57 protein-coding genes and 1 other annotated feature (1 of these 58 running past the window's edge) are annotated in these 57671 nt (G+C 35.1%); of the genes, 51 read left to right on the top strand and 6 right to left on the bottom strand.

The genetic code is table 11. From position 1 onward, the window contains the following. The 10 genes from DOK76_RS02060 to DOK76_RS02015 all read left to right on the top strand — a co-directional run. Positions 1-164: the 3' end of an NUDIX hydrolase gene (locus DOK76_RS02060; protein ID WP_206964626.1), read on the top strand. Its footprint begins 364 nt before the window's first position; only the last 164 of its 528 coding nucleotides appear in the window; its start codon lies off the left edge, out of view; its stop codon occupies positions 162-164. Between the two features lie 97 nt (positions 165-261). Further along, positions 262-990, top strand: coding sequence for a tRNA (adenosine(37)-N6)-threonylcarbamoyltransferase complex dimerization subunit type 1 TsaB (gene tsaB / locus DOK76_RS02055; RefSeq protein ID WP_206964625.1), 729 nt, complete (start codon positions 262-264; stop codon positions 988-990). After that, a complete protein-coding gene (gene rimI, locus DOK76_RS02050) occupies positions 974-1447 on the top strand; it encodes a ribosomal protein S18-alanine N-acetyltransferase (RefSeq protein WP_206964624.1) in 474 nt (157 codons plus the stop codon). The genes tsaB and rimI (DOK76_RS02050) overlap by 17 nt, the downstream gene beginning before the upstream one ends. Before the next feature lie 9 nt (positions 1448-1456). Next, positions 1457-1885, top strand: a complete 429-nt coding sequence (rimI, locus tag DOK76_RS02045; protein ID WP_206964623.1) for a ribosomal protein S18-alanine N-acetyltransferase — start codon at positions 1457-1459, stop codon at positions 1883-1885. 12 nt (positions 1886-1897) lie between these two features. After that, positions 1898-2926, top strand: a complete 1029-nt coding sequence (tsaD, locus tag DOK76_RS02040; protein WP_206964622.1) for a tRNA (adenosine(37)-N6)-threonylcarbamoyltransferase complex transferase subunit TsaD — start codon at positions 1898-1900, stop codon at positions 2924-2926. A gap of 196 nt (positions 2927-3122) precedes the next feature. Further along, positions 3123-3929: a glutamate racemase gene (gene racE, locus DOK76_RS02035; RefSeq protein ID WP_206964621.1), complete on the top strand. Its 807-nt coding sequence runs from the start codon at positions 3123-3125 to the stop codon at positions 3927-3929. A 14-nt stretch (positions 3930-3943) separates the two neighbouring features. Continuing rightward, positions 3944-5296 (top strand): ribonuclease PH, encoded by a 1353-nt coding sequence (gene rph, locus DOK76_RS02030; protein ID WP_206964620.1) that lies wholly within the window; start codon positions 3944-3946, stop codon positions 5294-5296. A gap of 2 nt (positions 5297-5298) precedes the next feature. Beyond that, positions 5299-5814 carry a metallophosphoesterase gene (locus DOK76_RS02025; RefSeq protein ID WP_206964619.1) on the top strand — a complete coding sequence of 172 codons (516 nt, stop codon included), beginning with the start codon at positions 5299-5301 and terminating at the stop codon, positions 5812-5814. Positions 5815-5925: 111 nt separating this feature from the next. Then, on the top strand, positions 5926-6411 hold the full coding sequence (gene cbpB / locus DOK76_RS02020; RefSeq protein ID WP_206964616.1) for a cyclic-di-AMP-binding protein CbpB: 486 nt from the start codon (positions 5926-5928) through the stop codon (positions 6409-6411). A gap of 18 nt (positions 6412-6429) precedes the next feature. After that, positions 6430-7566, top strand: coding sequence for an N-acetyldiaminopimelate deacetylase (locus tag DOK76_RS02015; RefSeq protein WP_255521593.1), 1137 nt, complete (start codon positions 6430-6432; stop codon positions 7564-7566). 59 nt (positions 7567-7625) lie between these two features. On the opposite strand, the gene DOK76_RS02010 is transcribed toward DOK76_RS02015, so the two are convergent. Continuing rightward, on the bottom strand, positions 7626-8519 hold the full coding sequence (locus tag DOK76_RS02010; RefSeq protein WP_206964614.1) for a mechanosensitive ion channel family protein: 894 nt from the start codon (positions 8517-8519) through the stop codon (positions 7626-7628). Positions 8520-8650: 131 nt separating this feature from the next. Between DOK76_RS02010 and DOK76_RS02005 the strand changes: the two genes are divergently transcribed. The 3 genes from DOK76_RS02005 (at position 8651) to ccpA (ending at position 10729) form a co-directional block, all read left to right on the top strand. Continuing rightward, positions 8651-9076 carry a DUF948 domain-containing protein gene (locus DOK76_RS02005; protein WP_206964612.1) on the top strand — a complete coding sequence of 142 codons (426 nt, stop codon included), beginning with the start codon at positions 8651-8653 and terminating at the stop codon, positions 9074-9076. A 19-nt stretch (positions 9077-9095) separates the two neighbouring features. After that, the gene (locus tag DOK76_RS02000) at positions 9096-9545 is read left to right on the top strand and encodes a YtxH domain-containing protein (protein WP_206964610.1); all 450 of its coding nucleotides are present in this window, start codon (positions 9096-9098) and stop codon (positions 9543-9545) included. Between the two features lie 182 nt (positions 9546-9727). Beyond that, positions 9728-10729, top strand: coding sequence for a catabolite control protein A (gene ccpA, locus DOK76_RS01995; RefSeq protein ID WP_206964608.1), 1002 nt, complete (start codon positions 9728-9730; stop codon positions 10727-10729). A 38-nt stretch (positions 10730-10767) separates the two neighbouring features. On the opposite strand, the gene DOK76_RS01990 is transcribed toward ccpA, so the two are convergent. Further along, a complete protein-coding gene (locus DOK76_RS01990) occupies positions 10768-13209 on the bottom strand; it encodes a transglycosylase domain-containing protein (protein ID WP_206964607.1) in 2442 nt (813 codons plus the stop codon). Between the two features lie 181 nt (positions 13210-13390). On the opposite strand from DOK76_RS01990, the gene DOK76_RS01985 reads away from it, so the two are divergent. From DOK76_RS01985 to DOK76_RS01930, 12 genes are all read left to right on the top strand, one after another. Further along, positions 13391-14287, top strand: coding sequence for a deoxyribonuclease IV (locus DOK76_RS01985; RefSeq protein WP_206964606.1), 897 nt, complete (start codon positions 13391-13393; stop codon positions 14285-14287). Between the two features lie 90 nt (positions 14288-14377). Next, positions 14378-14611, top strand: coding sequence for a YneF family protein (locus DOK76_RS01980; protein WP_206964646.1), 234 nt, complete (start codon positions 14378-14380; stop codon positions 14609-14611). Between the two features lie 89 nt (positions 14612-14700). Then, positions 14701-16452 carry an ABC transporter ATP-binding protein gene (locus tag DOK76_RS01975; protein WP_206964605.1) on the top strand — a complete coding sequence of 584 codons (1752 nt, stop codon included), beginning with the start codon at positions 14701-14703 and terminating at the stop codon, positions 16450-16452. After that, the gene (locus DOK76_RS01970) at positions 16452-18233 is read left to right on the top strand and encodes an ABC transporter ATP-binding protein (protein WP_206964604.1); all 1782 of its coding nucleotides are present in this window, start codon (positions 16452-16454) and stop codon (positions 18231-18233) included. The genes DOK76_RS01975 and DOK76_RS01970 overlap by 1 nt, the downstream gene beginning before the upstream one ends. A 77-nt stretch (positions 18234-18310) precedes the next feature. After that, complete coding sequence (locus DOK76_RS01965; protein WP_206964603.1) at positions 18311-19399, top strand: hypothetical protein; 1089 nt, start codon at positions 18311-18313, stop codon at positions 19397-19399. Positions 19400-19466: 67 nt separating this feature from the next. Beyond that, positions 19467-20426, top strand: a complete 960-nt coding sequence (locus DOK76_RS01960) for a LacI family DNA-binding transcriptional regulator (protein WP_206964602.1) — start codon at positions 19467-19469, stop codon at positions 20424-20426. Between the two features lie 181 nt (positions 20427-20607). Continuing rightward, on the top strand, positions 20608-22281 hold the full coding sequence (locus tag DOK76_RS01955) for a glycoside hydrolase family 13 protein (protein WP_206964601.1): 1674 nt from the start codon (positions 20608-20610) through the stop codon (positions 22279-22281). Position 22282: 1 nt separating this feature from the next. Then, the gene (locus DOK76_RS01950) at positions 22283-24043 is read left to right on the top strand and encodes a glycoside hydrolase family 13 protein (RefSeq protein ID WP_206964599.1); all 1761 of its coding nucleotides are present in this window, start codon (positions 22283-22285) and stop codon (positions 24041-24043) included. Between the two features lie 98 nt (positions 24044-24141). After that, on the top strand, positions 24142-25401 hold the full coding sequence (locus tag DOK76_RS01945; protein WP_206964597.1) for an extracellular solute-binding protein: 1260 nt from the start codon (positions 24142-24144) through the stop codon (positions 25399-25401). 61 nt (positions 25402-25462) lie between these two features. Continuing rightward, positions 25463-26764 (top strand): sugar ABC transporter permease, encoded by a 1302-nt coding sequence (locus DOK76_RS01940; RefSeq protein WP_206964595.1) that lies wholly within the window; start codon positions 25463-25465, stop codon positions 26762-26764. Between the two features lies 1 nt (position 26765). Beyond that, positions 26766-27614, top strand: a complete 849-nt coding sequence (locus DOK76_RS01935; RefSeq protein WP_206964594.1) for a sugar ABC transporter permease — start codon at positions 26766-26768, stop codon at positions 27612-27614. Positions 27615-27626: 12 nt separating this feature from the next. Then, positions 27627-28457, top strand: coding sequence for a DUF1189 family protein (locus DOK76_RS01930; protein WP_206964593.1), 831 nt, complete (start codon positions 27627-27629; stop codon positions 28455-28457). A gap of 66 nt (positions 28458-28523) precedes the next feature. On the opposite strand, the gene DOK76_RS01925 is transcribed toward DOK76_RS01930, so the two are convergent. Together DOK76_RS01925 and DOK76_RS01920 are read right to left on the bottom strand one after the other, a co-directional pair. Then, positions 28524-29678 carry an FtsW/RodA/SpoVE family cell cycle protein gene (locus DOK76_RS01925; protein WP_206964592.1) on the bottom strand — a complete coding sequence of 385 codons (1155 nt, stop codon included), beginning with the start codon at positions 29676-29678 and terminating at the stop codon, positions 28524-28526. A gap of 128 nt (positions 29679-29806) precedes the next feature. Continuing rightward, complete coding sequence (locus DOK76_RS01920) at positions 29807-31171, bottom strand: MATE family efflux transporter (RefSeq protein WP_206964591.1); 1365 nt, start codon at positions 31169-31171, stop codon at positions 29807-29809. 157 nt (positions 31172-31328) lie between these two features. Here DOK76_RS01920 and trxB point away from each other — a divergent pair, with 157 nt between their 5' ends. The 3 genes from trxB (at position 31329) to DOK76_RS01905 (ending at position 34438) form a co-directional block, all read left to right on the top strand. Continuing rightward, complete coding sequence (gene trxB, locus DOK76_RS01915; protein WP_206964645.1) at positions 31329-32246, top strand: thioredoxin-disulfide reductase; 918 nt, start codon at positions 31329-31331, stop codon at positions 32244-32246. A gap of 148 nt (positions 32247-32394) precedes the next feature. After that, positions 32395-34116 (top strand): phospho-sugar mutase, encoded by a 1722-nt coding sequence (locus DOK76_RS01910; RefSeq protein ID WP_206964590.1) that lies wholly within the window; start codon positions 32395-32397, stop codon positions 34114-34116. 16 nt (positions 34117-34132) lie between these two features. After that, complete coding sequence (locus DOK76_RS01905; protein ID WP_206964589.1) at positions 34133-34438, top strand: ArsR/SmtB family transcription factor; 306 nt, start codon at positions 34133-34135, stop codon at positions 34436-34438. 68 nt (positions 34439-34506) lie between these two features. On the opposite strand, the gene yidC is transcribed toward DOK76_RS01905, so the two are convergent. Together yidC and DOK76_RS01895 are read right to left on the bottom strand one after the other, a co-directional pair. Then, positions 34507-35433 carry a membrane protein insertase YidC gene (gene yidC, locus DOK76_RS01900; protein WP_206964587.1) on the bottom strand — a complete coding sequence of 309 codons (927 nt, stop codon included), beginning with the start codon at positions 35431-35433 and terminating at the stop codon, positions 34507-34509. An 82-nt stretch (positions 35434-35515) separates the two neighbouring features. Beyond that, positions 35516-35788, bottom strand: a complete 273-nt coding sequence (locus tag DOK76_RS01895; RefSeq protein WP_206964585.1) for an acylphosphatase — start codon at positions 35786-35788, stop codon at positions 35516-35518. A 105-nt stretch (positions 35789-35893) separates the two neighbouring features. On the opposite strand from DOK76_RS01895, the gene DOK76_RS01890 reads away from it, so the two are divergent. The 23 genes from DOK76_RS01890 to DOK76_RS01780 all read left to right on the top strand — a co-directional run. Next, the gene (locus DOK76_RS01890) at positions 35894-36655 is read left to right on the top strand and encodes a TrmH family RNA methyltransferase (RefSeq protein WP_206964583.1); all 762 of its coding nucleotides are present in this window, start codon (positions 35894-35896) and stop codon (positions 36653-36655) included. Positions 36656-36779: 124 nt separating this feature from the next. Further along, positions 36780-37286 carry an HD domain-containing protein gene (locus DOK76_RS01885; protein ID WP_206964581.1) on the top strand — a complete coding sequence of 169 codons (507 nt, stop codon included), beginning with the start codon at positions 36780-36782 and terminating at the stop codon, positions 37284-37286. 79 nt (positions 37287-37365) lie between these two features. Next, positions 37366-37704: a winged helix-turn-helix transcriptional regulator gene (locus DOK76_RS01880; RefSeq protein WP_206964579.1), complete on the top strand. Its 339-nt coding sequence runs from the start codon at positions 37366-37368 to the stop codon at positions 37702-37704. A 52-nt stretch (positions 37705-37756) separates the two neighbouring features. Beyond that, positions 37757-37966, top strand: a binding site (T-box leader). 54 nt (positions 37967-38020) lie between these two features. Further along, positions 38021-39067 (top strand): phenylalanine--tRNA ligase subunit alpha, encoded by a 1047-nt coding sequence (gene pheS / locus DOK76_RS01875; protein ID WP_206964578.1) that lies wholly within the window; start codon positions 38021-38023, stop codon positions 39065-39067. Positions 39068-39071: 4 nt separating this feature from the next. Next, on the top strand, positions 39072-41486 hold the full coding sequence (gene pheT / locus DOK76_RS01870; RefSeq protein WP_206964577.1) for a phenylalanine--tRNA ligase subunit beta: 2415 nt from the start codon (positions 39072-39074) through the stop codon (positions 41484-41486). Positions 41487-41580: 94 nt separating this feature from the next. After that, positions 41581-42609 (top strand): 3-deoxy-7-phosphoheptulonate synthase, encoded by a 1029-nt coding sequence (locus DOK76_RS01865; protein ID WP_206964576.1) that lies wholly within the window; start codon positions 41581-41583, stop codon positions 42607-42609. A 12-nt stretch (positions 42610-42621) separates the two neighbouring features. After that, positions 42622-43704, top strand: coding sequence for a histidinol-phosphate transaminase (gene hisC / locus DOK76_RS01860; RefSeq protein ID WP_206964575.1), 1083 nt, complete (start codon positions 42622-42624; stop codon positions 43702-43704). Positions 43705-43836: 132 nt separating this feature from the next. Continuing rightward, entirely contained in the window at positions 43837-44706 is an 870-nt protein-coding gene (locus tag DOK76_RS01855) for a YitT family protein (RefSeq protein ID WP_206964644.1), read from the top strand. 227 nt (positions 44707-44933) lie between these two features. After that, the gene (locus DOK76_RS01850) at positions 44934-45374 is read left to right on the top strand and encodes a MarR family winged helix-turn-helix transcriptional regulator (protein WP_206964574.1); all 441 of its coding nucleotides are present in this window, start codon (positions 44934-44936) and stop codon (positions 45372-45374) included. Positions 45375-45397: 23 nt separating this feature from the next. Continuing rightward, positions 45398-46375, top strand: a complete 978-nt coding sequence (locus DOK76_RS01845; protein ID WP_206964573.1) for a beta-ketoacyl-ACP synthase III — start codon at positions 45398-45400, stop codon at positions 46373-46375. 28 nt (positions 46376-46403) lie between these two features. Then, on the top strand, positions 46404-46649 hold the full coding sequence (locus DOK76_RS01840) for an acyl carrier protein (protein WP_206964571.1): 246 nt from the start codon (positions 46404-46406) through the stop codon (positions 46647-46649). Positions 46650-46732: 83 nt separating this feature from the next. Beyond that, positions 46733-47698: an enoyl-[acyl-carrier-protein] reductase FabK gene (gene fabK / locus DOK76_RS01835; RefSeq protein WP_206964569.1), complete on the top strand. Its 966-nt coding sequence runs from the start codon at positions 46733-46735 to the stop codon at positions 47696-47698. Positions 47699-47708: 10 nt separating this feature from the next. After that, on the top strand, positions 47709-48644 hold the full coding sequence (fabD, locus tag DOK76_RS01830; protein WP_206964567.1) for an ACP S-malonyltransferase: 936 nt from the start codon (positions 47709-47711) through the stop codon (positions 48642-48644). A 13-nt stretch (positions 48645-48657) separates the two neighbouring features. Next, on the top strand, positions 48658-49392 hold the full coding sequence (fabG, locus tag DOK76_RS01825; protein ID WP_206964565.1) for a 3-oxoacyl-[acyl-carrier-protein] reductase: 735 nt from the start codon (positions 48658-48660) through the stop codon (positions 49390-49392). Between the two features lie 11 nt (positions 49393-49403). Further along, the gene (fabF, locus tag DOK76_RS01820; protein ID WP_206964563.1) at positions 49404-50642 is read left to right on the top strand and encodes a beta-ketoacyl-ACP synthase II; all 1239 of its coding nucleotides are present in this window, start codon (positions 49404-49406) and stop codon (positions 50640-50642) included. 2 nt (positions 50643-50644) lie between these two features. Next, entirely contained in the window at positions 50645-51130 is a 486-nt protein-coding gene (accB, locus tag DOK76_RS01815) for an acetyl-CoA carboxylase biotin carboxyl carrier protein (RefSeq protein WP_206964561.1), read from the top strand. A 10-nt stretch (positions 51131-51140) separates the two neighbouring features. Next, positions 51141-51572, top strand: a complete 432-nt coding sequence (gene fabZ, locus DOK76_RS01810) for a 3-hydroxyacyl-ACP dehydratase FabZ (protein ID WP_086342666.1) — start codon at positions 51141-51143, stop codon at positions 51570-51572. A gap of 2 nt (positions 51573-51574) precedes the next feature. Beyond that, complete coding sequence (locus tag DOK76_RS01805) at positions 51575-52933, top strand: acetyl-CoA carboxylase biotin carboxylase subunit (protein ID WP_206964560.1); 1359 nt, start codon at positions 51575-51577, stop codon at positions 52931-52933. 45 nt (positions 52934-52978) lie between these two features. Then, positions 52979-53842: an acetyl-CoA carboxylase, carboxyltransferase subunit beta gene (gene accD / locus DOK76_RS01800; protein WP_206964559.1), complete on the top strand. Its 864-nt coding sequence runs from the start codon at positions 52979-52981 to the stop codon at positions 53840-53842. A 5-nt stretch (positions 53843-53847) separates the two neighbouring features. Beyond that, positions 53848-54639 (top strand): acetyl-CoA carboxylase carboxyl transferase subunit alpha, encoded by a 792-nt coding sequence (locus tag DOK76_RS01795; RefSeq protein WP_206964558.1) that lies wholly within the window; start codon positions 53848-53850, stop codon positions 54637-54639. Positions 54640-54733: 94 nt separating this feature from the next. Further along, positions 54734-56044 carry a diaminopimelate decarboxylase gene (lysA, locus tag DOK76_RS01790; RefSeq protein ID WP_206964557.1) on the top strand — a complete coding sequence of 437 codons (1311 nt, stop codon included), beginning with the start codon at positions 54734-54736 and terminating at the stop codon, positions 56042-56044. A gap of 68 nt (positions 56045-56112) precedes the next feature. Then, the gene (locus tag DOK76_RS01785; protein WP_206964556.1) at positions 56113-56445 is read left to right on the top strand and encodes a metal-sulfur cluster assembly factor; all 333 of its coding nucleotides are present in this window, start codon (positions 56113-56115) and stop codon (positions 56443-56445) included. A 465-nt stretch (positions 56446-56910) separates the two neighbouring features. Beyond that, the coding region (locus DOK76_RS01780; protein ID WP_441006651.1) for a YobI family P-loop NTPase at positions 56911-57671 on the top strand (761 nt) is incomplete at its 3' end.

Raw genomic sequence — 57671 nt, 5'->3', positions numbered from 1 at the left:
ACGTTGTGATTCAAGAAGAGGAAGTTCAGGAAGTAGCTTGGATGACCTTAGCAGAAATTAATGAACTCATTGCTCAAGATATCTTTATTCCCTACCATCATCATTTAATCAGTCTCTTTTTTGAAATGAAAACAGCATATGGATCATATCGTGTAGAAGGCTGAGATTAGATAATCTCAGTCTTTTTTGCTAGAATAGATAGAAGAGAATGGCGTATTTATGCTACAATGTATCAGAATACATAATAGAGGATCGATGAAAATGACAATGTTAGGAATGGACACATCTAATCAAGGGATGGTACTTTGTTTGGCTGACAACAAACAATTAATTGGCACCTATTTAAGTGCCAATCAAAAAAATCATAGTACAACACTGATGCCAGGGATTGAGTTTCTCATGGCTGAAAATAATAAAAAACCAAAAGATTTGACCAGTATTATAGTGGCAGAAGGACCTGGGTCATACACAGGGTTACGTATCGGTGTGACCACAGCGAAAACACTGGCATGGACCTTAGGAATTGATTTATTAGCCGTTTCAAGTTTAGCGGTTATTGCTGCAAGCTATCAAGAACAAGATGGTTTAATTGTTCCACTAATTAATGCTAGAAGAGGAAATGTATACTCTGGTGCTTATAAGTGGCAAGAGGGTCAGTTAATCCAAGTTATCGAGGATCAGCATACGGAGTTAGTGGCATGGTTAGAAAGCTTATTAGAAAGAAAAGAGCCTATTATTTTAACAGGAATCGATTGTTTGTCATTTGAGGCAGAGATTAAAGAACTCGACTCACCTTTTATCCAGTGTGATTTAGAGAGTTATAATCAAGTGTTAGATGGCAGAGCTTTCTTAAAACTAGACAAATTAGCAAAAAAAGTGACGTCGATTGAAGACTTTGTCCCTAACTATTTAAAACGAGTAGAAGCAGAAGAAAAATGGCTAGAAACCCATCAGGAACAAGCAGGTTCTTCTTATGTTGAACGAGTCTAGAGAGTGCTTATTTCATGTTGAACCAGCAAAAGTGACAGATATTTATTTACTCCAAGAAACCTTAAAACGTGTTTACGGAAAATCTCCTTGGAGTTACACGATTTTTTGGTCGGAGTTAATCAGAAAAAACACGAGTCTGTATTTAAAAGGTTTTTTTGGAACGACTTATGTAGGATTTATCGGCATGCGACATACTGAAAATGAAGCTCATATTACGAATGTAGCAGTTTTACCAAAATTTCAAGGTCAAGGATTTGGTTACTTATTGTTAAAAGAAGCTAAACAATTTGGACTTGAAAAAAAGTGTGACGTGGTGTCTCTAGAAGTCAAAAAATCCAATCAAAAAGCGATTGAGTTGTACCGTCAATTTGGTTTTGTCACTATTGGTGTCAAAGAAAAGTATTACAAAGAAAATCAAGAAGACGCCATAGAGATGACATATCAATTGGAGGGATAATCGTAAGATATGAACAAAGAAGAGTTAGCAAATCGATTGTATGAAATTAGTCTCGTCTGTTTTGAGACAGGTTCTCCATGGAAAAAAGAGCAGTTTTTTTCCTTTTTGACACAACCTTTTCATCATTACGTGACAGTGACAGAAGAAGATAACATCATTGGCTTTTTATTACTTACGCATCTGTTTGAAGAAGCAGAGATTGAACTTATTGGGGTTAGCCCTGATTATCAACGGACAGGTATGGGAAGTAAGTTGCTAGAAAAAACCAAAGTACTTCTAGCTGACACAGAGGCAGAATCAATATTCATCGAAGTTAGAAAGAGTAATCAAAAAGCTCAACAGTTTTATCAAAAAGAAGGCTTCACCATGATAGGTGAACGCAAGCAATATTATCACCACCCGAAAGAAGATGCCTTAATTTGGCAGTTAATATTATAGGAAGTGACCAAAGTGGATATATTTAATCAAAAAGAAAGAAAATTAATTTTAGCAATCGAAAGTAGTTGTGACGAAACAAGTGTAGCTGTTATTGAAGATGGTCAAGTGATTCTATCTAATATTGTTGCTTCGCAAATCAATAGTCATAAACGATTTGGCGGTGTGGTACCTGAAGTAGCTAGTCGCCATCATGTGGAGCAAATTATTAGTTGTATTGATGAGGCTTTAAACGAAGCAAATGTAACAAAAGAAGAGCTAGGCGCTGTAGCAGTTACTTATGGACCTGGTTTAGTTGGAGCTTTATTGATTGGTATTCAAGCAGCGAAAAGCTTTGCCTGGGCTAATGATTTACCCCTTATTCCAGTGAATCATATGGCAGGTCATATTTATGCGGCTCGTTTTGTCTCAGAGATGACTTTTCCTGTACTAGCACTCTTAGTGAGTGGTGGGCATACTGAACTTGTTTTAATGAAAGCTCATGGAGAGTTTGAAATCATCGGTGAAACCCGAGATGATGCTTGTGGAGAGGCTTATGATAAAGTGGGTCGAGTATTAGGATTGAGTTATCCAAGCGGTAAAGAAATAGATGAAATGGCCCATTTAGGTCAAGATACGTATCATTTTCCTCGTAGTATGATGAAAGAAGATAATTATGACTTTAGTTTTAGTGGTCTCAAAAGTGCCTTTATTAATTTAGTTCATAATGCCGAGCAACGTGACGAAGTATTAGATAAACATGATTTAGCAGCTTCTTTTCAAGCAAGTGTCATAGATGTACTTGTTTCAAAAACGATTCGAGCAGCTAAAGAATATCAAGTTAAACAAGTGATTTTAGCTGGTGGAGTGGCTGCTAATAAAGGGCTAAGAGATCGCTTAACTCAAGTAGTCGCAAGTGAGCTACAAGACGTTCATTTAGTTGTCCCACCCTTTAAGTTATGTGGGGATAATGCCGCTATGATTGGAGCAGCAGCCTTTGTTGAAGCTGAAAAAGGTGTTTTTGCTGATGGTTCTTTAAACGCAAGACCAAGTGTCACTTTATAATAAGAAGAAGAGGTTGGAACGGTTTTATCCAGCCTCTTCGTTTTTTCCATTATAAGAGTTTATTTAGCTCAGTATTTATACCTGTTGTTATATAATAGACTATATAGTTGATACTCTGTGTCATTAGAAAAAAGATAACTTGAAATTAGCACCTAAAAAAGAGAGAATAAGATGAAGAAAAAACGAGGTGAATGGGATGTGTAATAATCAACCAATAGGCTTTTTAGACTCTGGTGTTGGAGGCTTAACCGTTGTGAAAGAGGCGATGAAGCAACTACCAAACGAAACCATCTATTATATTGGAGATACGTTAAGATGTCCGTATGGCCCAAGACCTGTTGAAGAAATTAAACAGTTTACCTGGGAAATGACACGCTTTTTACTAGAAAAAAAAGTAAAGATGATTGTAATAGCTTGTAATACAGCAACAGCGATTGCTTTAGAAGAAATAAAAGCAACCTTAGATATTCCTGTCGTTGGAGTGATTGTTCCTGGCGCACGAGCAGCTTTAAAATTAACAAGTAGTAACCGAATTGGTGTCATCGGCACAATCGGAACGATTAATAGTGGGGAATACACAAAAGCGATTCATCGAAAAGCACCTAAAACAGAAGTGTTTGGTTTAGCTTGTCCAAAGTTTGTTCCGATTGTGGAGAGTAAACAATACGAGTCAGCTATCGCTAAAAAGGTTGTCAATGAGACTTTAGAAGATTTTCATGATAAAAACATTGATACCTTAGTTATGGGCTGTACCCACTATCCCTTATTGAAGCCTTTAATCAAGGAGAAGATGGGAGACTCGGTTCAGTTAATTGATTCAGGTGCTGAAACAGTTAGTGAAGTAAGCATGTTACTAGACTATTATGACATTTCAGCAGATGCGACAAATAAAGAAGGAACTCACGAGTTTTTTATGACAGGTTCAAAAAAAATATTTGAGGACATCACTCAAGATTGGTTAAATGTAACAGATTTATCCGTTACGCGAGTGAGTTTACCTTAAAAAGGATGATAAGAATGAGACATGATAATCGAAAAAATAATGAATTAAGACAAGTAAAGATTGAAACAGACTATTTGATTCACCCAGAAGGTAGTGTGTTAATTAGTTTTGGTCAAACAAAAGTAATCGTTAATGCGACAGTTGAAGACCATGTACCACCCTTTTTAAGAGGAAGCGAGACAGGTTGGGTTACGGCTGAATACAGCATGTTACCTAGAGCAACCAATACAAGAAATCGTAGAGAAAGTAGTAAAGGAAAATTAACGGGACGTACAATGGAAATCCAACGATTAATTGGTCGTTCGTTACGAGCAGTGGTAGATTTAAAAAAACTAGGTGAGCGTTCAATTGTTGTGGACTGTGATGTTATCCAAGCAGATGGTGGAACTAGAACAGCAAGTATTACAGGTGCTTTTGTTGCGTTACAACTAGCAGTGAATAAATTACTTGAAAACAAAGAACTTCTTGAAAACCCAATTAAGGAACATTTAGCAGCTATTAGTGTGGGGATCCTTCCTACAGGTGAGTGTGTAGCTGATTTAGATTATGTAGAAGACTCATCAGCTTTAGTTGATATGAACATTGTGATGACAGAATCAGGACGCATGGTTGAAATTCAAGGGACAGGCGAAGAAGCAACCTTCTCAAGAGAAGAGCTAAATACACTTCTAACTCTTGGTGAAGACGCGGTGAAAGAATTAATTGAACACCAAAAGGCAAGTTTAGTACCTAAACAAAGTGCAGAAGAGACAGTAACAGCTAATAACCAAAAAGAAGTGTTGATTGCAACTCGCAATATTGGTAAAGCTAAAGAGTTTGAATCAATGTTTAAAGAGCAAGGGTATAAAATAAAAACCTTACTTGATTATCCAGACGTTCCTGATGTGGAAGAAACGGGAAAAACATTTGAAGAAAATGCTAGATTAAAGGCAGAAACAATTGCTAAAGCATTTAATACGATTGTTTTAGCAGATGATTCAGGTCTTAAAGTAGATGCATTAAATGGTCAGCCTGGTGTCTATTCAGCTAGATATGCTGGTGAAATGAAGAGTGATGCTGCTAATAATGCTAAGCTGCTTCATGAGTTATACGGTGTACCAAAAGAAAAACGTGGTGCCCAGTTCCATTGTACCCTTGTTTTAGCTGCTCCTGGTAAAGAGAGCTTAGTCGTTGTAGGTGAGTTAGAAGGCGAAATTGGATCTATTCCTAAAGGAGATAATGGTTTTGGTTATGATCCATTATTTGTTATTCCAGAACGCAACCAAACAATGGCCGAATTATCAAGTGAAGAAAAAAATCAGATTAGTCATAGAGCTCAAGCAATTAAGCAACTTGTATCAGACTTTAAAAAGTGGATGGAGGAGTAAAGATGAAATATCTTGTTGTTAGTGATAATCATGGAAATAGAGAATGTTTAGTAGAATTAGTTCATGAGTGGGATCACCAAGTAGACGCCATGTTTCATTGTGGTGATTCGGAGTTAAAAGTAGATGACGTGTTATGGCAAAAATTTGTGGTTGTTAAGGGAAATTGTGATTACAGCCCAGATTATAAGAATGAATGTGTGATTCATCATGGTGAAGATACTATTTTTATGACACATGGTCATTTATTTAACGTGAACATGGGATTAACTTATATTTCACTAGCAGCAAGAGAACATCAAGCAACAATTTGTCTATATGGACATACTCATAAATTAGCAGCGGAGATGGTTGATGGTGTCCTGTATCTTAATCCAGGTAGTATTGCTCAGCCAAGAGGTAAGTATAGTCATTACAAAACCTATGCTATTATAGAAACAGAGAAAAATAGGGTTCAGGTGACTTATTATTCACCAGATCATCAAGTAATACCTGAATTAAGCGTCATTTTTTCAAGATAATCCTCATTTAGAAGAGTCAAAATAACTTTATGAAAAAAGTGTGAAACTGCTTTATCTATTTTTATTTTAGGGTAAAATATAGATTAGTGAGAAGAATGGAGGGTTTTCTAAATGATAGGAAACACTGTAAAAGAATTTTTTTTAGAAAATGAAGAGAACTACTTAATCCATAGTGACAATGTTGCAACCTTAACAGATACGAATAATTTAGAGCATGCCTTACTGGTATTAACTAATATTGGTTATAGTAAAATTCCCGTTGTGAACAAAGAAGAAGAATTAGTTGGTCTTGTTTCTTTATCCAATGTGGTGTCGGAAATGTTTGGAACAGAAAGTTTTAATCCAGAGCGATTAGCGACTGTTCAAGTTGGGGATGTAATGGAGGAAGATATAAAAACTATCCAACAACCCTTTAATATTGAAAAAATTCTCAATCTATTAGTGGATACTAATTTTATTCCCGTTGTTGGCGAACAAGATAGATTTCAAGGGATTGTAACAAGAAAAGAAATTTTAAAATCGGTAAACCATCTAGCTCATGAATTAGAGCTAAAATATGATGTGACAGCAAAAGAGTATGTAGAAGAATCAAATTAAAAAGGGATGTGGGGATAATTGGGATTTTCAGAAGAAGAATTAATCACTATTCGTCGTAAATTACATCAAATTCCTGAAATTGGTATGGAAGAGTATAAAACAACTGAGTATTTGTTATTCATACTTAAAGGATTTCCTCAGGACAGATTAGAAATAGTGACTCAGGACACAGCGATTGTAGTTGTTGTGAAAGGTAAAAATAGTCAAAAGAGGATCGGCTGGCGAACAGATATAGACGGGTTGCCCATCAAAGAATTAACAGGCTTACCTTTTGCGTCAACGCATCCGGGTAAAATGCATGCATGTGGACATGATTTTCATATGACAATTACTTTAGGTTTGATAAAAAAAGCTCTGGAAGAAGAGAGCAAAAACGATCGAGTATTCTTTTTTCAACCAGCTGAAGAAAATTTGTCTGGAGCTAAAGTGTATTATGATAATGGCTTTTTTAAGGAGCAACAAGCAGATGAAATTTATGCCCTTCATGTGGCACCAAATTTACCAAGTAATTTAGTTGGCTCTTTAAATGGGACTCTCTTTGCAGGAGCTTGTCGTTTTGTGGTTACATTTATTGGAAAAGAAGGCCATGCTGCATTTCCTCATGAAGCTAATGATACCATCGTGGCAGCTGCTTCTTTTGTGAGTCAAATTCAGACGATTATTAGTCGTAATGTGGACCCAATGGAAAGTGCTGTGATTACATTCGGAGAGTTTAACGGTGGTATTGCAGATAATGTGGTTGCAGGAAAAACAGTATTAACAGGAACTATTCGTGCACTGACTCATGAAGTTAATGAGTTAACTCAAGTAAGAATGACCGAAATAGCAGCAGGGATTGCCTTATCTTTTGGTTGTAAAGTAGATGTTCATCTAGAACAGTTTGGTTATGTACCAGTTGTTAATCATCCTGAATTGACAATTGATTTTATGGATTACATGAAGAATACCTCTTTACTAACCTTTAAGGAAGTCAAAGAAGCTATGACGGCAGAGGATTTTGGGTATTTACTGAGTAAGATGCCGGGAACGATGTTTTGGTATGGTGTGAATAGTGAGTATGGACTTCATCACGGAAAATTCAATCCAGATGAAAGGACGCTTATTGTGGCCGTAGAAGAAATTCATCAGTTTTTAACTCATCGAGATAAACAATAAAAAGAGGTTGTAACGCTAGTCTGTTGACTGACGTTACAACCTTTTTTTGGTGTATCAACTTACATAGAAAGATTGACAGGAGTTGTTGGAATATTGATTCCCTCTTTTGTTAGTGCTTCTACATAAGCTGTTGTTAGCTTACTTGAGACGGTTAATTGTGAACCCGATACAGCATAAAGTAAGCAGCGCACAACAAAGGTTCCATTCGGTAAATTGATGAGACCTACAATATTTGGCTCAGAGCGAATTTCTGGTGTGTTTGCTACAATCTCATCATTCACGGCTTGCATAATACGTTTAACGCGTTCGATATCCTCATCAGGGTTTACGCGAATATCGATAAGCACTCGTTGATTGCCGCGAGATAAGTTACTAACAATGAGAATTTGTCTGTTTGGAATGTAATTCATGGTCCCATTAAAACTTTTGACTTGAGTTGTTCTTAGACCAACTTGTTCAACAGTCCCTTCAACTTGGTCTAAAATAACATGATCGCCAACATCTAGTTGACGTTCGTAAATAATGAAAAAACCAGTAATGACATCATTAATAAATCCTTGTGCGCCTAAACCAATTGCAACCCCAGCAATCCCAGCCCCAGCAATTAAAGAGCTAACAGGGACACCTAGAATGGTTAAAACCGTATAAATCATAATAAAAAAGAGTAAGTATTGAGAAAAATTTTTCGTCAGTGTCTCAAGTGTTTTTAATCGATTTGGGCTATAAACATCCTTTTTTCGGTAGTTGGCAAAAGAGGTGTGTATAAATTTTATGATTATTTTTCGAAGTATCACTAAAATTAGTAACGTAATTAAAATGAGTACTCCTTTGTAGATGACAGTTGAGAGAATTTTTTCCCAATCTAAATTCTGCCAAAATTGTTGAAACACATTTAAGCCTTTTTGTGTTTCAGTGATTAAGTCTACTTGTGTACTTGTAGTTGTTTCTTGCATTGATCTGATCCTCCAGTAATAAATAACGAGATTATTAACTTTATTCTACCATTTAATTAGTTGTTGAGAAAACAATTAGATAGTGGTATTCTAAAATTAGTATTTTATATGAAAGGTAGGGGATAGTAAAGATGTCTGGTATTGAAATCGCGGCAATCGTTGCTGCTATAGCCTTTGTTGTACTTGTCATTGTTATTGTGTTTTTCTTACTTCAATTAAATAAAACCATTAATACATCAGTAGAGAAGGTTAATCGCATATTGGATAAAACCAACAAATCAGTGGCGGTATTAACAAAAGATGTGGACCTACTTTTACGTCAAAGTGAGGATTTACTTGTTACAGGTAATGAACTTTTAGAAGATGTGACACAAAAAGTAGAAACAATTGATCCTTTATTCCAAGCAGTAGCTGATTTAAGCGAAAGCGTTTCTGAATTAAACGCATCAAGTAAAAATTTATTAGTAAAAGTTGGAGACGCAAGTAAAACGGCTGCTACAGCAACTATTGTTGGTAAAGCAGCACAAAGCGCGGCACACTTATTTAAAAAGAAATAATAAATCGGAGGCAGTAAAAATGGCTAAGAAAACAAGCGGCTTTTTATTAGGAGCAATCATTGGTGGAACAGCAGCTGCAGCAGCGGCATTATTATTAGCACCAAAAAGTGGTAAAGAATTAAGAGAAGACTTAATTGATCAACTAGATGACATGTCAGAAGGAAAAGCAAGTGAATTAGCAGGGATTGCTCAAGTTAAAGGAAATGAAATTGGTGATTTTGCTAAACATAAAAAAGAAGAATATAGCTGGTTAGGAGATAAAATTTCAAACCAAGTAGACCAAGCTAAATCTGTTTCTAGTGATTTATTAGAAAACTTAGCAGATAAAACAGGAGACTTACAAGAAGAGTTTAAACGTACTTCTGGAGAAGTTAAAGGAAGAGTTAGTGAATTAATGGAAGAAGATATTGTCTTAAAAGAAGATGAAATTTCAGATGAAATCTATTCAGCTTTAGACAACGAAGCTTAACCCATCTATATAAGGTAGGTTAAAAGAATCAAATCTTTGGATTTGATTCTTTTTTTGTAATTTTCTATGAATTTTCATGAAAATGACGATAAAACGCTTGCAATAATTTATGTTATCTGATAACCTGAGTTTATTAATGAAGCAAAACTGAAACGTAAAGAATGCTTAAAGGAGAAAACAATATGGAAAAACAAACAATCACCATTTATGATGTTGCTCGTGAAGCTGCAGTGTCTATGGCAACTGTCTCTCGTGTAGTAAATGGAAACCCAAATGTCAAACCAGCAACAAGAAAGAAAGTACTGGAAGTTATCGATCGTCTTGATTACCGTCCAAATGCCGTTGCTCGTGGTTTAGCTAGTAAGAAAACAACTACTGTTGGCGTTATTATCCCAGATGTAAGTAATGCTTATTTTGCTTCACTTGCTCGAGGAATCGATGATGTGGCAACAATGTATAAATACAATATTATTTTGGCTAACTCTGATGGAGATGACAAAAAAGAAATTAACGTATTAAATACGTTATTAGCTAAACAAGTAGATGGTGTTATCTTTATGGGACATCATTTAACAGAATCAATCCGTGGTGAGTTTTCACGCTCAAAAACACCAATCGTTTTAGCTGGTTCAATTGATCCAGATCAACAAGTAGGATCTGTTAACATTGATTACCGTGAAGCAACAAAAGATGCAACCAATAAATTAATCAAATCTGGTAATGAAAAAGTAGCGTTTATCTCTGGACCTTTACTAGATCCAATTAATGGTCAATTAAGATTGAATGGATACAAAGATGCCCTAAAAGAAAACAATATGACTTATAATGAAGGTCTTGTTTTTGAATCTGAATATAGCTATAAAGCTGGTTTAAATCTTTATGACCGCGTGGCTCATAGTAACGCAACAGCAGCTGTTGTAGCAGATGATGAATTGGCAGTTGGTTTATTAAATAGCTTAACAGACAAAGGCATCAGCGTACCTGGTGAGTTTGAAATTATTACAAGTAATAATTCATTGTTCACAGATATGGCTCGTCCAAGTGTTTCAAGTATTTCTCAACCTTTATATGATATTGGTGCCGTTGCAATGAGATTATTAACAAAATTAATGAATAAAGAAGATATTGAAGAAAAATCAGTTATTTTACCTTACGATTTAATTGAAAAAGGCTCGACTAAATAAGAAAAAGAGGATCTCCACGTTCATGTGGAGGTCCTCTTTTAATCTTCTTTTTTAGTCTCTTTTTTTGGAGCTGGTTTGTTTTTCTCTTTGCTTGGTTTTTTCTCATCTTTTGGTTTAATGTATGAATTCCACGCATCTCGGTAATTTTCATCAGTGCCACCGATACCGAATCTAAATTTAGAATCAGGAGCAGCATTGCCATTAGAGTAAAGACTCGTTTTGGTTTTTTCATGGGTTAAACTCATATTGTAACCATCTGTATTGAAACTTGCAGGTTTTTCACCTGTAAAATCAACGACTTGTTGATGAGATACAGTAGGATCAAGTTCAAAACGTTCATTGACGCCAAAAATATCAGGGTTTTGTTGGTAGACGTAATTTGTCACATAAGCCCAGTAGTACATGTTTTGCTTGTTCCAATTGTCATACATTGGTGAAGCATCATCGTAACCAATCCAACTACTCATTGTTATTTTTGGAGTTGAAGCAGTAAACCAGTAATCTTTTTGTTCATCTGATGTTCCCGTTTTACCAACCCAATCAGCATTAGCTAGACCAGAACCCATACCTTGTAATGTTTCTTTAGCCGGTTGTCCAGTTCCTTTATTTACCACGTCTCGCATCATATCATTCATAATAGAAGCAGTTGATGGTTTGTAGACTTGAACAGGATTCATTTTGTGCTCATAAATTACATTGCCTGCATTATCTGTGATTTTTGAAATAGAGTAGCCTTGATTGTAGACACCTTTATTAGCAAGAGTAGCATAAGCTGATGTTTCTTCTAACACAGTAAAATCTGTTCCTCCCAAAGGAATAGATTGATTACCATAGTCATTAGGATTAACTGTAGTAATATTCATCTTATCAAAGTATGACTTTGGATTCGTATGGTTTAATAACTCATCATATAAGTTAACCACAGGAATGTTTAAAGACCAAGTCAAAGCTTCTCGTGCTGTTTTGAAGCTACTACTTCCTTTGTCAGAGAAGTTATTGATCTCTTGTCCTGAATTATACTTTTTAGGATAGTCAGATAACCTTGATTCAGAGCCAATTAATCCAACATCAATCGCTGGAGCATAGGCAAGGATTGGTTTGATGGTTGAACCAGGTGAACGGTAGGCGTCAAAGGCACGGTTATACTGACTTTGATTGTAGTCACGTCCGCCAATGAATCCATAAATACGACCAGTTTGGTTATCCATTAAAATACTACTTGTTTCAAGGGTTTGACCTCTTCCGTCATCTAGCATAGGGCCGTATTGAGCAACAGCTTCTTGCATAGCGTTATGGATATTTTTATCAATGGTTGTGTGAACTGTATAACCATCTTGTCTTAACTCACGTTTAGTAATTTCTTTGTATTTGATTTTTAAATCGTTTGAAGCTTCGTATTCTTCTTTTGTGATACCATCTTTCTCATAATAAATCGGCGCTAACACATCAGCTGCTTCTTCATACAAGTAATTATAGAGGTAGCCACTTTGATCGTTTTGCGGAGCCTCAGGTTTTCTGAAATCCTGAGTTAAGTCGTAAGCTTTTGCTTCTTCGTACTCTTTTTTGTTGATTTTTTTCTCTCGATACATATTAAACAAGACGTCATCTTTTCGTTTGAGACCAGCATCAAAGTTTTCTTTAAACTCACCTAAGTTAGTGTAAGGTGTGTAGTTTATTGGACTTTGGGGTAAACCGGCTAAAAAGGCTGCTTGAGGTAGGGTCACGTCTTTTGCATGAACGCCAAAAATCCCCATTGCGGCTTCTTCAATCCCTGCAATATTCTCACCACGATTATTTCGACCAAAAGGAGAGACGTTTAGGTAAGAAGTAAGTAACTCTTCTTTTGAAAAGAATTTCTCAGTCCTTAAGGCTAAGACAATCTCAGAAGCTTTACGCTTATACGAGGTCTCGCTAGTCAATACTTGTTGTTTGATGATCTGTTGCGTAATAGTTGAACCACCCGAACTACCACCAAGACCAGTTACATCAGAAATCGTTGCTCGGATTAATGCTTTAGGAACGATACCTTTGTGGTCGTAGAAATTTTCATCTTCAGTAGCCACCAATGCTTGTTTAATCAAAGGAGAAATATCCTCAGATTTAACAGATGTTCTAATTAAATCAGACTTAATAACAGAGACAAGCTCACCTTCTGCGTATAGAATTTTTGATTGTTGCTCCACATCATTTATTTTTTGAGTTAATTCCTCTTTAGTAGGAACTTTAACATCAGAAACAAGAGAAGCAAAATAACCTAATCCTAACCCGACACCTAAAAAGCCAAGGGCAGAAATAGCAAGAATCCCAATTAAAAAGAGGGAACGCATGACTCGGTATACCACATTAAATGTAAAAATAGCTTTATTTTTATGGTCATTAGTTGTGTCTGAGTCATTTTTGTTTGTTTCAACAGGAAGATTTTCAGTTGAAGAAGTTGCACTAGGCAATGATTCTTCATTGAAATCATTAGGTTTTGTCAAATTATCACCTCAAAACTTATAATGATAAAATTATATCATTTAAGTTAGTCTATTCCTAGTTTTCATTGAAAAATAAACGAGTTATTACATGCTATTTCATAAAGAAAGAAGAGCAACAAACTTGTTTGTCCATATGATAAACAGTACAATAATAGGGATCAATGAATAGGGAGAGATAGATATGTTATTAGGTTCTCATGTGAGCATGAACGGAAAAAAAATGTTATTAGGTTCTGCTGAAACGGCAAAAGAATACAAAGCTAATACCTTTATGATTTATACAGGTGCACCGCAAAATACAAGAAGAAAGCCCATTGAGGAGCTAAATATTGAAGCTGGTTTAGAATTCATGGCAGCTAACGACTTGAATATTAAAGATATCGTGGTTCATGCCCCGTATATTATTAACTTAGGAAATACGATTAAGCCACAAAATTTTGGCTTTGCGATTGATTTTTTAAGACAAGAAATTGAACGTGTTGAAGCTATTGGCGCAACTCAAATCACTATGCACCCTGGTGCTCATGTCGGTGAAGGGGTAGATAAAGGAATTAATCAGATTATTAAAGGGTTAAACGAAGTACTACGTGCTGACCAAACACCACAAATTGCTTTAGAAACAATGGCTGGTAAAGGAACTGAGATTGGACGTAATTTTGAAGAGATTGCCCGTATTATTGATGGGGTGACTCATAATGAGAAACTATCTGTTACTTTAGATACATGTCACATTAATGATGCTGGTTATAATGTACGAGAAGATTTTGATGGAGTCCTTGAAGAATTTGATAAAATCATTGGATTAGATCGTTTGAAAGTCATTCATGTAAATGATTCAAAAAATCCACAAGGTTCTCATAAAGACCGTCATGCTAATATTGGTTTTGGAACAATTGGTTTTGAGGCATTAAGTTATGTGGTGCATCATCCACAATTAGCAGAGTTACCTAAGATTTTAGAAACACCATTTGTTGGAGAAGATAAAAAGACAGCAAAAGCTCCTTATTTGTATGAAATTGAAATGTTAAGACAAAATAAATTTAATGAAGACCTATTAACTTTAATCATGAATAGTTAAAAAAGGTAGGAAAAGACCTTTCTTTTTAGGGGAATATCTAGTAAAATATCTTAATGTGAGTTCAATTAACCGGAGGAAGGAGTGTCAAAAATTATGAATACAGGATTAGTTATTTTATTAATTGTGATTGCTTTATTAGCAGGTGCAGTAGGTGGCTTCTTTTTTGCTAAAAAAACATTTGAAAACCAATTAGAAAAAAATCCTCCCGTTAATGAGGATATGTTACGTATGATGATGGCTCAGATGGGTCAAAAACCTTCTGAAAAGAAAATTCGTCAAATGATGCAAAACATGAAGTCTCAAAATACTAATAAGAAAAAATAAGTATTAACAGAGTCATGTTTTCAAAAATACTGTAATGAAACGGGTGCATTTTTGCACCTGTTTTTTGTTTTAAAAAAGGAGTGAAGGACTTGGCTATTTTTAGAAAACTATCTTGGTTTTTTAAGGAAGAGAAAAAGAATTATTTTATCGGGGTATCAACATTAATATTAGTAGCAGTGATTCAATTAATTCCACCGAGAGTTATCGGGATTGTGGTGGATAATATCACACAAAACACACTAACAAGGGATAAGCTAGTGCTATGGATTTCAGTTTTGGTTGTTTCAGCTTTTTCTGTTTATGGTTTGCGCTATGTGTGGCGTAAACACATATGGGGTGGAGCTGCTCGGTTAGAAAAACTGATGCGAAAACGACTGTTCCATCATTTTACAAAAATGGATCAAGTGTTTTATCAAAAATACCGAACAGGGGACTTGATGGCTCATGCCACAAATGACTTGAATGCTATTCAAAACGTTGCAGGAGCAGGTATTTTGACATTTGCTGATGCATTTATCACAGGGATGATTACCATTGTTGCTATGATGCTTTTTGTTGATCCAAGATTAACAGTGATTGCCTTGATTCCTTTTCCGCTATTGGCATTATTATCAAGTAAATTAGGTAATAAAATGCATGACGCGTTTAAAGAATCTCAAGCGGCATTCTCTAAGTTAAACGATAAGACACAGGAAAGTATTACAGGTATCAAAGTAATTAAAACATTTGGTCAAGAAAAAGAAGACATCGAGGATTTTAAAGAAAAAATTGATTATTCTATTAAGAAAAACACCAAAGTTAACAACTTAGATGCTTTATTTGATCCACTGATTACTTTAATTATTGGTCTATCTTATATTATTTCCATTATTTTAGGTGGTTACTATGTCAGTAATGGAACCATCTCAATTGGTCAGTTAATCTCGTTCTTTAATTATATTGGTATGTTAGTTTGGCCGATGTTTGCGATTGGTCGTTTCTTCAATGTTATTCAACGAGGGAATGCCAGTTATGATCGTGTTTCAGAGTTAATGCGAGAAGAATCAAGTATTAAAGAGATGACAACAGGTATTTCAAAACCGGCTAAAGGTGATTTATCTTATAATGTGGAGTCCTTTACCTATCACGGGGATAAAGAACCAACGTTACAAGATGTTCAGTTCGATCTAAAAGAAGGTCACACTTTGGGGATTGTTGGAAAGACTGGGGCAGGTAAAACAACCATGCTTAAATTACTTATGCGAGAGTACGATTCGTATGAAGGTTCTATCAAGATTGATGGAAATGACATTCAACATTACACATTAGATGCTTTACTCCATTCTATTGGTTATGTGCCTCAAGACCACTTTTTATTCTCTATGACGGTTCGAGATAACATTCGCTTTGGTGCACCAAAAGCTAGTCAACAAGCAGTTGAAAGAATTGCAAAAGAGGCGGCTGTTCATGAAGATATTCTTGGTTTTTCTGAAGGTTATGACACCATGGTAGGTGAAAGAGGTGTGTCACTATCTGGTGGTCAAAAACAGCGGATATCAATTGCTCGAGCTCTTTTAGTTCAACCAGAATTGCTAATTTTAGATGACGCCTTATCAGCAGTTGATGCTAAAACAGAAGAGAAAATTTTAACGAATTTAAAAACTTCTCGTGCGGATAAAACAACAATTATTTGTACCCATCGTTTGAGTAGTGTCAAACATGCCAGTGAAATTTTAGTGATTGATGAAGGAAGAATTATTGAAAGAGGGACACATGAGGAACTAGTAGCATTAGATGGTTGGTACAATAAGATGTATGATTACCAACAGTTAGAAAGTAAAATCGAAGGGGGAGTGAGATAATGGAAGAATCAAAATCAGCTTGGTCAAAATCGTTTACGATGAAAGAACAAAAGACCATTATTAAACGCCTATTAACCTTCGCTAAACCATTTAAGAAAGAATTTTTCTTGTCACTAACCTTTGCTGTTTTTTTAGCAGTGATTAATATTTTGTTACCTAAAATTTTACAAGTACTGATGGATAATCATTTAACCACAGGTAACGTGACCATGGATGTTATTCTTTATTTTGCTGGTCTTTATGCTTTGGGAATTTTATTTAAGGCTCTTGTCTGGTATGGTCAGTGGGTTTTATATTTCAAAGGATCTCTTAAAACTTACCAATCCATTCGTCTAGAGTTATTTAAAAAGTTACAGGGATTAGGAATGCGTTACTTTGACCAAACACCAGCAGGTTCAATTGTTTCTCGTGTGACAAATGATACAGAAACTCTCTTTGAATTTTGGCTAGTTTTTATTAGTGTATTATCAGCGATATTTGGTGTGGCAGCCTCATTTATTGCTATGTCGTTTATCAATGTATCTTTAACGTTGATTTGTTTAATTTTCTTTCCTATACTCGGTGTGATTATTTGGTACTATCAAAAATTTAGTTCTAAAATTTACCGTGGTATGAGAGAAAAATTAAGTAACTTAAACACAAAATTAAATGAATCCATATCTGGTATGTCAATTGTTCAATATTTTAGACAAGAAGAACGTCTAGAAGAAGAGTTTGAAGCAAGTAATGATGATTATCTTCAATCAAAATACGCGATGATTAAAACAAACTCCTTGTTACTAGCGCCGATTATTAACTTATTGTTTGCCTTAGCAACTGCGTTAGTTTTAGGCTTTTTTGGAGTAGATGCGTTGAGTTCACCAGTTGATGTAGGGCTTATCTATGCTTTTATTTCATATGTACAACAATTTTTTAATCCAATGACAAATATGATGGATTTTCTAAGTATTTTCCAAGACGGTGTCGTGGCGGGAAGTCGAATCATTCATATCTTGGATCATGAAGAAGTAACACCACAACAACACCCAGGTGCAAGTGCTAAAATTAAAGACGCTAAAATCGAGTTTAGACAGGTTAGTTTTTCTTATGATGGAAAACACAACGTGTTAAATAATATTAGTTTCATTGCTAATCCTGGTGAAACGGTAGCTCTTGTAGGACACACAGGTAGTGGGAAAAGCTCTATCATTAATGTCATGATGCGTTTTTATGAATTTTATGAAGGGCAAATCTTGATTGATGACGTAGATATCAAAGATTACCCAATGACTGAGTTGAGAGAAAAGATGGGTTTAGTGCTTCAAGATGCGTTTATGTTTTACGGAGACATTTCAAGTAACATTCGCCTCTTGAATAAAGAGATAACTGATGAACAGATTGTAGAAGCTGCTAAATTTGTTCAGGCAGATGAATACATCAATACCTTACCTGGTAAGTATCACGCTAAAGTTTTAGAAGGTGGTTCAAGCTTTTCAAGTGGTCAACGTCAATTGATTTCTTTTGCTAGAACCATTGTGACAGATCCTAAAATACTTGTTTTAGATGAAGCCACAGCTAATATCGATACAGAAACAGAAAATCTCATTCAACAAGGATTAGAAAAAATGAGACATGGTCGGACAACGATTGCCATAGCCCACCGTTTATCAACGATTAAAGATGCTAATCTTATTTTAGTATTAGAAAAAGGAAAAATTGTAGAACGTGGTAATCATGATGAGCTCATAATACAAGAGGGCTTGTATTATGATATGTACCGTCTACAAAATAGCCGAATTTAAGACAATATGTTTTGAGACTAGTAGTTAAAAGTACTAGTCTCTTTTTTATGTTAAACTAATAGAAAAGGAGGAGAGTCATGAAGCAAGGTAAACTTAAACAAGTATTGTTCTTTTTATTCTGTTTTGTTTTAGGTAGTGTTGGAGGTTTTTTGTTAGGTGAAACTGGAATAAACTTTCAACTTGGAGACTTATTACTGGTCGTGTTGTATATCGGAATTAGTTTTATTTTACATATTGTTATCCACGAAAGTGGTCATTTAGTTTTAGGCTTATTAACAGGCTACCGATTTGTAAGTTTTCGGTTATTTTCTCTATGCTTAGTTTTAATTAATGGGAAATACCGTTTAGTGAGACATAAAGTACCAGGCACATTAGGGCAATGTCTATTGGAACCACCAGCTTATAAAGAGAACTATCCATTTCAATTATATCTTTTAGGAGGCGTCCTGTTTAATGGGCTAGCCAGTATCATATTTTTAATGGCTTATCCACTTGCACCAACATTTTCAATAGCTTTTGTTTTTCTAGGACTCTTTACAGGGTTAACTAATTTGATTCCTTTTGGATTTAATGATGGGAAAACGTTACAGATTGCTAAAGCCTCTAAAGAAAATCAAAAGTTATTGTATATTCAATTAGCAACAAATGCTGAAATGACACAAGGAAGTCGTTTTAGTGAGTTATCTAAAGATTACTTTGAGAAAATTCCAGGAGTGCCGAATGAAACTCATTTTAATCATTTCCAAGACCTTTTAAGCTTAGGTTTATCATTAGAAACAAGAAATTGGCCTGATGTTGACACAAAACTAAACAATTTATGGCAAAAAAGAGATAACTTGGTCTTACCCTACCAACTAGAGGTAGAAAAAGAATTACTCTTTTATTTGTTAACTCAACATAGAGAAGATGAACGAATTGAAGAGTTAGTATCGGACAAGAAGTTAATTAATTATTTAAAGCTCCCTCTTATAAGTAATCAGCGTGTTCTTGCTGCTAAAACTTACTTTTACAATCATCAATTAGAAGAGGCAAATGAGTTAATTAAATTAGCCCTAGCCAGTGAGGACAAAGCAAGTAATTTAGGAGAATTTCGAGTTGAAAAAGAGTTGATAGAATGGCTACAATCTCGCATTTTAGAAAACGTTTTCGAGACGTCAGAAAAATAATTGACTAGATTATTATTCGAAATAACGTATAATGACATTAGTCAGTTCAAAATTGGGAGGGGTAAATATGACCACTTTATCTGATGTTGCTAAAAAAGCAAACGTCTCAAAAATGACGGTTTCAAGAGTCATCAATCATCCTGAAAAAGTGACAGATGAGCTTAAAGAATTAGTGTTTCAAGCAATGAAGGATTTAAATTATAAGCCTAATGTTGCTGCAAAGGCTCTTGCCAATAATCGAACACAAATTATTAAGTTTTTTATTTTGGAAGAGATTGATACAACTGAACCTTACTACATGAATTTATTAATGGGTATTTCTAAAGAGTTAGATAAACATCAATATTCCTTACAGTTAGTGACGGAAAACAGTTTTGATTTAGGTCAAAGTGATGGGTATATTATTACAGGTATGCGAGCTGAGCATAATGACTGGGTTGAACGGTTGGAAAAACCTTTTGTTTTATTTGGTGAAAACCGCTATGGTTATGACTTTGTTGATACAGATAACACAAAAGGAACAGAAATTGCGACAGAACATGCCATTAAAGAAGGGTATGACAAAATTGTTTATGTTGGTATTGATGTCAAAGAGCCCTTTGAATTTTCTAGAGAAGCTGGCTACATTAATACCATGCAACGGTATCAAAAAGTTCCTGAGATTGTGCGTTTTAAAAACCGTTCTAGGTATTCAAATCGCTATATTGAAGAAGAATTCAGTAAGTATCCTAAAAATACAGCCTTTGTTTGCAGTAGTGATCGTCTAGCGATTGGGGTTGAAAGAGGACTTCAAAAAAATGAAGCCAATATACCAGAGGATTACGGTGTGATTGGTTTTGACGGTGTCTTTTTAGACCAAATTGCTTATCCAAGACTAACAACTGTTAAGCAATCTGTTTTTGAAATGGGAGCGGCATGTGCAACCATGCTGTTAAATAAAATTAAACAAAACGGTGCCCCTCAAGGCAATCAACTGTTCGAAGCAGAGTTGATTGTTCGTGGTAGTACTAAGTTAAAGAAAGACTAGCCAAACTGGTTAGTCTTTTTTGCTTACCTTAAAAGTAGGGGAAGTGAAGAAGGTTTTCATCGTTTTTTTGTTTGATAATATCACGAATTGAAATCTTGTTATCGTTAACATTCTTTTTTTAGTTGAGTTATGAAAGAACATTTCATAGACTATGAATGAACAGATTAAAAGGAGGGGTAACATGAAAGAGGCATGGTGGGAAAAGGCAGTTGTTTATCAAGTGTATCCTAAAAGCTTTAAAGATACGAATGGAGACGGTATTGGTGATTTAAAAGGGATTATTGATTCTCTGGATTATATCAAAGATTTAGGCGTTAATACTCTGTGGTTAAATCCCATATTTATTTCACCACAAATTGATAACGGTTACGACATTTCCAACTACTATGCCATTGATGAGATTTTCGGTGGCTTAGAAGATATTGAAACGTTAATTCATGAAGCACACAAGCGAGATATTAAGATTTTACTTGATTTAGTGTTAAATCACACCTCTGATCAACACCCGTGGTTCCAAGAAGCTTTAAGAGGCAAAGCCAATATTTACCGTGATTATTATTTATGGGCTGATGAAAAAGCAGATGGAGTAGCACCAAATAATTGGGAGTCATTTTTTGGTGGTTCTGTGTGGGAAAAAGAAGAAAAAAGTAATCAGTATTACTTTCACTTATTTGCCAAAAAAATGCCAGATTTAAATTGGAAAAACCCTGAAGTGAAGCGTGCCATGGTAGAAATCGCTAAGTTCTGGTTAGATAAAGGAGTAGACGGTTTTAGATTAGATGCCTTTATTCATATGATCAAAGACGATTTTAATAAGGACGTTCCTAATGTACCAGCAGGTGAGATTGCTATTGCGGAAGAGTATTATGCGAATCTACCTGAAGTAAAACGCTACTTATCAGAGTTTATCTCAGAGATTAAAGAAGTGAAACCAGATTGCTTTATTTTAGGTGAAGCCGCTTCAGCAACGCCTGAGTTGGCAGATAGTTATATTCGTGAAGATTTATGCCAAACGGTTATTTCCTTTGATCATTTTGCTGAACGAATCATTGAACAAGATGAGAGGATACCTAAGGGCTTAGAGAAACGAACTCTTGATGCTCCTGAAATGAAACAAAAACTAAAAAAATGGCAACACTCCCTTTCAGAAGGAAAACTACCAACCCTTTATTGGAATAATCATGACATGCCTAGAGTTGTGTCTCGTTTTGGAGATGACACTCAATACCGTGATAAGAGTGCTAAAGCATTAGCTCTATCTATGTATTTATTACGAGGTATTCCAGTCATTCTTTACGGAGAAGAAATTGGTATGAAAAATTTAGAAATTCGTGACATTGAGCTTTTCCAAAGTCCTCAAGCCACCTCTCAATACATTCAGTTATTAGAGAATGGATTAAAAAAAGAACAGGCTTTAAGACGAATTGCTTCAGTTAATAAAGAAGCTAGTCGTGGTGTCATGCAGTGGGATGCTAGTGAATTTGCTGGATTTTCTACAAAGGCCAACTGGATTGGTGAAAACAGAGAAATGTTCTATAACGTAGCAGTGGAAAGTCAAGATGAGATGAGTGTGTTAGCCTTTTATAAACAGTTGATTCAACTTAAATCAGAAGATTTATTTACGTTTGGAGAGGTTATCTTTTTAGAAACTACGGATAATATCTTGGCGTATAAACGACAATACAACCAAGAAGAAGCCCTTGTGCTTGTTAACTTAACGGGTGAAGAAGTAGTCGCACCTGCTTGGTTAGATAGCTATTCAGATTGGATATTAAAAATGGATTCAGAAGATGTTATTGGTAAGACAGTAGCACCTTATACTTATAAACTATATATAAAAAAGGATGAAGAATAGAATGGAAAGAGCCGCATTATTACATAGACCAGATAGCGAGTACGCTTATTTATTTGAGAAAGACGTGATGCACGTTCGCTTAAGAACTAAGAAAGATGATGTTCTTAGCGTTGATGTCATTAAAGGCGATCCTTACCTAATCCACCAAGACGAGTGGTTTAAAGAATCTGAACCAATGAAAAAAATCGCAACAACTGAAGATTACGATTACTGGCAAATTGCTTTTGGTGCAGAATTTAGACGTATTCAATACGCGTTTCATGTAGTTGGCGCAGATCAAGAAGAAGTTTTTTACGGAGATAGAGGCATTTTTGATATGTCTGAAACGGTTATTGAAAAAGCTGAAAATTATTTTAGAATGCCATTCTTCCAAGAAATTGATCGTTTCAAATCACCTGAATGGGTAAAAGAAACTGTGTGGTATCAAATTTTCCCTGAACGCTTTGCTAATGGAGATGTTTCAAATGACCCAGAAGGAACATTACCATGGGGAAGTAAACATCCTGATCGTGAAGACTTCTTCGGTGGAGACTTACAAGGGGTTATTGATCACTTAGATTACTTAGAAGATCTTGGGATTAATGGTTTATACTTCTGTCCAATCTTCAAAGCATCATCAAATCACAAGTATGACACTATTGATTATTTTGAGATTGATCCTGATTTTGGCGATAAAGAAACATTCAAAAAATTAGTTGATGAAGCTCATAAACGTGGTATCAAAATTATGTTAGATGCGGTATTCAATCATATGGGGTACTACTCACCACAATTCCAAGACGTCGTAAAAAATGGTGAAGATTCTCAATATAAAGATTGGTTCCATATCCATAGCTTCCCAGTTGAACTTGGTAAAAATGGAAATGTCGAAGGAGCCAAAACATTGTCTTATGACACATTTGCTTTCACACCAATGATGCCTAAATTAAACACAGCCAATAAAGAAGTTCAAGATTACTTATTAGATATTGCGACTTATTGGGTGAGAGAGTTTAACATTGATGCGTGGCGTTTAGACGTGGCAAATGAAGTGGATCACCAATTCTGGAAACGATTCTACGAAGCAACAACAGCGATTGATAAAGATTTCTATATCTTAGGTGAGATTTGGCATTCGTCTCAAAGTTGGTTAAATGGAGATGAATTCCATGCTGTTATGAACTACGCCTTCACTGAAACCGTGACAAACTTCTTTGTAAAAGATGCGATTTCTTCAACGAAAATGGCTAGTGGGTTATATGAGCAATTAATGTTATACCGTGATCAAACGAATCAAGTGATGTTTAACTGTTTAGACTCACATGACACTGCTAGATTGTTACACATTTCTGGAGAAAACAAAGACATTGCTAAAATGAGTTTAGCATTCACCTTTATGCAACATGGTTCACCATGTATTTATTATGGTACTGAGATTGGTATGACTGGAGCAAATGACCCAGATTGCCGTCGTTGTATGGTTTGGGAAGAAGAAAATCAAGATCTTGAGTTCCTAGCATTTACTAAGCAATTGGTTGCGCTAAGAAAAGAAAAACAAAGTATTCTATCTTATGGTAGCTTAACATTTGAAGAATTAAACAATGATGAAAAATACGTTATTTTCACACGTGAATCAGAAAATGGTAAGGTTACAGGATACTTTAATAAAGGTAAAGAAAACCAAATTATATCAGTCGATACAGAGATTCTATTAAGTCAAAACACTGAAAAAACAGAAAATGGTTATGTGATAAAAGAAAATGGTTTCATTATCTCTAAATAGACAAAAGGTGTTATCGGTAACATCATAAAAACGGTTGCAAAACAAGATGAAACAGACTAATCTAAGAGTGTAAAGAAAATACATAGGAGGCTTTTTCAATGAAAAAAGGATGGAAACGTATTGGTTTAGGTTTACTAGCAACAACAGCTATGCTAACTTTAGTAGCTTGTGGAGGCGGTAAAGATAAAAAAGAAGCAAGCAAAGAAGATTCTAAAACATTAGAAGTATCTGTAGATAAAGGATATGTAAAATATCTTGAAGAAATAAAAGGTGACTTCGAAAAAGAAAACGGAGTAACTGTTAAAATTATCGAAAAAGATATGTTTGAGAATTTAGATGCCTTATCACTTGATGGACCAGCTGGTAAAGCGCCAGACGTAATGATGTCGGCTTATGACCGCTTAGGACCTTTAGGACAACAAGGACATTTAGCTGAAGTAAAAGTAGACGACAAGATTTACAATGAAACTGACAAAAAACAAGTTACAGTTGATGGTAAATTTTACGGAGCGCCAGCCGTTATCGAAACTCTAGTTATGTATTACAACAAAGATTTAGTTAAAGATGCTCCAAAAACATTTGATGATTTAGAAGCTCTAGGAAAAGATGAAAGATTTGCATTTAAGGGAGAAGAAGGAAAAAACACTGGTTTCTTAGCTAAATGGACTGACTTCTACTTTGCTTATGGTTTATTATCAGGTTACGGTGGATACGTATTTGGTGATGAAGGAACAAACCCTAAAGATGTTGGTTTAAACAATGAAGGTTCTATTGAAGGAATTCAATACGCAACTGATTGGTTCCAAAAAACTTGGCCAAAAGGTATGATGGATATTAAAGCTGCTGGTGACTTTGTAACAAGTCAATTTACAGAAGGTAAAGCTGCAGCAATTATTGATGGACCTTGGGCTGCTGCTAACTACAAAGAAACTGGTTTAAACTTCGGTGTTGCTAAAATCCCTACACTAAAAAATGGTAAAGAGTACCAAGCATTTGGTGGAGGAAAAGCATGGGTTATTAGTAACTACTCTAAAAACAAAGAAATGGGTCAAAAATTCATTGATTATGTAACAAATGATGACAACCAAAATAAATTCTATGAAATGACTCAAGAAGTACCTGCTAACAACAATTCACGTAAATTTGCTACTGAACAAAACAACGAATTAACAAACGCTGTTATTGCTCAATACGAAAATGCTAAACCAATGCCAAACATTCCAGAAATGGCTGAAGTTTGGGCTGGTGGAGAAAACTTAATGTTTGACGCTGCATCAGGTAAGAAAACACCTAAAGAAGCTGCAGATGCTGCAGTTAAAGTGATTAAAGAAAACATCGATCAAAAATACGGTGAATAAGAGTACCATCGGCAGAGAAAAAACTCTGCCGATGTCTTATTTTAGATAAGGAGATATATCAATGGATATCAAACGAAAAGAGAAAGACGTCAAAAAAGCGACCCTTCTTTCAATTATTCCAGGTTTAGGACAATTTTATAACGAACAGAAATTCAAGGGAATTATCTTTTTAGGTATTTTTATCGCATTTCTTGTAGAACTTGTTACTTTTGGTGTACCTGCAATGGAAGGTTTCATTACATTAGGTACAGTTCCAATGGAGGATCATTCACTATTTCTTTTAATTGAAGGAACTTTACAAATTATTATTACAGTCGTTTTCCTCATTTTTTATGTAATCAATTTAAGAGATGCAAAACAAATTGCAAAAAAATGGAACAATGGAGACAAAGTAAGTACAACAGCAAAAGAAACAATCCATAATGTATTAGATTCAGGCTTCCCGTATCTATTAACATTACCAGCTTATATTGTTATGACAATTGCTATTATTTTCCCAGTATTAGTTACTTTATTCATGGCCTTTACTAATTACGATTTCAAACACATTCCACCAGCAAGTTTAATTGACTGGGTAGGCGTAAAAAACTTCTTTAGTATTTTCTTCTTAAGTTCATATCGCTCAACTTTTGGAGCTGTATTTAGTTGGACAGTTATTTGGACACTATGTGCCTCAACTCTACAAATTGTTTTAGGTGTCTTTACGGCTGTTGTAGCGAACCAATCATTCATCAAAGGTAAACGAATTTTTGGTGTTATTTTCTTACTTCCATGGGCAGTACCAGCTTTTATTACGATCATGAGTTTCTCAAACATCTTTAATGATAGTATTGGTGCAATCAATACACAGGTAATTCCTATGTTAAATCATTTACCTTTTGTTGATATTGGTGCGATTGCTTGGAAGACAGATCCATTCTGGACAAAAGTTGCGATTATTATGATTCAAGGTTGGTTAGGATTCCCTTATATCTACGTAATGACAACTGGTATCTTACAATCAATTCCAGGTGAATTATATGAAGCAGCTAAAATTGATGGTGCTAATGCTATTCAACGATTCAAATCAATTACAATGCCAATGATTTTATTTGTGGCAGCACCTATTTTTGTTACTCAATACACAGGTAACTTCAATAACTTCTCTATGATCTACCTATTTAATAATGGTGGACCAGGTAGTGTAGGTGGAGGAGCCGGTTCTACGGATATCTTAATTTCATGGATTTACAAATTAACAACAGGAAATGCTCCACAATATTCTGTGGCAGCAGCTGTTACCTTGATTATTTCATTCATCGTGATTGGTATCTCCTTAATAGTCTTTAAGAAAACAAATGCATTTGATATGGAGGGCAACTAATATGAAATCACATAGTTCTGTAAAAAGAAGTAAGTTTTTAACACAGTTCTTTACCTACTTATTCATGATTGTGTTATCGATTATTGTTGTTTATCCCATTTTAATTACAGTAAGTACAGCTTTTAAAGCGGGAAATGTTAGTGCTTTTAGTTTAGATTTAAGTAGTGAATGGACACTTAATAATTTTAGTCGCTTATTTAATGAAACCTTATATGGTAGTTGGTATGTCAATACATTGATTATCGCTATCTTTACCATGGTTTGTCAGGTAACTATTATTACCTTAGCAGGTTACACTTACAGTCGTTACCGTTTTATCGGTCGAAATAGTAGTTTAAAACTGTTCTTAATCGTACAAATGGTTCCAACAATGGCAGCATTAACAGCCTTTTACGTTATGGCTCTTTTATTAAATGCCTTGGATCAACCTTGGTTCTTAACATTGATTTATATCGGTGGTGGGATTCCAATGAATACTTGGTTAATGAAGGGGTACTTTGATACTGTGCCAATCGATTTAGATGAATCGGCTAAATTAGACGGTGCGGGACACTTTAGAATTTTCGCTCAAATTGTGTTACCATTAGTAAAACCGATGATTGCTGTACAAGCATTATGGGCATTTATGGGACCATTTGGTGACTTCATGTTAGCCAAATTCTTATTAAGATCTCCAGAAAACATCACCGTAGCAGTTGGTCTACAAACCTTTATTAGTAACTCAAAAGACCAAAAAGTAGCATTATTTGCTGCAGGTGCTATTTTAATTGCTTTACCAATCTCAGTTTTATTCTTCTTCTTACAAAAGAACTTTGTTTCAGGTTTAATTGCAGGAGGAACAAAAGGATAGGAGTTTTATTTAATGAAAGAATATCAGTTTCCAATATCATATTTTGTCAGTTGTTTTTCACCGAAGAAAATCTTTTTAAATCGTAGAACACTTGCTTATTGGCAAATGTTAATCGTATCGATTTTTCTTATTTTTCTATTATTAAATCCTGTGGCTTTAAATGCTAATAAGACACAAGAATTTAATCTTAAATCAGTTACGCCTGATTTAGTTGCTCAAATGGATAAAATGGACATGAAAAATATAAGTAGTATTTCGATAACTGATAGTTCATTAGATAATAAAGAGACACAACAAATTAATGACTTGATTTATGTGAATGCGTCATCTGAAAGTTTTGACAAAGTGGCAACTGGTTTGAACTTTGAAGAAAACCAATTAGTGATGAAAGATAAAAATGGGTTAACATTTAACTTACGCTATACGGATAGCTTTTCGCCAACTAATTGGCAAACAAACGAAGACTTTAAGAGTTGGTTAAATGAAGAGTGGAATGCTCAAAATGCCGCTTACCGGATTTTAAGTGTGACTATTTTAGTTAGCTTGCTAGTACTATCAAGTACAATATTCCTTATTTTTGGAGCAGCTTTCTTTATTTGGTTGACAAAGAGAAGTCATTTGTCATCTATTAAAACATATAAAGAGGCCTTAAACGTCACGATAAACGCACTGTTTTTACCAACATTAATTGCTATGATCCTTGGGTTAATTCATTACGATATTACCCTAATTATGACTGTGCAGTCTTTAGGACTCGCCCTTCAAATCTTAGTGTTGTTTGTTAAAACGAAATTCAATGACAGCTTTGCTAAAACAGGTAAGATTAGTTTAGCCAACGACTAACAAAAAATATTAAGAGCCTCTGATATAAGTTAGAAAACTTATATCAGAGGCTCTTAATATTTTTTGTTAGTCATAAACATTCATTTCAAAAACTAATCCTAGAGCAATCATAGTCGCAATCAGAGAGGTTCCTCCCTGACTTAAGAAAGGAAGAGGAATTCCTGTTAAAGGTAAGAGTCCAATAGCTGCTCCAATGTTTTCAAATGTTTGAAAGACAAGCATAAAGACAACTCCTACGCAAATATAGATATTGAATTTTGAATTGCTTTTTAATCCTGTATAAAAGATTTGGAAGAATAAATAAAAGTAGAGAATAATCACTAAGGAAGCTCCTACAAATCCATAAGCTTCTCCAATAAAGGTGAAAATCATATCTGACTCTCGGACAGGGACATAAATATCAATGCCTGTTGAACCTTTACCAAATAAACCACCAGATCCCATTGCAATGAAACCTTGAACTTGTTGATAGGCAATAGAATCAGCAAAAGCATAAGGATCACGCCATGCACGTATTCGGTCAAGTTGGTATTGTTTAAAATGTAGGGATTTGAGTATATTATTACCATTTTCTGTAAAGACTAGAAAAATAAGGATACAGCCAATGACGGCTAGAATGGCACCAATTGTCCCTAGGATACGCCAATCAATGCCAGCGGCGATTAATAGGGCACCTAGGACACAAATGAAGACTAAGGAGGTCCCAAAGTCTTTTTGCATAAACATTAAAGCGAATAAAGGAACACTATAGAGTAATAATTTCCAGAGTAAATTGAGATCTGTGGAAAGTGTTTTTATTTTAGTGTTCATCTCATATTTAATGAGTTCTTTTGAAATAAATAAAATATAAGCAATTTTAGCTAATTCAGAAGGTTGAAACTTAATCCCTGCAATATCAATCCATCTCTTCGTCCCTGTGATGTTATACATTGTAACATCATAGAAAAGGTAAAGAGAGGCCATTAAAAGCAGTGAAAAAACATATATCCACGGAACTAATTTCCAGATGATTTTTTTATCAATGAATTTTATCATAACCATGCCGCCGACACCGATTACAACAAAAATAACTTGTTTGATTGCTTGATTGACTGCTGAAACTTCTTCGTAAGTAGCTACCCAATACTGAAGCCAGATACTTAGGACTAGCATTAAGAAAATAGGTAGCAATAAACCATAATTGATGGTTGGTGTTGACTGTTGACGATTGAATCTAGACATGGACTTCACCCTTTAATTAATATTCGTTCGTTTATAAAACTACCATTAAATTAATAAAAAATAACTAAAAAAAACAATTATTAATCAAATTTTAAAGAATAAAAAAACAACTTGCGTTAAACAAGTTGTTAGAGTAAATCGATTTTTGAACGCCAAATACCGGATCGCCAACGTTTAATCATCAGAACGCCTCGTAATGCTTCGTCAATGGTATAAGCCAACCAAACACCTAAAAGGCCAAGTTCTAAAGGAATTGCTAGTAAATAAGAGAATGGTAAACTAATAATCCATAAGACAATTAAACTACAAATAAGAGGGAATTTAACATCTCCAGAAGCATTTAAGGATCCAACCATAGTCATGTTAATCGCTCTGAATATTTCAAGGAAGATATCCACGAAAAAGACTACTTTTGCGATTTCAATGATGTCTGGATTATAGGTAAAGACATGCATAATTGGTTCAATAAAGATAAAAGTAATTAAAGAAATAATAAATGTAATACCCACACTTAAATACACGGTGTGTAAACCAGTTTTATAGGCTTTATCAAAATCTCTAGCACCTACACTACGGCCAATTAAAATTTGATTTCCTTGCGCAAGGGCAGAGGCAATCAAGTAAATAAACTGTGTAATGGCTGTGACATAAGATTTTGCGATTAGGAGATTTGCACCAAGAGAGGCAACAATCATCGTAACTACGACTTGAGAGCCCATGTAGGATAAGTTTTCTCCAGAAGAAGGTAAACCAAGTTTTAAAATTTGTCTTAGTTTGTCTTTAGAAAATAGCTTGAATGAAATCGAAAGAATATTAAAACCGATTTTTTTATTCAGAATAACAAAACCAATAATAAGCGCAATAGCATTACTAATTGCTGCAGAAATACCTAAGCCAGCAACACCTAAATTAGGTAATCCAAAAGGACTATATAACGCAAGATAGTTTCCGGCTACTGTTAAGAGTAAGGCAATCATCGGAATTTTTAAAGCATCTTTTGTTTTACCGTGACTTCTAAGGACAGCAACAATAGCAGCTGATATCGAAGAAACAAATAAACTAGCACCGTAAATTTGAATGTAACGCACACCAATATGGACGATGTCATCTGGCAAATTAATAGCCATTAATAATTGCTGAGGGAATAATATAAATAGGGCACTGATTAAGATACCAATAACAAATGAGCCAATAATTCCTGTTGTGATAACTTCAGGGACTTCATCTTCTTTCTTTGCACCAAGTAATTGAGCGATAATAATTTGAACGCCAACGGTAATAAACCCGTAAACAAAAACAGATAAGGTTAGTAATTGATTAGATGCTCCAACAGCCGCAACTGCAGGTTCTGAGTGTTGCGAAATCATCCAAACATTGATATTACCGACAAATACCCTTAAAAATAATTCAATAAAAATAGGCCAACTGAGATAGAAAAGTTCCTGATGAGAATGTTTGTTATCTCGGAAAAATAAGTTTATCTTTGAAATCATATATGCTTAGCTCCTTTTTGAAGATATCATAAGTATTCTATCTTTAATTAACATAAAGTCAATGGTTTTTTAAGGTTCTTTTTTTGAGCAAATGGATAGACAATGAATTGCTAAAGGGTTAAAGTTATAGATGATTAAGAAGTATGGAGGAATGTTTATGTATGATGTGATTATCATAGGAGCAGGACCTGGAGGAATGACGGCTGCTTTATATGCGTCAAGAGCAGATTTAAATGTATTAGTTATTGAAAGAGGGGCACCAGGTGGTCAGTTAATGAATACTGCTGATGTTGAGAATTATCCTGGTTTTTCAACTATTACTGGTCCTGACTTAGCAATGAAAATGTATGAAAATTCAAGTAACTTTGGTGCAACTCATACTTATGGGAATGTAACTAAAGTTGAAAATACTGGTCTTGTTAAGAAAGTTTACTGTGACGATGAAGTTTACGAAGGTAAAACAGTTATTATCGCTTCTGGTAGTGATCATCGTAAGATTGGTGTTCCTGGTGAAGAAGAATACGCTGGTAGAGGTGTTTCTTACTGTGCTGTTTGTGATGGAGCTTTCTTTAGAGATCGTCACTTATATGTAATTGGTGGAGGAGATTCTGCTGTAGAAGAAGGGTTATACTTAACCCAATTTGCTAGTAAAGTAACAATTGTTCATCGAAGAGATGAATTAAGAGCACAAAAAATTATTCAAGACCGTGCCTTTAAAAATGAAAAAATTGATTTTATGTGGCATACTGTCCCTGTTGAATTCAAAGGTGATGATAAAAAAATCACCAGTATTGATTTCAAAAATGTGTTAACAGATGAAATCACTTCAGCAGAAGCAGAAGGCGTATTCGTTTATATTGGTCTAGATCCTTTATCAGAACCTTTTAAAGAATTAGGAATCACAAATGCTGAAGGCTGGATTGAAACAAATGAACATATGGAAACGGCTGTACCGGGTATTTATGCAATTGGGGATGTACGTGATACTGTTTTACGTCAAATTGCCACAGCTGTTGGTGATGGTAGTATAGCTGGACAAGAAGTCTATAAATATTTAACAAATTTAGAAGATTAAGTAAAACCCGCAATAAGCCAAAAATATTTTTTTTGTATATAAAAACGAGAAAGAAGTTAGATATTTTTCCTAACTTCTTTTTTTCTTTTATTATTTTTTATAACAATGGTATAATGTAAAAGAATTCAATTGAAAGGGTGACCAAAACGTGACTTGGAAGAAAACATATGACCAATGGTTAGCATTTAATAACATTGATAATTTAGTGAAAGAAGATTTAGAGCGCAATAAAAATAACGAAGAAGCTTTAATGGATGCTTTTTACGCACCATTAGAATTTGGAACAGCTGGAATGAGAGGTGTGATTGGTGCAGGAATTAATCGCATGAATATTTATACCATCAGACAAGCAACAGAAGGCTTAGCTCGTTTTATTGACTCTTTAGATGATAGTATGAAACAAAGAGGAGTAGCTATTGCATTTGATTCAAGACATCAGTCTCCTGAATTTGCACTGGGAGCAGCAGAAACATTGGCAGCTCATGGTATTACTTCATATGTCTTTGAAAGCTTACGTTCAACACCGGAGTTATCATTTACAGTAAGACATTTTAATTGTGTGGCAGGAATTATGATTACTGCAAGCCACAATCCAAAAGAATATAACGGATTTAAAGTTTATGGGGACGACGGAGCCCAAATGCCACCTCATGACGCTGATTTAGTAACAAAATTTGTTAGATCAATTGATAATCCTTTAGAGATAAAAGTAACACCTCAATATGAAGCAGAAGACTTAATTCATATTGTCGGAGAAGAAGTTGATACTGTTTATTTAGAGCATTTAAAAACAGTAACAGTCAATCAAGAAGTTATTGACCGTACAAAAGACTCCTTAAAAATTGTCTACACACCATTACATGGGACAGGACAAATGGTTGCAGAGCGAGCAATGGAACAAGCTGGTTTTAAACACTTTATAACTGTGCCTGAACAAAAATTACCAGATGCTGATTTTTCAACAGTCATCTCGCCTAACCCAGAAGAAGCTTCAGCTTTTGAGTACGCAATAGCTTTGGGGGAAAAAGAAAATGCAGATGTATTATTAGCAACTGACCCTGATGCAGACCGTTTAGGCGCAGTAGCAAAAAATCAAGCAGGCGACTATCAAATTCTGTCTGGTAACCAACTAGGTAGTATTATGATTCATTACTTATTGCAAGAAAAAGCTAAACAAGGTACATTAGCGGCAAATAGTACAGTGGTTAAATCCATCGTATCAAGTGAGTTATCTGCTGAAATTTGTAAAAAATATCAAGTAGAGATGCGCAATGTATTAACTGGATTCAAGTTTATTGCCGAACAAATTAAAAACTTTGAAGAAGATAACTCAAGAACTTTTGTTTTTGGTTTTGAAGAAAGTTATGGTTACTTAGTTAAACCGTTTGTTAGAGATAAAGATGCGATTCAAGCCTTATTATTATTATCTGAAATTACTGCGTTCTATAAAGAAAAAAATCAAACTTTATTCGATGCTCTTGAAGAAATATATGCAGAATTTGGTTTCTTTGATGAAAAAACTATTTCTGTAACAATGCCTGGTATAACTGGTGTTGAGAAGATTCAACAACTTATGAAAGATGTAAGAGAATCTATTCCAACGGCATTTGCTGATGTGGCAGTAGCTTATCATGAAGATTATGCCTCTCAAAAGAGACACTTTGTTTCAGGTGAAGTCGAAGATATTTCATTACCACCATCAAATGTGTTAAAATTCTTCCTAGAAGATGGTAGTTGGATTGCTATTCGACCATCAGGAACAGAACCTAAAGTGAAATTCTACTTAGGGGTTAAAGGGAACAGTCATGAAGAAACGCAAGAAAAAATTAATAAGTTTGAGGAAGCAGTCCAAGGATTTATTAAAGAGTAAGAGTGAGGTTGTTCAAATGGCACTAGAAAAAACGTCTGAAGAACATATTCAAAAAGTGAGTCGTTTTTTTAAAAGTATTAGTGATCCGACTCGGTTGAAAATACTGATGGCATTGTCAGAAGGCGAGATGAATGTCTCAACAATTGTTCAAAAGCTTGAAATGGAGCAATCTGCAGTTTCTCATCAGTTGAAACAACTAAGAGAAAATCATTTGGTTAAATCTCGAAAAGAGGGGAAATCAGTGGTATATTCTCTAGATGATCAACATGTGTTAGATATCTTAAGTAAAACCTTTATTCATATGGGGCATGTTGAAGATTAAACATGTTAAAAGTCATTTGAAAAATATGTTCACAAAAAAATAGCTAACCCTTATGGGCTAGCTATTTTTTATTTACGTTGTTGTTTTCCAGCGTTTCGGCCTTGACCTTGGCTGTTTTTATTTTTGTTCTTGTTGTTTCCTTGTTGTTTCTTAGGCGTTACATCTTTTACTTTAGGTGCGACAGTTTTAATTGGGTTCTTTTCAAAGTGTTCAGCTAATTCAGCTTTAATCTTTGGTTTATGATATAGAGTTGTAATTAATGATTGAATACAACTGAAGATACCACCGACTACCCAATATAAGGTAACACCAGCTGGTGAGCTAAATGAAATGAAGATAATCATCAACGGAGACATGTAACTCATCATTTTCATTTGTTTTTTCTGCTCTTCTGCCATACCAATCATACTAATGTAACTTTGAGCGAAGTAACTAATACCAGCTAAAGCCACTAAAAGTAAACTTGGTTTTCCTAAATCCATTCCTAAGAAAGTGGCATCACTAATACCAGGAGTGAATTTAGCAGCAAAGAACAATGCAGTAAAGATAGGCATTTGAATTAGTAAGGGAAGACAACCAAGACCACCCATTAAATTCACATCATTATCTTTATAAAGTTGTTGCAGCTCAGTTTGAACTTTCATTTTTTCTTCGTTAGAAGTTGCAGCTTTCAAACGTTTATTAATATCGTCTGTATAAGGCTTGATTGCTTGCATTTTTTCTTGTTGAACCATTGATTTTTTCATTTGACTTAAACCAAGAGGCATAATAGCCAAACGAACGATAATCGTTAAAATGATAATCGCTAAACCAAAACCTAATCCCCAGTTATCTGCTAAGAAGGTAATGGCATTTCCCATTGGAGCGACAAGGAATTTATAAACAAAGCCTTCCCCAGTAGGATTTCCTGTACTGTCTGTTTTAACACAGCCAGATAAAAAGATAAGTAAACCTAATAAACCAGATGATAACATCCATCGTTTTAATCGTTTCATTTAATTCGTTCCTTTACTTTAATATACACAAGATTTACTATATCGAATTCTACGTGCTTTTTCAATCAATTTTATTAATTATTTAGTAGGTAACTGAAAAATTAGTATAATCTTTAATGCTTTCTGAATCATGGAAGGTAACACATTGCACTTTACCAAATGGAGCTGGGGATTTTTTGACGGCTTTAATAAAGGCATTCACTTGGTTCTCTTCGCCAATAGCTTCAATATAAACATCTCCATTGTCTTGATTTTTAACAATACCATACACACCTAAATCATCTGCTACCATTTTAGTCATGTAGCGAAAACCGACACCTTGTACTTTTCCCGAAACAGTCATTGCTACTTTCATACGAAACACCTCTTTGCTTTTTTCTATTATTATACAATAGAAACGAAATTTCGTATCAAAGTAAGGAAAATTTGTTATAATAAACGAGACTGTGAGGTAAAAAGAATGAAAATAATTGAATCAACTAAAAACGAATGGCTAAAACAAGTCAAAAAATTAGAAAAGAAAAAATTTAGAGATTTAGAAAATCGTTACTTAATAGAAGGCGAGCACTTAGTTGAAGAAGCCATTAATAATGAAGGAGATATCCAACATATCTTAGTAACAGAAACAAGTTTAGTCGAATTTGAAAACTTACTTGCTACTATTGATGAGGAACAACTAGTGTTAGTGACAGAAGATATCCTGAAGCATTTATCCCATTTGCCGAGTGTACCAAGTATTATGGCAATCATTGGTAAAGGAAATCAAGAAAGAAAAGAAACAAAAACGAATCATTTGCTACTTCTTGATAATGTTCAAGATCCGGGAAATGTGGGTACTATGATTCGTACAGCTGATGCTGCTGGTTTTGCAGGTGTTGTTTTAGGCGAAGGATCAGCAGATATTTACAATTCAAAAGTGCTTCGCTCTATGCAAGGAAGTCAATTTCATTTGAATTTAAGAGAAGCTAATTTATTAGAGATTATTGAAACGTTAAAAGAAGAAGGGTATCAGATTTATGCCACTGAGCTTAATCCAGAGGCAATTGCTTATCAACAAATTGAAACATCCGAAAAAATAGCCTTTATTATGGGAAATGAAGGACAAGGTGTTAGCCAAGAACTGATTGAAGCAAGCCATCAAGCGGTGTATATTCCAATGATGGGAAAAGCAGAGTCTTTAAATGTGGCTGTTGCAGCAGGGATTTTGATGTTTTCAGTATAAATATTATGAATTTATTAAGTAGGTTCAATTAACTGGCTATTAATTGAACTTCATGATAAACTACATTCACAGTAATCAATAGATGATTGAAATTAAACATTTTACTAAAGGAAAGTGAAAGTACATGACGTTAAATTGGCAAGAAGACGCAGAATATGTAGAATTAGTAAAAGACTTGATGTATACAGATGAAGTTCAAGAATTAGCACAATTTCCACAACACCATTACTCTAATCGTTTGGAGCACTCAATTAGTGTTTCTTACAGAAGTTACTTATTGGCAAAAAAATGGAATGGGGATGTAAGAGCAACAGCAAGAGCTGGTCTTTTACATGATTTGTTTTTCTATGATTGGAGAGAACAAAAAAGTGACGAAGGAAGTCATGCATATGTCCATCCGCGAATTGCTTTAGAGAATGCTAGAAAATTAACAGAAATTTCTAAATTAGAAGAAGATATTATCGTTAAGCATATGTTTGGTGCAACGATTGCACCACCTAAGTACAAAGAAAGTTATATTGTGACATTAGTCGATAAGTATTGTGCTTGTGAGGAAGTCTTTGTTCCTCTTTATGTTATTGCAAAATTAAAAGCTGCACGTTACTTTGGATTAGTGAATGTCAATGTTTAAAAAATAAGCCGACTTGCTAGAAATAGTCGGCTTTTTCCTTTATACTAAATCATAATACTTCTAAAGATGAGGTGAGAAGATGAAGTCATGTGAAGAACAACAATACATGATGTGCCCTAAATTTGAGAAAACATTTGAAATTTTAGGGAAAAAATGGAATGGTCTAATAATTGATGTCTTAATCGAAGAAGGACCACAACGTTTTGTTCAGATTGCAAACAAGATTCCAGATGTGAGTGATCGTGTATTAGTTGAACGTTTGAAAGAACTAGAAGAAAAAGAAATTTTGGAAAGAAAAGTGAAGTGCGACGAGAAGAATAGGATTGAGTATGGCCTCACAGATAAAGGATTAGCTTTAGAACCAGTCATGAAAGAGGTTCAATCTTGGGGAGAAAAATGGGTAGATATTCAAAATTAATCTTGACCTTTGTTCATATCTCTTGTAATATGTAAGTCAAATACAAATATTAAATAAAACATTTGAGGGAAAAGAGTAGTTTAAGGGCGTATCATAAGGAAGACTTGTCACCGACTGAGAGCAAGTTGATAAAGAATTAAGTGAAGTTCACTTCCTGAGTTGTTTATGAAATAGTAATAAACCGGTGGATTCATCGTTAACAAATAAGAGTGTGCACATATTTGTGCAAAGTAGGATGGTACCGCGAGACATCGTTCCTTTTTATAAGGAATGGTGTCTTTTTTTTATTGCTAAAAGAAAGGAATTGAGTGAGGAAATGTCTTTAAAAGAAACGTTAGAACAATTAAAAACTGATGCTTTAAGTAAAATCGAAGCAACTCAAACGTTAGATAGTTTAAATGAAATTAGAGTTCAAGTATTAGGGAAAAAAGGATCAATCACAGAAGTATTAAGAGGGATGAAAGATTTATCTCCAGAGATGAGACCTGTCATTGGTGGATTTGCTAATGAAGTCCGTGATACATTAACAACTGAATTAGAAACTAAAAAAGAAGTCTTAGAAGAAGCGGCACTAAACGCTGCCCTTGAAAAAGAAACTATTGACGTATCATTACCTGGTCAAGAGCTTAATATTGGGACTTCTCATATTTTAACGCAAGTTATGGAAGAAATTGAAGATGTGTTCTTAGGATTAGGTTACGAGATTATTGAAGGATATGAAATCGAACAAGATCATTACAATTTTGAGCGTATGAATATTCCTAAAGATCACCCAGCTCGTGACATGCAAGATTCATTCTACATTAACGATGAGATTCTTTTAAGAACACATACATCACCTATTCAAGCTAGAACAATGGAAAAACATGACTTTTCTAAAGGGTCATTAAGAATGATTTCTCCAGGGAAAGTATTCCGTCGCGATAGCGATGATGCCACACATAGTCATCAATTCCATCAAATTGAAGGATTAGTTGTTGCAGAAGGCATCACCATGGGAGACCTAAAAGGAACCCTTGAAGTCTTACTTAAAAAATTATTTGGTGAAGACCGTGAGATTCGTTTACGTCCAAGTTATTTCCCATTTACAGAGCCTTCAGTTGAGGTAGATATTAGTTGTTTCAAATGTGGTGGTAAAGGTTGTAACGTATGTAAACAAACTGGTTGGATCGAAATTTTAGGAGCGGGAATTATTCATCCACGTGTCTTAGAGATGTCTGGCATTGATTCAACTAAATATAGCGGATTTGCATTTGGTTTAGGACCTGACCGTGTGGCTATGCTTAAATACGGTGTTAATGATATTCGTTATTTCTATCAAAATGACTTAAGATTCTTAGAACAATTTAGAGTAAAGGGGTAAGACAATGTTAGTTTCATATAAATGGTTAAAACAATTAGTAGATCTTGAAGGGATTTCCCCTCTTGAATTATCAGATAAAATGTCTCGTTCAGGGATTGAGGTAGAAGACGTTGTTGTTCCTGAAGAAGGGCTTAAAAAAATCGTCGTAGGTGACGTTAAAAAGTGCGTTCCTCATCCAGATAGTGATCATTTGTCTATTTGCCAAGTTGATGTAGGTGAAGATGAGTTATATCAAATCGTTTGTGGAGCACCAAATATCGCAGCAGGGAAAAAAGTTATTGTTGCCTTACCAAACTCTCGAATTGCTGGTAACGTAAAAATTAAAAAAGGTAAAATGCGCGGAGAAGTCTCATTAGGTATGATCTGTTCATTAGATGAGCTTGGAATATCATCAAGTGTGGTACCAAAAGAATATGCTGATGGTATTTATTTCTTACCTGAGGAAGCTATTCCAGGAGAGCCTGTCTTTTCTTATTTAGATATGGACGACTCAATCATTGAATTATCCATTACACCAAACAGAGCAGATGCTTTAAGTTTACGTGGAGTTGCTCATGAAGTGGCAGCTATTTACAATCGTGAAGTAAGTTTTCCAACAAAAGAATTAGTAGAAGCAAGTGATTCACGTATTGAAGATTATGTGACTGTCTCAGTTGAAAACACAGAAGACACACCAACATATCGCATGCGTGTGATTAAAGATGTTGTGATTAAAGAAAGTCCAATGTGGTTACAAACCTTACTAATGAACGAAGGGATTCGTCCAATTAATAACGTAGTAGACGTTACAAACTATACCTTATTATTATTTGGTCAACCTCAACATGCCTTTGACTATGATAAATTAGGCAGTAAAGAAATTAAAGTTCGTCGTGCTTTAGAAAATGAAACCCTTGTTACTTTAGATGAAGAAGAACGTTCTTTGACAACAGAAACAATTGTGGTGACAAATGGTCAAACACCAATCGCCTTAGCAGGTGTTATGGGTGGTCTTGATTCTGAGATTACCGAAAACACAACGACTGTGGCTTTAGAGACAGCTCTTTTCCACCCAACTTTAACAAGACGTAGTGCTAGAGGGTTTGGTTTATCTAGTGAATCAAGCAAACGTTTTGAGCGTGGTATTAATGTAGCGACAATCGCTGAAGCAAGTGCTTTTTCAGCACAAATGATTGCTGAATTAAGCGGTGGTACAGTTGTTAGTGGCGAAGCTATTAGCAATGACTACTCAAAAGAAGACGTTGTTGTATCAATCACTCTAACAAAAATTAATAACTCTTTAGGAACAACTCTATCAGAAGAAGAAGTAAGTACTATTTTTACTAGTTTAGGCTTCTCACATACTGTAGAGGGAGAAACTTTTGTTGTAAGTATTCCACCTAGACGTTGGGATATTTCTATTGAAGCTGATTTAGTAGAAGAAGTAGCACGTATTTATGGTTATGATAACTTACCATCAACCTTACCAAAAGGTTCTTCTGTTGCAGGTAAACTATCAAGAAGCCAACGTTTAACACGTGACATTCGCAAACAATTAGAAGGTAATGGGCTTTATGAAGCTATTAGTTACATGCTAACAACACCTGAATTAGCAACAAAATTTGTTTTAGAACCAAAAGCAACGATTGCTTTAGATTTTCCAATGAGTGAAGAACGTTCAGTGGCTCGTCAAAGTTTGATTTCAGGTTTATTGAAAAACGTTGCCTACAATCAAGCAAGAAAACAACAACATATTGCCTTCTATGAAATTGGTAATATTTTTGAAGGAACAGAAGACGTATTACCTAAGGAAACTAATCACTTAGCTATGGCTATTTCAGGTATCTGGGAAGCTAAAACATGGGATTCACCTGCTAAACAAGTTGATTTTTATACCTTAAAAGGAATCGTGGAAAACTTATTCAACTTACTAGGTTTAAGTGAAGAAGTTACGTTTGTTCAAACAAAAGATTACAAAGACATGCATCCTGGACGTACGGCTCAAGTAATGGTTGGAGAAACAGCTGTTGGTTTAATGGGACAAGTTCACCCTCATGTAGCCAAAGAATTAGAAATTAACGAAACTTACGTGTGTGAACTAGATTTAGCTTTATTATGTGAACTAGCTAAAGAAGAGCCTGTTTATAAAGAAGTAGGAAAATATCCTTCTATTAAGAGAGATATTGCCTTACTGGCAGATGCTAACATTTCTAGTCAAAAAATTATTGATGTGATTAAAGAAAAAGGTGGCAAATACTTAGTAGATATTCATTTATTTGATGTATTTGTTGGCGAAAAATTAGGGACTAACAAAAAATCTCTTGCTTATTCTCTAGTCTTTAGAAATGATGAAGCGACATTAGTAGATGAAGACGTGACATCTGCAGTAGAAAAAATTAGTGCAGCTCTGCAAGATGAGTTACATATTGAAGTGAGATAGATAGTAGATGAAAAGATTTTACTTACTGAATTTATTAGTAGGTAAGTAGAGTCTTTTTCTTTATACACTAAATGACCAAAAGGAGGTTGTTATTATGGGATTTACACCAATAAGTCAGGCGATTGATACAAAAGAGTTATTAAAAACATATCAGTTGTCTACTAAACAAAAAGAGTTAAAAGAAAGAAGAGACCGTGAGTTAAATCAGATTCTTTCGGGAGAGGATCAACGTTTACTTGCTATTATCGGTCCGTGTTCTGCTCACGATGAGGAGGCCGTATTAGAATATGCCTACCAGTTGAGTCGTATACAACAGGAGATAGCTAATGAGGTTTTCATAATACCTAGAGTTTATACAAACAAACCAAGAACAAACGGAGATGGCTACAAGGGTTTGTTGCATCAACCAAGTGCAGAAGGTCACTCAGATCTTCTACAGGGAGTTCAAGCTGTGCGAAAAATTCATTACCGTGTGATTAGTGAAACGGGATTAACCACAGCAGACGAAATGCTTTATCCAGAGAATTTAGAGTATGTTAAAGATTTACTCAGCTATATTGCTATTGGTGCTCGGTCTGTTGAAGATCAACAACACCGATTTGTAGCTAGTGGTATTGATCAACCAGTTGGAATGAAAAATCCAACTAGTGGTCATTTAAATGTCATGTTTCACTCGATTTACGCAGCGCAACAACAACAAGAGTTTATTTACAATAATCAAGAAGTGAAGACGTCCTCAAATCCATATGCTCATGTTGTATTAAGAGGAGGCTTAGATCATTACGGGAAAAATATCCCTAATTATCATTATGAGGACTTGTTAAAAGTGATAGCTTTGTACCAAGAATCCTCCTTAAAAAATCCCTTTGTCGTTGTTGATACGAACCACGATAATTCAGGTAAACAACATTTAGAACAAGTAAGAATTGTTGAAGAAGTATTAAACAACAGACAATGGCATCAAGGGATTCAGACTTATGTGAGAGGATTTATGATTGAGAGCTTTTTAGAGAATGGTCGTGGAGACATTGGTTCGGCTAAATTCGGTCAATCAATTACAGATCCTTGCCTTGGGTTAAAAGAAACAAAGGAATTATTATACAAGATGGCAAAACATCAATAAGGAGGATTTATGATGAGAGGAAAAGAAACGTTAAAAGGATTAAGACCTTATACACCAGGTCGTCCGATAGAAGAGGTTCAAAAAGAATATGGGATTGAAAAAATTGTTAAACTAGCTTCAAATGAGAATCCTTTTGGTTACTCTAATGAAGTCAAAAAATTTTTACAAGAAACAGTGACAGATTTACAATTGTACCCAGATGGTGGAGCGGTTGCCTTAAAAGAAGCCTTAGCTGAGTACTACCAAGTTGAAACTGAACAACTTATCGTTGGAGCTGGTTTAGATGAAGTGATCCAAATCGTCTCAAGAGCGTATTTAACGCCTGATGACGAGATTATTGTACCAGACCCTACATTTCCGCAATATGCTCACCATGCGATTATTGAAGGGGCAAAAGTGATCAAAGTACCAGTCGATGAAAAAACAGGTGAGATGGCTCTTGAGGACATGTTAAAAGAAGTCACTGAGAATACTAAGATTATTTGGTTGTGTAATCCAAATAACCCCACAGGAACATATGTGTCTCAAGAAAAAATAACTCGATTTTTAGAGCAAGTTCCTAAAAATGTGTTAGTGATAAGTGATGAAGCGTATCAAGAATTTGTCACAATAGAAGAGGAAAGTTCTACATTAGCAGTTCTTGAACAATTTCCTAATTTAATGGTGATGAAGACGTTTTCGAAAGCGTATGGTATTGCGGGCTTACGAGTGGGTTTTGGTATCGCCAGTAGAGATATTATTCAAATTTTAGAAGTCACACGTCTACCATTTAATACGAACTCATTAGGACAACAAGCAGCTATCGTGGCTTTAAAGGATCAAGACTTTATTAAAGAAACATCGAGAATTAATCGAGAAGAATTAACTGCATGGGAATCATTCTTAGAGAAATATGAAATGCCTTATTATGTATCTCAAACGAATTTCATTTTCTTTTCAGTTGGTGACAAAGATCAGGAAGTCACTCAGTATCTCCTTGAACAGGGTTTTATCATTAGAGGAGGATTAAAACCAGGTTGGTTAAGGATAACAATTGGCCTTCCAGAAGACAATGAAACTCTAAGAAAACACCTATTAGCTTACTTAGCTAAATAAAGATAAAAAAGAAAGGTAAAATTGAATGATTTTCCTTTCTTTTTTTTGTTTTCCATAGTACATTATTCTAGAACTGATATTAAGGGGGAGAAGTGATTGGGACACATTACTAAAGCATATCATCAAAATGAGATGATTAAAAAAAGTTTAATTGTTATTTTTGCAGGGTTGGTTTTGGCTGTCGCCTTAAATTTATTTTTAATACCAGCCAATGTCTTTTCTGCAGGAGTCAACGGGATGGCCCAGTTGCTTTCAGGCATTCTGCTAACATCATTTGGAATCAAACTAGATACAGGTATTATTATTTTTATTATGAATATTCCGATTGCCATCTTAGGCTGGATTAAATTAGGAAAGTCAGCGACTATTTTTAGTTTATTAACGGTCTTATCAGTAACGATTATGACCTTAATTGTTCCTGTAACTGAAGTTACCAATAATCAATTGATGAATGGTATAGTAGGTGGTGTTTTAACAGGAGTAGCAGTAGGAGTTACAATGAAATACGGTTTTAGTACTGGTGGTATGGATATAGTTTCATTAATTTTATCTAAAACAACAGGTAGAACAGTAGGTTCTTTGATGCTAATTATTAATATCTTTATTATTGGAACAGCTGGATTTGTGTTTGACTGGGAATCAGCTTTATATACGATTATTTCAATTTTCTGTACGACTCAAGTGGTTGATTCTATCCATACAAGTCATCAAAAAGTGACTGCATTTATTATTACGACAAAACAAGAAGAAGTTATTCATTCGATTCAAACAGAAATTTTACGTGGTATGACACTTTTACCAGGAACGGGTGTTTATTCAAGAAAAGAAACTTCAGTAATTATGATTGTTGTCACTAAATATGAATTATATGCATTAGAACAAGCGGTTTATTTATCAGACCAAAATGCGTTTATAAATATTGTGCCAACACAAACAGTAATGGGCAGCTTTTGGAATGAAGACCAACAAAAACAAATGAAACAAACGATTATTAAGGGATAACTCTTAATAATTGTTTGTTTTTTTTATAAGCTAGAACACTTGAAATCAGTGGCTTTTGATAAAAAATGAAAAAAATAAATAAAAAAAAGGTTGCAATTTTCAAAACAAGCACATATACTTTGAATATCAAATCATTTGATTATCAAACTATCTTAAAAATAGTTGCTTTTATATTTTTTTACCCATATACTTTGATTATCAAACTAATAGTGAAAGAGGCATTAGAAATGGACGATAACATGAATCTAGTCAATGCCCAACTAGTAAGAGTCTTTAATGACATTTTGACAATTGAAGAGACAGAGCTAAAAAAGAGTAGCTTCTCGGATCTATCAATCAAAGAGATGCACACCATTGAGGCTATCGGTATGGGTGAAAATAAAACAACAGGTGAGGTAGCAAAAGCATTGTCTGTAACGGTGGGGACACTTACTGTGGCAGTTAATAATTTGGTAAAAAAGGGTTATGTTGACCGTGTCAGAAGTGACGTTGATCGACGAATTGTTAGGTTAAAACTAACGAATCGAGGTCGCCTGTTCTTCAGAGCACATCAGCATTTCCATAAAAAAATGGTTGAAGCTGCTTTAGAAGACATGTCTGGTGAAGAAAAAGAAGCTTTAGTTAAAGGCCTTCAAAGTCTCCATCGTTTTTTAAAGAAGTATTATTAAAAGGTTAGGAAGAGGTGTGCAGTATGCAGTTGTATCCTCAAGTTACGAAAGTGGCAAAATACTTGCCAGATAATATCGTAACCAATGATGATTTAGCAGAGGTAACGGATACAAGTGATGAGTGGATTTCATCTAGAACAGGGATTAGGGAACGTCGGATTTCGATTAAAGAAACGACAAGTGATTTAGCGACAGAAGTAGCTAAACAGCTGATTCAAGACTTAGATGTCCTAAGCATTGATTTTATCCTTGTAGCAACAATGACTGCGGATTATGCAACACCATCAACTGCCTGTCTGGTTCAAAGTAATATTGGAGCAAGCAATGCGTTTTGCTTAGATATTAATGCTGCGTGTTCAGGTTTTGTCTTTGCCATGTCAACAGCAGAAAAATTTCTGTCTAGTGGGCATTACAAACGAGGATTGGTGATTGGAGCGGAAACCATGTCAACCATGTTAAATTGGGAAGATCGTGGGACAGCAGTACTATTTGGCGATGGAGCAGCAGGTGTTTTACTTGAAAACACTGCTAAAGAAAAACGATTTATTGATGAGTTGATTCAATCTGATGGCAATCGTTCTATGGCACTTTTTGGTAAAGAAAATGTAGATGGCAATCCATTTAAAGCAGCAGATCATCGTGTATCTACTGGCATGCAAATGGACGGCAAGAAAATATTTGATTTTGCCTTAAGAGATGTGTCTAAGAATATGATGACATTATTGGATCGTAACGAAGAGTTTAAAGACTCTCTGGATTATGTCTTGGCTCATCAAGCTAATATTCGAATTCTTGAAGCAATATCAAAGAAAACCAAATTACCAATGGCATCATTTTTACACAACGTTTCTAATTATGGAAACACATCAGCAGCATCAGTTCCCTTACTTTTAGCTGAAAAGGTAGAAGATGGAACCTTGAGACTTCAAAGTAATCAGAAGATTATGTTAACTGGCTATGGCGCTGGTTTAACCTGGGGAAGTATATTAATTAAATTATAAAAACAACATTATTGGAGGAATTATTATTATGTCAACATTTGCAAAAATTCAAGAAATTATCGTGGATCAATTAGGTAAAGAAGAAGAAGAAGTACAATTAACAACAAACTTCCGTGAAGAATTAGAAGCTGATAGCTTAGATTTATTCCAAATTATGAATGACATTGAAGATGCCTTTGAAGATTCAGATGTTAAAATCGAAACAGACGAAGGTTTAAATACAGTTGAAGACTTAGTAAAATTTGTTGATCAACAAATCGAAGCTAACAAATAATTTAAAAAAATGCGAGAAATAGCTATGAAGTCTAAGACTTTATTAGCTATTTTTTTAAAGAGACATATTGAGAGGGTGACATGATGGAAAAATCAAGAATTTGTGAGATGTTGAATATTGAGTATCCAATATTTCAAGGAGCTATGGCTTGGGTAGCAGAAGAAAAATTAGCAAGTGCGGTGTCAAATGCAGGAGGACTAGGTTTAATCGCTTCAGGTCATGCACCAAAAGAAGTTATTAAAGAAAAAATAGATATTGCTAGGCAATTAACTGATAAGACATTTGGTGTCAATATTATGTTAATGTCACCTTTTGTTGAAGACATAGTTGATTTAGTTATTGAAGAAAAAGTTAAAGTGATTACAACTGGAGCTGGTTCTCCAGGAAAATACATGAAACGTTTTAAAGAAGCAGGTATTATTGTGATTCCTGTGGTAGCTTCTGTTGCAGTGGCAAGACGTATGGAAAAAGAAGGCGCAGATGCTGTAGTTGTTGAAGGTATGGAAGGTGGAGGCCATATTGGTAAATCTACAACCATGACTTTAGTACCTCAAGTAGTAGACGCTGTTTCTATTCCAGTTATTGCAGCTGGTGGGATAGGAGATGGACGTGGAGTAGCAGCAGCATTAATGCTTGGTGCTGAAGCCGTTCAATTAGGAACTAGATTCTTAGTATCAACAGAATCAATCGCTCATGATAACTTTAAAGGTAAAGTTGTTAAAGCAAAAGACATCGACACAGTAATTACAGGAATGCTGACAGGTCACCCAGTACGTGGTTTAAGAAATAACTTAACTAAAGAATTTCTTAAAGCAGAGCGTTTTGAAGGTGGACAAGAGCAACCTGACTTTGATCGCTTAGAAGATCTAGGTAAAGGCGCATTAAAACGTGCTGTTATTGATGGAGATACTAAAAATAGCTCGATGATGGCTGGACAAATTGCTGGTTTAATCAAAACAGACACGCAAAGTTGTTCTGATATTATTCAAGAATTAGTCGCTGAAACAAGAGACGTATTAAACGAACGCCCTAAAGTATGGGGATTTTAAGGAGATAAAAATGAAGATTGGGTTTGTCTTTAGCGGTCAAGGAGCGCAGTACCTTGGCATGGGTCATGAATTTTACACTAATAGTTTGATATTCAAACAATTTATTGATTTAGCTTCAGAGGTACTAGACTTTGACCTACCTCATCTTTTGTTTGAAGAAAATGAGAAGCTAAACCAAACAGAATACACACAACCAGCTATTTTAGCGATGAGTGTGGCCATTTCTGAGATGATTAAAGAAAAGCTAAACATCACGCCAAGTATGTGCGCTGGTCTTAGTTTAGGTGAGTACACGGCTCTTGTTGAAAGTGGCGCTCTTGATTTTGAGACGGCCTTAAAGTTAGTCCGAAAAAGAGGTAAATTGATGCAAGAAGCAGTGCCAACTGGTGTTGGAGCAATGCTTGCTGTTATGGGAATGGAACGAGACGTGATTCAGAAGGTTTGTGTGGAAGCAAGTGAGGTTGCTGGCGTGTATCCAGCTAATTACAACATGCCAGGACAAATCGTTATCGGAGGATATAAAGAAGGAGTTGCTAAAGCTCAAGAGTTATTAAATGAAGCTGGAGCAAAACGCCTAATTCCTCTAAATGTAAGTGGTCCTTTCCATACACCTTTATTAAAAGAAGCATCTGACAACTTAGAAAAGGTCTTAGAAACAATTACTTTTAATGAGATGAGCATCCCAGTGGTTACAAACGTAACAGGAGAGGTTATTTCAGATAGAGAGGCCATTCGTTCAACTTTAACGAAACAAGTCATGTCACCTGTTTATTTTGAAGATTGTATTAGAACCATGATTTCTTCAGGTGTGGATACCTTCATTGAAATTGGGCCAGGTAAAACCTTGAGTAGTTTCATTAAAAAAAATGATCGAACAGTAAAAGTTCAGCATTGTGAAGACTTAAAAACATTTGAAAAACTAGAATTATTAGTATCTGGTAAATAGGAGGTAGTATCACTTGTTAAAAGAAAAAACAGTAGTCATTACAGGAAGTTCTCGTGGGATTGGTCGTGGATTAGCGATTCAATTTGCTAAAGAAGGAGCCAACATTGTATTAAATGCGCGTAAAGAAATTTCTCCAGAATTAGTTGAAGAAATTGAATCTTACGGTGTGAAAACACATGTGGTTTTAGGAGATATCCAGTACATGGATGACGCTAAAAAATTAATCACTGAAGCTAAAGCAACATTTGGTTCAGTTGATGTATTGATTAATAATGCAGGGATTACGCGAGATATGTTATTGATGCGTATGAAAGAAGAAGAATTTGATTCTGTTATTAATGTCAATCTAAAAGGAACATTTAACACGACGCAACAAGTGTCAGGTATTATGTTAAAACAAAAATCAGGGACTATTATTAACCTATCAAGTGTCGTTGGTTTAACAGGTAATGCTGGGCAAGCAAATTATGCTGCAAGTAAAGCTGGTGTGATTGGCTTAACTAAATCTGTGGCAAGAGAATTAGCTTCACGTGGTATTACATGTAACGCGATTGCCCCAGGCTTTATTGAAACAGATATGACTGATGTCTTAAGTGACAAAGTCAAAGAAGCAACAGTTGCTCAAATTCCTTTAAAAAAATTAGGACAAGTAGAAGACATTGCAAGAACAGCTGTCTTTTTAGCGACTAACAAGTATATTACAGGCCAAGTCATTAATGTTGATGGCGGCATGGTTATGAATGGCTAGGAGGAAATGTCATGAGAAGAGTAGTTGTAACAGGAATGGGAGCTATCACTCCTTTAGGTAATACGGCTGAAGAGTTTAAGAAGAACTTACTTGCTGGAAAAAACGGTATTGCACCCATTAAAAAGTTTGATGCAACAGAAACAGGTATTACAGTAGCTGCTGAAGTTAAAGACTTTGACCCTACTTTATATATGGAGAAAAAAGAAGCAAAACGTATGGATATGTTTTCTGTCTATGGTATTGCAGCTGCGACTCAAGCAATGGAAGACAGTGGTTTAGATACTGACTCAATCAATCCAGACCGTCTAGGTGTTATTGTGAGTTCTGGGATTGGTGGTATGGAAACCATTCAAAATCAAGTCATTCGTATGCATGACAAAGGACCAAAACGTGTGGCACCATTCTTTGTTCCTATGGCAATTGGTAACATGGCTGCGGGAAATATTTCAATCAAAGTAGGTGCAAAAGGAATTTGTACGTCTATTGTGACGGCTTGTGCCTCTGCAACAAATGCAATTGGTGAAGCATTCCGTAATATCAAACATGGCTATCAAGACGCTATTTTAGCCGGTGGTGCTGAAGCAACTATTTGTGAGATTGGAATCTCTGGATTTGCCTCACTAACAGCCTTAACACCAGCAACTGATCCAGATCGTGCCTCAATTCCATTTGATAAAGACCGTAGTGGTTTTGTTATGGGTGAAGGTAGTGCTGTATTAATGTTAGAAGAGTTAGAGCATGCGTTAGCTCGTGGTGCTAAAATTTACGGTGAAGTAGTAGGTTATGGATCAAATAGTGATTCTTATCATATTACGAGTCCCAATCCAGATGGTTCTGGTGCAGGTAAATGTATGTTGTTAGCCATGGAAGAAGCAGGTATTAGTGCAAGTGATGTGAGTTATATTAATGCCCACGGAACAAGTACACCAGCTAATGACAGCGGTGAAACAACAGCTATTAAATATGCCCTTGGAGAAGAAGCTAAACATGTGCCAATCTCAAGTACGAAAAGTATGGTAGGTCATTTGTTAGGAGCAGCAGGTGCTGTTGAAGCTATTGCTTGTTTAGCAGCTTTAGAGGCAGACTTCGTGCCACCAACAATTGGGTTAGAAACAGCTGATGAGGTGTGTGATTTAGATTACGTACCTCAAGTAGGAAGAGAGCATGAAGTTGAATACACACTAAGTAACTCACTTGGATTTGGTGGGCATAATGCAGTGATTTGTATGAAGAAATGGCGAGGTGAGTAACCTTGAATTTGTCAGAAATTAAAGAGTTATTAGAGCTATTTGATTCAGGTAGTATTCGTGAGCTTGATTTAAAGCAAGGAGACTTATCTTTATATTTAAGTAAAAATGAAACTAGTCGCGTAGCCCAAACTGAGTCAATCAATGTTCAACAAGAAGTACCAGTTGCACCTGTTGTTCAACCAGCCGTTGTAACTCAAACGGCTTCAGTACCAAGTGAGCCAGAAGTGGCAACGAAGGAAACAACTGATGCAGTTGGAGAACTAGTAACATCACCTATCGTTGGTGTGGTGTATACATCAAGTGATCCTAGCGCACCAAGTTTTGTTAGCGTTGGTGACAAAGTTGCTGTTGGAGATACGTTATGTATTGTTGAAGCAATGAAAATTATGAATGAAATTAAGAGTGATGTTGCAGGAACTGTAACAGAAATACTAATTGAAAATGAAGACGTTGTAGAATTTGGTCAAGGCCTATTCCGCATTAACTAGGAGGATAAACATGCAATTAAATGTACAAGAAATTATGGAAATCATTCCAAACCGCTACCCAATTATGATGGTTGATAAAGTAACTGAATTAGAACCAGGTAAATACGTTAAAGCTATTAAAAACGTGACTTATAACGAAAGCTTCTTCCCAGGACATTTCCCAGGTGAGCCAGTTATGCCAGGCGTGTTAATTTTAGAAGCCTTAGCACAAACAGGTTCAATTCCTTTACTTAAGAGTGAAGAATTTCAAGGTCAAACAGGTTATTTAGGTGGAATTGACAAAGTTAAATTCCGTCAAAAAGTAGTTCCTGGTGACGTATTAGTTATGGAAATGGAAATCATCAAACAAAAAGGAAACATCGGTGTTGGAAAAGCAACAGCTTCTGTTGAAGGTAAAAAAGTTTGTACAGCACTTATGACATTTATTATCGGAGCGAAGTAGCCATGTTTAATAAAGTTTTAATTGCTAACCGAGGAGAAATTGCCGTTAGAATCATTCGAGGCTGTCGTGAGTTAGGTATTAAAACAGTTGCTATTTTTTCAGAAGCGGACCGTGAGGCATTACATGTAGAGATGGCTGATGAAGCTATCTGTATTGGCCCAGCAAAAGCGACTGATTCCTACCTGAACATGCACAGTGTGTTAAGTGCGGCAATTGTGAGTGGTGCTGAAGCCATTCACCCAGGATTTGGTTTCTTAGCAGAAAACAGCATGTTTGCTGAGATGTGTGAAGAATGTCAAATCAAGTTTATTGGTCCAAAGCCAGAAACAATTGATTCTATGGGGAACAAAATTAATGCCAGAAAATTAATGATTGATGCTAATGTACCTGTCATTCCAGGTAGTGAAGGTGAGATTTCAACTTTAAAAGAAGCTAAAGCCATTGCAGATGAAGTAGGCTATCCTATCATGTTAAAAGCTGCTGCCGGTGGTGGTGGTAAAGGGATTCGTAAAGTATTAGTTGAATCTGAACTGGAAAAACAATTTCAATCAGCCCAACAAGAAGCCTTAGCTGCTTTTGGTAATGGTCAAATGTATATTGAAAAAGTGATTTACCCAGCACGTCATATTGAAGTTCAAATTTTAGGCGACCAATACGGACATGTGATTCATCTAGGTGAAAGAGATTGTTCTTTGCAAAGAAGTAATCAAAAAGTATTAGAAGAAGCACCTGCTTTTGGTTTGTCTGAAACCTTAAGAGATCAGATGGGAGCAGCTGCATTAAAAGCAGCAAAAGCAGTAGCGTATGAAAATGCTGGAACGATTGAATTCTTAGTTGATCTGGATAATAATTTTTATTTCATGGAAATGAATACACGTATCCAAGTAGAGCATCCTGTTACTGAAATGGTTACAGGAGTCGACATTGTTAAGTGGCAACTAAAAATTGCAGCAGGAGAAGCATTGAGTTTACAACAATCGGATATTAGTTTAACAGGACATGCCATTGAATGTCGAATTAATGCTGAAAACCCTGCCTTTAACTTTGCACCCTCACCAGGAACAGTTCATACGTTATTATTACCTAGTGGAGGCTTAGGTTTACGAGTGGATAGTGCCATGTATCAAGGTTACACCATTCCTCCCTATTATGATTCCATGATTGCTAAAGTCATTGTTCACGGAGAAAACCGGATGGAAGCTTTAAGCAAAATGCAACGAGCACTCTCTGAGTTAGTGACAGATGGCTTATTAACGAATCAAGAATTTCAATTAGATTTGATTACCCACCAACAAATTATTGATGGAAAATATGACACTAGCTTTTTACAAGAAACCTTTTTACCCATTTGGAAAAAGTAGTTGTGTTCTATGAAGATAGATAAAAAATAGAGAAGGAGGAGAGATATGGGCTTATTTAAAAAAAGAGAATATATTCGTATCACTCCGTCCCAATCAGAGAAAAAAGAAAGCCGTCAAGCCAAACCTTTCGTCCCTGATGGGTCTTGGGAGAAATGTCCAAGTTGTCACAAACCGCTGCATAAAAAAGAGTTGGGACAAGAAAGAACATGTCATCACTGTGGTTATGGATTTAGAATCGGGGCATTTCAACGATTAAATCTAGTCATTGATGAAGGTAGTTTTGAGTCTTGGGATGAGGATATCGCCTTTAGAAATCCGATTAACTTTCCTGAGTATAAAGAAAAAGTTGAAAAAGTAAAAAAACAAACTGGTATGGACGAAGCTGTTGTCACAGGTCTTGGGACTATTAATGGGCAACAAGTGGTCATTGGTATTATGGATAGTCGCTTTATTATGGGAAGTATGAGTAGTATTGTTGGAGAAAAAATTACTCGTGCTTTTGAAAAAGCAACTGAATTAGAATTGCCTGTTATTATGTTTACTGCCTCAGGTGGCGCTAGAATGCAAGAAGGTATTTTATCTTTAATGCAAATGGCGAAAATATCTGGTGCAGTGAAAAAACATAGCGAAGCAGGACTTTTCTATATCACCGTTTTAACTGATCCAACAACGGGTGGTGTCACGGCAAGTTTTGCCATGCAAGGAGATATTATCCTAGCTGAGCCACAAACCATGATTGGATTTGCAGGAAGACGCGTGATTGAACAAACCATTCGCCAAAAATTACCAGATGACTTCCAGAAAGCAGAATTTTTACTAGAACGAGGCTTTATCGATAAGATTGTGCCTCGAAATGAAATGAAAGACACATTGGCATTATTACTTGCCATGCATCAGAAAAGGGGTTAGTGCGTATGAAACAAACAAAATCAGCTAATACAATTGTTAAATTAGCTAGAGATGCTGAGCGTCTGACCTCTTTAGAATTGATTGATTTAATCTTTGATTCTTTTGTTGAACTTCATGGAGATAGATACTTCGGAGATGATGGCGCTGTTGTTGGAGGCATTGCGTATTTGAACGGAGAACCTGTGACGGTGATTGGGATTCAAAAGGGAAAGAATCTAGAAGAAAACATTGCGACTAAATTTGGCTCACCGAGTCCTGAAGGCTATCGTAAATCTTTAAGATTAATGAAGCAAGCAGAAAAATTTAATCGCCCAATCATCACTTTTGTGAATACACCGGGAGCTTTTTGCGGGATTGAAGCAGAAGAGAGAGGCGAAGGAGAAGCAATCGCTAGAAATCTTTATGAGATGAGTCAATTAAAAGTGCCTGTTATTTCAGTTCTAACGGGTGAAGGAGGAAGTGGCGGTGCTTTAGCTTTAGCTGTTGCCAACGAAGTTTGGATGCTAGAGCATAGCATTTACTCAATTCTTTCACCAGAAGGATTTGCTTCTATTTTATGGAAAGATAGTTCAAGAGCAGAAGAAGCAGCAGAAATCATGAAACTAACGTCTTATGATTTAAAAGAACTTGATGTGATTGAAAAAATCATTCCAGAAACAAATGGAGAAGATTTACTTAGCCCTAAAGAGTTAAGTGAATCAATCAAAAAGGAATTAGTGGCAAGTCTTGATAGCTTAAAACAGTTGAGTGTTTCTGAGTTGCAGGAACAACGATATGAGCGATTTAGAAAGTTTTAAAGTCAAAAGAGAGTATTATGCTCTTTTTTGGCTTTTTTTCTCTCTATTTAGGGTATAATACAGTCAATCAAAAAATGAAGAGAGTGATTTATTTATGGAGCCGTTGTTATTTGGAACAAGTCAGATCAACAAACAAGGAGAACTGGAAATCGGGAAGTGTCCAGTTACAGAGCTAGTCAAAGATTATGGGACGCCATTATTTGTCTATGACACAGCCTTAATCAAGCAACAAGCAAGAGATTTTAAAGAAACCTTTGAAGCATTAGGTGTAAAGCATCGTGTCGTTTATGCAAGTAAAGCATTTACGTGTAAAGCAATCTATCAACTTCTCAAATCAGAAGGCTTAGGATTTGATGTTGTCTCACAAGGTGAGTTATATACAGCACTAGAAGCTGGTGTATCACCTGAAATGATTGAATGTCATGGAAACAATAAATCCTACGAAGAATTAGAATATGCGGTAACAAATAACGTTGGCATGATTATTTTAGATAATTTCCATGAAATTGGTTTGTTAGATGAGATAACCAAGCAACATGAGAAAACGCAAAGAGTCATGCTACGAGTGACTCCTGGTGTAGATGCACATACCCATGATTATATTTTAACAGGACAAGAGGACTCAAAATTTGGCTTTGACGTCAAAAGTGGTCAAGCAGCTAAAGCATTTCAATTAGTTAAGGAAGCCATTCACCTTGATTTAGTGGGGATTCATTGTCATATTGGGTCGCAAATATTTGATACAACAGGCTTTTCAGTTGCTACAGAGAAGATGTTAGATATTTTGATAAGCTGGAGAGATCAGTTTGATTTTGTTGCGCCTATCCTAAATTTAGGTGGCGGATTTGGGGTTAAATATACCTCTGGTGACCAACCCTTACCAAGTAATGAGTATGTCAAACAAATGGTTGAAAAAGTGAAAAGTGAATGCAACAAACGAAACTATCCACTACCGGAAATTTGGATTGAACCAGGGCGATCTATTGTGGCAGAAGCTGGGACTAGTTTGTATACAGTTGGATCAAGAAAAGATGTGGAAGGTGTTAGACACTTTTTAGCAGTTGATGGTGGCATGGGAGACAATATTCGTCCAGCTCTTTACGGAGCAACCTATCAAGCCTTCTTAGCCAATCGTCAGACAGAAGAAAACCAAGAACAAGTTACTCTAGTTGGAAAATACTGTGAAAGTGGCGATAAATTAATTGAGGACTTAATGCTATCACCTACTCAACCAGGGGATATTATCGCTATGACAACTACAGGAGCCTATGGTTATTCCATGGCAAATAACTATAATAGAAATCAAAAACCCGCCGTTGTTTTTGTTGAAGACGGCAAGAGCCAATTAGTGATTCGTAGGGAAAGCGTGAAAGATATGATCCGGTTAGATTTAGATTTGAAGTAACTCTCAATGGATTTACAAAATCTATTTTCTCGGTTATTATGAAGACAAGATGAGAGGAGTGTTGCTCAATGAGTGAAAGATGGACAGAAGAAGAATTAGAAGATATTAAAGAAGAAATTATTGCTTCTTTAGAATCAGTTATTGACCCTGAATTAGGCATTGATATCGTTAATTTAGGTCTTATATATGAAGTTAACTTAGATGACAATGGCTACTGTGAAGTGAAAATGACACTAACAACAATGGGTTGCCCACTTGCTGACGTTATCACTGAACAAATCCACCAAGCAGTGGGAGAAATCGATGAAGTCAAAGAAGTTGAAGTAAAATTAGTTTGGTACCCTGCATGGACGACTGATAGAATGAGTCGATATGCTAGGATTTCTTTGGGGATTAAGTAATTCGAAATTTTAAAGTGCTAGATTGGTAAATAGAAATGAAGTTACTATTTATAAATGTTATTAATCAGATTGAAACTCTTAATCAATTCTTTTAATTGATTAAGAGTTTTTGTTTATATTTAGAGATAAAATAACCAATATTTGTTAGTATCATACAATATTTACATATAGGATGTTTCTAAAATTATATAATTTCAGTTTTTTTTAAACAAAGTTTGATATACTGATTATCAACGAACTATTTTGGTATGTATCTTATGTTTTTTAAGGAGATTGTATATAGATATAAATGATATTAATAAAATAAAGCAAGAGTTGATAGTGTTAAGTTTAAGTTAAGAGAAATTTGTACGCTTTTACGAATAAAGGTTAAATATCTTGGTATAGGCAGAGATCTAATAACTAATAGTTCATACGCTAGAAAAATATTGAAGAAGCTTAATTGAGATAGAGGAGATGAATTTGTTGGAATTGTATATGAATATAGTGTTGATATTGATTATCTTAGGAATTCTAGTATTTGGATATTATTTAAGTGAAAACTATGAAAAAGTTTTAAGGGGAATTAGCCGTATTTCATTAAAAAAAATTAATAAGATAAATGAAAAAAAATCACCTATCGAAGAAAAGTATAAACAAAATAGTTTAGCACCAAAGACATTGAAAGGTAATGACCTTGAAAAGATTCAACCGTATATAGACAGATTAGATGAAAGTGTCAGAATGAAAGGGGTTAATAATGTGGCTTTGATGAGCTCATATGGAGCTGGGAAAAGTACAATTCTGAGAAACTTTGAGAATATTCATGATGAATACAATTATTTAAACCTTTCATTAGGTTCATATTCTACTAAAGACCATGAGGAAATTGTAGATGAAAAAGGAAATAAAATAGTCATTGACTTGAATGAAAAGCTGGAAAACAGTTTGGTTAAACAAATGATTTATCGTGAAAAAAAATCTGAACTTCCATATTCTAGATTCAAAAAAATAAATGGCATTTCTAAATGGAAAATAATAACATTTTTGATTGTAGAATTTTTAGCTTTTGTAAGTTTTTTATTTCTAAAAGATTTTCTGAATTTGCAATTTATGTTAAAAGAAAGATATGAATTATCTCAAGGAAATATTGAAATTATAAGTTTTATTTGTTATCTATTATTTTTATTAGGAATTTTTATTCTGTTTTATATTGTTATAAATGCTGTCTTAAACCCATTCAAATT

Source organism: Candidatus Vagococcus giribetii, from assembly GCF_017316185.1.
GTDB classification, from domain to species: Bacteria; Bacillota; Bacilli; order Lactobacillales; family Vagococcaceae; genus Vagococcus; species Vagococcus giribetii.
This window is presented reverse-complemented; position numbering and strand designations above follow the sequence as displayed.

Coding starts and splice junctions, on each gene's coding strand:
- DOK76_RS01920 (WP_206964591.1), bottom strand. CDS start 31,171: ATGATTTCAAAGATAAACTTATTTTTCCGAGATAACAAACATTCTCAT.
- tsaB (WP_206964625.1), top strand. CDS start 262: ATGACAATGTTAGGAATGGACACATCTAATCAAGGGATGGTACTTTGT.
- DOK76_RS02005 (WP_206964612.1), top strand. CDS start 8,651: ATGTCTGGTATTGAAATCGCGGCAATCGTTGCTGCTATAGCCTTTGTT.
- rph (WP_206964620.1), top strand. CDS start 3,944: ATGAGACATGATAATCGAAAAAATAATGAATTAAGACAAGTAAAGATT.
- DOK76_RS01925 (WP_206964592.1), bottom strand. CDS start 29,678: ATGTCTAGATTCAATCGTCAACAGTCAACACCAACCATCAATTATGGT.
- DOK76_RS01930 (WP_206964593.1), top strand. CDS start 27,627: ATGAAAGAATATCAGTTTCCAATATCATATTTTGTCAGTTGTTTTTCA.
- DOK76_RS01935 (WP_206964594.1), top strand. CDS start 26,766: ATGAAATCACATAGTTCTGTAAAAAGAAGTAAGTTTTTAACACAGTTC.
- pheT (WP_206964577.1), top strand. CDS start 39,072: ATGTTAGTTTCATATAAATGGTTAAAACAATTAGTAGATCTTGAAGGG.
- DOK76_RS01950 (WP_206964599.1), top strand. CDS start 22,283: ATGGAAAGAGCCGCATTATTACATAGACCAGATAGCGAGTACGCTTAT.
- DOK76_RS02025 (WP_206964619.1), top strand. CDS start 5,299: ATGAAATATCTTGTTGTTAGTGATAATCATGGAAATAGAGAATGTTTA.
- DOK76_RS01905 (WP_206964589.1), top strand. CDS start 34,133: ATGGCACTAGAAAAAACGTCTGAAGAACATATTCAAAAAGTGAGTCGT.
- DOK76_RS01940 (WP_206964595.1), top strand. CDS start 25,463: ATGGATATCAAACGAAAAGAGAAAGACGTCAAAAAAGCGACCCTTCTT.
- accD (WP_206964559.1), top strand. CDS start 52,979: ATGGGCTTATTTAAAAAAAGAGAATATATTCGTATCACTCCGTCCCAA.
- DOK76_RS01885 (WP_206964581.1), top strand. CDS start 36,780: ATGACGTTAAATTGGCAAGAAGACGCAGAATATGTAGAATTAGTAAAA.
- yidC (WP_206964587.1), bottom strand. CDS start 35,433: ATGAAACGATTAAAACGATGGATGTTATCATCTGGTTTATTAGGTTTA.
- fabF (WP_206964563.1), top strand. CDS start 49,404: ATGAGAAGAGTAGTTGTAACAGGAATGGGAGCTATCACTCCTTTAGGT.
- fabZ (WP_086342666.1), top strand. CDS start 51,141: ATGCAATTAAATGTACAAGAAATTATGGAAATCATTCCAAACCGCTAC.
- DOK76_RS01805 (WP_206964560.1), top strand. CDS start 51,575: ATGTTTAATAAAGTTTTAATTGCTAACCGAGGAGAAATTGCCGTTAGA.
- DOK76_RS01970 (WP_206964604.1), top strand. CDS start 16,452: ATGGAAGAATCAAAATCAGCTTGGTCAAAATCGTTTACGATGAAAGAA.
- rimI (WP_206964623.1), top strand. CDS start 1,457: ATGAACAAAGAAGAGTTAGCAAATCGATTGTATGAAATTAGTCTCGTC.
- DOK76_RS01785 (WP_206964556.1), top strand. CDS start 56,113: ATGAGTGAAAGATGGACAGAAGAAGAATTAGAAGATATTAAAGAAGAA.
- DOK76_RS01955 (WP_206964601.1), top strand. CDS start 20,608: ATGAAAGAGGCATGGTGGGAAAAGGCAGTTGTTTATCAAGTGTATCCT.
- DOK76_RS02000 (WP_206964610.1), top strand. CDS start 9,096: ATGGCTAAGAAAACAAGCGGCTTTTTATTAGGAGCAATCATTGGTGGA.
- pheS (WP_206964578.1), top strand. CDS start 38,021: ATGTCTTTAAAAGAAACGTTAGAACAATTAAAAACTGATGCTTTAAGT.
- cbpB (WP_206964616.1), top strand. CDS start 5,926: ATGATAGGAAACACTGTAAAAGAATTTTTTTTAGAAAATGAAGAGAAC.
- DOK76_RS01965 (WP_206964603.1), top strand. CDS start 18,311: ATGAAGCAAGGTAAACTTAAACAAGTATTGTTCTTTTTATTCTGTTTT.
- rimI (WP_206964624.1), top strand. CDS start 974: ATGTTGAACGAGTCTAGAGAGTGCTTATTTCATGTTGAACCAGCAAAA.
- fabD (WP_206964567.1), top strand. CDS start 47,709: ATGAAGATTGGGTTTGTCTTTAGCGGTCAAGGAGCGCAGTACCTTGGC.
- ccpA (WP_206964608.1), top strand. CDS start 9,728: ATGGAAAAACAAACAATCACCATTTATGATGTTGCTCGTGAAGCTGCA.
- hisC (WP_206964575.1), top strand. CDS start 42,622: ATGAGAGGAAAAGAAACGTTAAAAGGATTAAGACCTTATACACCAGGT.
- lysA (WP_206964557.1), top strand. CDS start 54,734: ATGGAGCCGTTGTTATTTGGAACAAGTCAGATCAACAAACAAGGAGAA.
- DOK76_RS02010 (WP_206964614.1), bottom strand. CDS start 8,519: ATGCAAGAAACAACTACAAGTACACAAGTAGACTTAATCACTGAAACA.
- DOK76_RS01890 (WP_206964583.1), top strand. CDS start 35,894: ATGAAAATAATTGAATCAACTAAAAACGAATGGCTAAAACAAGTCAAA.
- trxB (WP_206964645.1), top strand. CDS start 31,329: ATGTATGATGTGATTATCATAGGAGCAGGACCTGGAGGAATGACGGCT.
- DOK76_RS01895 (WP_206964585.1), bottom strand. CDS start 35,788: ATGAAAGTAGCAATGACTGTTTCGGGAAAAGTACAAGGTGTCGGTTTT.
- fabK (WP_206964569.1), top strand. CDS start 46,733: ATGGAAAAATCAAGAATTTGTGAGATGTTGAATATTGAGTATCCAATA.
- DOK76_RS01850 (WP_206964574.1), top strand. CDS start 44,934: ATGGACGATAACATGAATCTAGTCAATGCCCAACTAGTAAGAGTCTTT.
- DOK76_RS01845 (WP_206964573.1), top strand. CDS start 45,398: ATGCAGTTGTATCCTCAAGTTACGAAAGTGGCAAAATACTTGCCAGAT.
- DOK76_RS01960 (WP_206964602.1), top strand. CDS start 19,467: ATGACCACTTTATCTGATGTTGCTAAAAAAGCAAACGTCTCAAAAATG.
- DOK76_RS01865 (WP_206964576.1), top strand. CDS start 41,581: ATGGGATTTACACCAATAAGTCAGGCGATTGATACAAAAGAGTTATTA.
- DOK76_RS01840 (WP_206964571.1), top strand. CDS start 46,404: ATGTCAACATTTGCAAAAATTCAAGAAATTATCGTGGATCAATTAGGT.
- DOK76_RS01795 (WP_206964558.1), top strand. CDS start 53,848: ATGAAACAAACAAAATCAGCTAATACAATTGTTAAATTAGCTAGAGAT.
- racE (WP_206964621.1), top strand. CDS start 3,123: ATGTGTAATAATCAACCAATAGGCTTTTTAGACTCTGGTGTTGGAGGC.
- DOK76_RS01855 (WP_206964644.1), top strand. CDS start 43,837: ATGATTAAAAAAAGTTTAATTGTTATTTTTGCAGGGTTGGTTTTGGCT.
- DOK76_RS01880 (WP_206964579.1), top strand. CDS start 37,366: ATGAAGTCATGTGAAGAACAACAATACATGATGTGCCCTAAATTTGAG.
- DOK76_RS01945 (WP_206964597.1), top strand. CDS start 24,142: ATGAAAAAAGGATGGAAACGTATTGGTTTAGGTTTACTAGCAACAACA.
- DOK76_RS01985 (WP_206964606.1), top strand. CDS start 13,391: ATGTTATTAGGTTCTCATGTGAGCATGAACGGAAAAAAAATGTTATTA.